Genomic DNA, 54,867 nt, shown 5'->3' with positions numbered 1-54,867 from the left:
GTGGCCCAGTGGATCGCCGAGGTCGACCGCGGCCACCTCTACCCCTACGAGGGCAACTACTCCACCTACCTGGAGAAGAAGGAGGAGCGCCTCGCCGTCCAGGGCAAGAAGGACGCGAAGCTCGCCAAGCGCCTCAAGGAGGAGCTCGAGTGGGTGCGCTCCTCGGCCAAGGGCCGCCAGGCGAAGTCCAAGGCGCGACTGGCCCGCTACGAGGAGATGGCCGCGGAGGCCGAGCGCACCCGCAAGCTCGACTTCGAGGAGATCACCATCCCGCCGGGGCCGCGGCTCGGCAACCAGGTCATCGACGGCAAGGACCTCAAGAAGGGCTTCGGGGACCGCGTCCTCATCGACGGCCTCTCGTTCTCCCTGCCGCCCAACGGCATCGTCGGCGTCATCGGCCCGAACGGCGTCGGCAAGACGACGCTGTTCAAGACGATCGTGGGGCTCGAGGAGCTCGACGGCGGCGACCTGAAGGTCGGCCAGAGCGTCCAGATCAGCTACGTCGACCAGAACCGCGAGAACATCGACCCGGAGAAGAACCTCTGGGAGGTCGTCTCCGACGGGCTCGACTTCATCCAGGTCGGCAAGGTCGAGATCCCCTCGCGCGCCTACGTCAGCCAGTTCGGCTTCAAGGGCCCGGACCAGCAGAAGAAGGCCGGCGTGCTCTCCGGCGGCGAGCGCAACCGCCTGAACCTCGCGCTCACCCTCAAGCAGGGCGGCAACGTCCTCCTGCTCGACGAGCCGACGAACGACCTCGACGTGCAGACTCTCGGCTCGCTCGAGAACGCGCTGCTCGAGTTCCCCGGCTGCGCCGTCGTCGTCTCCCACGACCGCTGGTTCCTGGACCGGGTCGCGACGCACATCCTGGCCTACGAGGGCACCGAGGAGAACCCGTCGAACTGGTACTGGTTCGAGGGCAACTTCGAGGCGTACGAGAAGAACAAGGTCGAGCGCCTGGGCGAGGACGCGGCGCGTCCCCACCGCGTGACGCACCGTCGCCTCACCCGCGACTGAGCGGGTCGCCGGGGCATGACCGCCCCGGCGATCCTCCCGACTGACGCGGCCCCGTCGCGACCGGCTCCGGCCGGCAGCGGCGGGGCCGTCGCCGTCGGCCGCGCCCACGGCGTGAAAGAACTTGCGGAAACCGAGGGGATCCTCCGAGCTTCGGGATGAAGTGCCAGGTCAGGGGCTTGCGGGGGAGACGCAAGAATCGGCGGCTGCTCGGGTATCGTGGTGCCATGAAGCCGATCTCGACGATCACGGTGTCCTCGGACCTGCCCGCCGCCCTCTCGCCGCTGCGGGAGCTCGCCCTGAACCTCCGCTGGACCTGGCGCCGCCAGACCGCGGACCTCTTCCGCACGCTCGACCCGGCGGCCTTCGCCGCGAGCGACGGCAACCCGATCGCCATGCTCCCCACCGTGCCCGCCTCGCGCCTCGCCGAGGCCGCCCGGGACGAGTCCTTCCTCTCCCGCATGCGCGGCGAGATCGGCGACCTGCGCACCTACCTCGACTCGGGTCGCTGGTTCCAGCGCACCGCGGGCAGCACGGGCGGCGGCGCCGGCGCGCCGACCTCCGTCGCCTACTTCTCCATGGAGTTCGGCATCACCCCGACCCTGCCGATCTACTCCGGTGGTCTCGGCATCCTCGCCGGTGACCACCTGAAGTCCGCCTCGGACCTCGGCGTGCCGCTCACCGCGATCGGCCTGCTCTACCAGTGGGGCTACTTCTCGCAGTCGCTGGACCGCGAGGGCTGGCAGCAGGAGGAGTACAAGCTCAACGACCCTGCCTCCCTGCCCGTGCAGGAGGTGCGCGGCGAGGACGGCGAGCAGCTCACCGTCTCCGTCACCCTCCCCGGCGGCCGCGAGGTCGCCATCGCCGTGTGGGTGGCTCAGGTGGGCCGGGTGCCGCTGCTGCTCCTGGACACGAACGTCGCGGCGAACGACGAGGACCTGCGGGCCATCACCGACCGCCTCTACGGCGGCGACCACGAGCACCGGATCGTGCAGGAGATCGTGCTCGGGATCGGCGGCGTGCGCGCCGTCGAGGCCTACTCGCGCCTCACCGGCGCCCCCGCGCCCACCGTCTTCCACCTCAACGAGGGCCACGCCGGCTTCTCCGGCCTCGAGCGCGTGGGCACGCTCATGCAGCGCGGCGCCTCCTTCGCCGAGGCCCACGCCGAGGTGCGCGCCGGCACGGTCTTCACCACCCACACCCCCGTGCCCGCCGGCATCGACCGCTTCGACACGGACGAGCTGCGCCGCTACCTCGACGCCGACGAGTCCGGCCTCTCCCGGCTGATCCCCGCGCTGCCCGTCGAGGCCGCGCTCGCGCTCGGCACCGAGGAGGGCGGCGAGGTGTTCAACATGGCGCACCTCGGCTTCCGCATCGCGCAGCGCGCGAACGGCGTCGCGAAGCTCCACGGCGCCGTCTCCCGGGCGATGTTCCAGGAGCTCTACCCCGGCTTCGACGTCCCCGAGGTGCCGATCACCTCGGTCACCAACGGCGTGCACCGCCGCACCTGGACCTCCCCGGTGATGGACGACCTCTACAAGAAGGCCCTCGGCGACGTGGACGTCTCCGCGCTCTCCGACTGGAGCGCGCTCGCCGCCCTCACCGACCACGAGCTCACCGGCGCCCGCGACCGCCTCCGCGGCGACCTCGTGGACATGGCCCGCAAGCACGTGAAGCGGGCCTGGCTGCGCCGCGGCGCGGACGAGGCGGAGCTCGACTGGACCGAGCACATCCTCGACCCGCAGGCGCTCACCATCGGCTTCGCCCGCCGGGTGTCCACCTACAAGCGCCTGACGCTCATGCTCTCGGACCCCGAGCGCCTGCGCCGCATCCTGCTGGACCCCGAGCGGCCCGTGCAGTTCGTCATCGCCGGGAAGTCCCACCCGGCGGACCGCCCCGGCAAGGAGTTCCTCCAGCAGCTCGTGCGCTTCGCCGACGAGGCCGGCGTGCGCCACCGGATCGTGTTCCTGCCCGACTACGACATCCGCATGGCCTCCGTGCTCATCGCGGGCGCCGACGTCTGGCTCAACAACCCGATCCGCCCCGAGGAGGCCTCCGGCACCTCCGGCATGAAGGCCGTCCTCAACGGCGGGCTCACCTTCTCCGTCTCCGACGGTTGGTGGGACGAGATGAAGGACGACGAGGCCGGCTGGACCATCCCCACCGCCCAGGTCGCCGATCAGCACGAGCGGAACCGCCTCGAGGCGAACGCGCTCTACGAGATCCTCGAGAACCGGATCGTCCCGCTGTTCCACGAGCGGGACGAGCGCGGACTCCAGCACGGCTGGATGGAGACGGTGCGCACCTCGCTCGTGCGGATCGCGCCGCAGATCACCGCGGCGCGCATGGTGCGCGACTACGTGACCGATCTCTACACGCCGGCGGCCCGGGCCGCCGCGCGCTTCGCGCAGGACCCCTCGACGGCCCCCGCCTTCACCGCCTGGAAGGAGCGTGTGGGCGCCGCGTGGTCGCAGGTCGCGGTGCAGGACGTGCGGCTCGAGGGCGTCGAGGGCGGCCGGGTCGCGACCGGCGGCGAGGTGAGGCTCTCCGCGGAGGTGCTGCGCGGCGGGCTCGAGGAGCAGGACCTGCTCGTCGAGGCCGTGCTGGGCCCGGTGGACGAGAAGGGTGAGATCATCGGCGGACAGCTCATCCCGCTGCGGCGTGGGGAGGACGGCCGCTGGGCCGCCCGCTTCGCGCTCACGGTCCCCGGGGAGATCGGGTGCACCGTGCGCGCCACGCCGCAGCATCCGGTGCTCGCCTCCCGGGCCGAGCTCGGGCTGGTCGCCACCGCCTGAGCCGCCGCAGCACCCCGACGGAAGGACCCCGCCCCGTGCTCACCCGCCGCCAGCTCCTGCACACCGCCGCCGCTGCGACGGGGGTGGCCGGGGCGGGCGTCCTCTCCGCCTGCTCGAAGCCCGAGGAGTCCGCGGAGCTCGCCGACGGCGACGCCCTGCGCATGCGGGTCTGGGACGACGCCGCCGCCTCCGCCTATCGCACGGCGCTCGCCGCCTTCACGGAGGACACGGGCCTCGAGGTGGAGGTCGAGGTGCTCGCCTGGGACGAGTACTGGAAGCAGGTGCCGCTCGACGCCGCCGCCGGCTCCCTGCCCGACGTGCTGTGGATGAACACCGCGAACCTCGCCCAGCTCGTCGACGCCGAGTCGCTCGTGGACGTCGGCGAGGTCGTCGGGAAGGACGTCTCCGCCTGGGAGACCGCCGCGACGGACCAGTACCGGCGCGCGGACACCCTGTGGGGCGTCCCGCAGCTCTACGACCGCAGCGTCCTGATCGCCAACCGCGATCTCCTGGACCCGACGGGCGCGGACCCCGCCGACCTCGAGGCGGACCCCGGGGCGAAGAGCGACTCGCTGCGCGACGCCGCCCGGGCCGTCGCCGGGGGCGGGGCGAGCGACGACGGCGGCGGCTCCGGACGGATCGGCTTCAGCGCCCAGCCGGACCGCAGCGGCGTGCTCGGACCGTTCCTCGCGGGCGCCGGCGGCACCTGGCAGGACGAGGACGAGGCCTTCGACTTCGCCTCCGACGAGGGCGTCGCCGTCGTGCAGTACCTCGCCGACATGGCCGCCGACGGACTCGCCCCCGCGGGCGCGGAGACGACGACGGACACGGCCTACTGCCGCGACCTCTTCACCCAGGGCCGCCTGGCCCTGCTGCAGACGGGCACCTACGACCTCGCGGCCGTGAGCGACGGCGTCCAGGGCACCTTCGGGTGGACGGTGCACGAGGTCGTCGCCGGCACCGACGGCGCCCGGCCCCTCGTGCACACGGTCGCGGCGGTCGGCGCGGTCACGAAGGACGACGACCGCACCGCCGCGATCGCGAAGCTGCTGCGGTTCCTCGGGGGAGCGGACGCCCAGCGGCCCCTCGTCGAGGCCCGCCTCGGGGTGCCCGCGCACCGCGACCTGCGCTCGGTCTGGTCCGACGCCTGGGCCGAGCTGAAGGTCGACGTCTCCGAGATCGCGGAGCTCCCCGACGCGATCGCGACCCCGGAGGTCGGCGTGCGCTCGGCGGAGGGGACCGGCGCCGCGCTCGAGATCATCGCGACGATCTTCACCGGCAAGGCGACCGCCGCGGAGGCGCTCCCGAAGGCGCAGAAGGCCGCAACGGAGGCCGTCGGCCAAGGCTGAGCGCGCGCATGGCGGTCCGGCCGGGGCCGGTCGGGTCGGGCCCGGTCAGGGCCGCTGCTTGACCCGGATCATGCCCTCCTGGGTCACGGTCGCCACGAGATCGCCCTCGCGGTCGAACACCTGCCCGTGGGTGAGCCCGCGGCCGCCCGAGGCGCTCGGCGAGCGCTGCACGTACAGCAGCCACTCGTCGGCCCGCACGTGGCGGTGCCACCAGATCGCATGGTTGATCGTCGCCATCCGCAGGCCCGGCGTCACCCAGCTCAGGCCCTGCCGGCGCAGGATCGGCTCGAAGGGCGTGTAGTCGCTCGCGAAGGCGAGGATCGCGTCGTGCAGCAGCGGGGTCGCCGGCACCGGGGCGAGGGTGCGCATCCACACCATCTGCGTGCCCGTCGTGTGCGGGTCGCCCGCGCCGCGCGGGTCCGGGCCCAGGTAGATCGGGTCCGTGACGTGGCGGATGTCGATGGGGCGCTGGGTCGCCCAGTAGCGGGCGACGGGGTGGTCGATGCCCGCGAGCACCTCGGCCGTGGTGGGCAGACCCTCGGGGGAGGGCGCCTCGGGGGCGCGCTCGGAGTGCTCGAGGCCGTCCTGGTCCTCCTGGAAGGAGGCGGTCATCGCGAGGATCGTCCGCTCCTCCTCGCCGTCCCTCCGCCCGGGCTGGGTGGCGAGCACGCGCCGCACGGAGAAGGAGCCGCCGTCGCGGAGGTTCTCGACCTGGAAGCGGATCGCGTGCTCGGGGTCGCCCGGGGCGAGGAAGTAGGAGTACATCGAGTGGATGCGGCGCCCCTCGGGGACCGTGCGGCCCACCGCCGTGACCGCCTGGCCCATGACCTGCCCGCCGAACACGTGCCCGCCCGGCTGCGGGTTCGAGCCGCCCTCGAAGGCGGCGACGGTCGACGGGGTCGCGGTGCGCTCGTCGAGCTCCGCGGGGCGCAGGTCCAGGAGGTCCAGGAGTCCCTGGGCGATCGCGGCGGGGGACGGATCCGGGGTGCTCATGCGGGGAATCGTACTGGTCGCAGCCGCCTACGATGGATCCCATGCATCTCGACCTCACCATCCCCGTGCGCTGGACCGACCTCGACGCCTACGGGCACGTGAACAACGCCGCGATGCTGCGGCTGCTCGAGGAGGCCCGTATCGCGGCCTTCTGGCAGGTGCCGGAGGACCAGATCGCCCTCGGCGCCGAGGCGCCCCCGGCCGCGCTGCCCGTCTCCGGCGCCGGCGCACCGGTGAGCACGGTCATCGCCTCCCAGCGGGTGGAGTACGCCCGCCAGCTCGGCCACCGCCGCGACGGCGCCGTGGTGCGGCTGTGGATCTCGCGGATCGGCGGGGCGAGCCTCACCGTGGACTACCTCGTGCTCACCGCCGACGACCCCGACGGCGCCGCGCCGTACGCGCGGGCGCGCACCGTGGTCGTCATGGTGGACGCCGTGAGCGGCCGCCCGGTGCGGCTCGACGCCGCGGCCCGCGAGGCGCTCGCGCCGTTCGCGGGCGAGGGGCTCGTCTTCCGCGACTGACGCTCCGCGCGGGGCGGGTCGCCGCCGGCGCTCAGGAGAGGCGGTCGGGGATCTGCTGGCCGGCCATCGGCGCGGCGCCGCCGTCGACCGTGTTGACCATCGAGTGCGCGGCGCGCTCGAGGTAGTCCCACAGGGTCGCCTCGTGCAGCGGCGAGAGCTCGAGCGAGTCCACGGCCGCGCGCATGTGCGCGAGCCACGCGTCCCGGGCGGCGGGGGAGACCGGGAAGGGTGCGTGGCGCATGCGAAGCCGCGGGTGGCCGCGCTGCTCGCCGTAGGTCTTGGGGCCGCCCCAGTACTGCTCGAGGAAGGTCTGCAGGCGCACCTTCGCGGGGCCCAGGTCCTCCTCGGGGTACATGGGACGCAGCAGCTCGTCCTCCGCGACGCCCTCGTAGAAGCGGTCCACGAGCGCGGTGAAGGTCGCGTGCCCGCCCACGGCCTCGAAGAAGCTCGGGGCGGGCGCTGCAGGCTCTGCGGGACCGGCGGGGCCGACGGGGAGGCTGGGGCGGGGATCGGTCATGACCGGGATGCTCTCACTTCGGGAGGGTGTCGGAGAAGCGGGGCTGCGCGAAGGCGACCCCCGCCTCGTGGAAGGCGGCGCGCACGCGTCGGCGCAGCTCCTGCTCGGCATCCCACTGCGCGCCTGCCTCGACGGGCACGACGACCCGCCGCTGCACGCGCGAGCCGTCCACGCCGAGGATGCCGCTCACGGTGGGCTCGCCGGTGACGCGGTCCGACCAGGCCGGATCCGCGACGAACTCGTCGGTCACGCCCTGCAGCAGGTCGGTCACGGTCGCGTGGTCCGCCTCGGCGTCGATGTCGAACAGGGCGACGGCGTTGGAGTAGCCCTGGGTGAAGTTGCCGATCCGGATGATCTCGCCGTTGCGCACGGTCCACAGGGTGCCGTCGAGGGAGCGCACCTGGGTGACCCGCAGGTTGATGCCCTCGACGGTGCCGGTCGCGTACTCGAGGTCCACGGTGTCGCCCACGGCGACGAGGTCCTCGAAGAGCATGACGATCCCGGCGACGACGTCCTTGATGAGGGTCTGCGCGCCGATGCCGGCGGCGAGGCCCACGACGCCGAGGGAGGCGATGACGGGCGCGACGTTCACGCCGATCTCGCTGAGGATCATCACCGAGGCGATCGCCCAGATGACGAGCCGCGAGACGTTCCGGGCGACGCTCGAGAGCGTCTCCGTGCGCTGCTCCCGGCGGGAGCGGGCGGCCTTCGCCTGCCGGGAGTCCCGCTTCGTCATCGACCCGGCGACGGTGGACAGCCGCGCGGAGGACTGGCTCATCGTGCGGAAGAAGCGCCGGATGAGCCAGCCCGTGACGGCGCTGATCACCGTCGCCGCCACGAGGATGACGACGATGGTCAGGCCCGAGCTCAGGAGCCAGCCCCAGGCGGAGTCCAGAAGGGTCAGCGCGTCGTCCGGGGAGGTCGGCGCGGACAGGTCCGGGAGCGCGCGATCGTCCATGCCGCGACTCTAGCCATGCCCGCGCCGACCGTCGTCCAGGGCGTCCTCAGGCGTGATCCGCCTCGCGCACCCGCAGCTGGCGGGCCACCGTGTCCCGGCCCTCGATGATCACGCGGCGCAGCCCGAAGGGGGCGTCCTCGTGGTCCGCGAGCCAGGCGTCGGCGTCGTCGAGCACGGACTGCCCGCCGAAGGTCGAGGGGAAGTAGCCCTGGACGAGACGGTTGGCGATCTCGCTCGACCGGCCGGCCCAGACCCCGTCGATCATCGAGAAGTACGCGCGCTCGTAGGGGGCGAGCAGGGCCGGGTCGACGACGCGGCGCAGGCCCATGACGACCGCGGTGACGGACTCGTTGGCGAGCTCGTCGCGCTCGACGGTGCGCCGCCAGGCGTCGGCCTTGGCCTCGGCGGTCGGCAGCGCGGCGTGCGCCGTGAGGGCGGACTTCCGGCCGGACTGCGTGTCGTCGTCCGCGAGCACCGCGTCGATCCCGGCGGCGTCGATCCCGCCGAGCGCCGCGAGGCCGATGACGAGCTTCCAGCGCAGGTCGGTGTCGATCGTGCGGCCGGGGAGCGTGCGGGAGCCGTCGAGCAGGCCCGCGAGCACCGCGCGGTGCTCCTCGGTCGAGGCGAGGCGGGCGAAGGTCTCCACGAGCTGCAGCTGGGTGTCGGAGCCGGCCTCGGCGGCCTCGGCGAGCCCCCACACGGCGCTCGCGGCGCCCGCGGTGCGGGCGGCCCGCTCGGACTCCGCGGCGAAGGGGCCGGCCACGGACTCGAGCTGCTGGAGCAGGGTGCGCACCACGCTCGAGGAGTCCTCCCCGGTCAGGTTCGCGAGCACGAGCTCCTGGAAGCGGCGGCTCGGCAGCTCGGCGTCGCGCACCATGTCCCACGCGGCGGACCACAGCAGCGTGCGGGCGAGGGGGTCCTCGAGGTCGCGCAGGTGCTCGGTCGCGAGGGCGAGGGAGGCGGGATCGAGACGGATCTTCGCGTAGGCGAGGTCGTCGTCGTTGACCAGCCAGAGGTCCGCGCGCCTCCCGACCAGCTGCGGCACCTCGGTGAGCGGGCCGTCCACGTCGAGCTCGACCTGCTCGGTGCGCACGAGGCGCCCGTCCTGCAGGGAGAAGCCGCCCACGCGCAGGCGGTGCGCGCGCAGCGTCGGATGCTCCTCCGCGGCCTCCTGGGCGATCGCGAAGCGGGTCACGGCGCCCTCGGCGTCGCGCTCGACGACAGGGCGCAGCGTGTTGACCCCGGCGGTCTGCAGCCACTGCCGGGTCCAGGCGCCGAGGTCGCGGCCGCTCGTCGCCTCGAGCTCGACGAGCAGGTCCTTCAGCTCGGTGTTGCCCCAGGCGTGCTTCGCGAAGTAGGCGCGCAGCCCCTCGAAGAAGGAGTCCTTGCCGACGTAGGCGACGAGCTGGCGCAGCACGGAGGCGCCCTTGGCGTAGGTGATGCCGTCGAAGTTCGTCTCGACCGCCTCGAGGTCCACCATGTCCGCGACGATCGGGTGGGTCGAGGGCAGCTGGTCCTGCCGGTAGGCCCAGGCCTTCTCGGAGCTCGCGAAGGTGGTCCAGGAGTCCGTCCAGCGGGTCGCCTCGGCGCTCGCGAGGGTCGAGGCGTACTCGGCGAAGGACTCGTTCAGCCAGAGGTCGTCCCACCAGCGCATCGTCACGAGGTCGCCGAACCACATGTGGGCGAGCTCGTGGAGGATCGTGAGGTCGCGGCGCTCACGGATCGCGTCGGAGACCTCGGAGCGGAACACGTAGGACTCCACGAAGGTGACGGCGCCCGGGTTCTCCATCGCGCCCATGTTGTACTCCGGCACGAAGATCTGGTCGTACTTGCGGAACGGGAAGTCCTGGTCGAAGGCCTCCTCGTAGAACTCGAGGCCGCGGCGGGTCATGTCGATGATGTACTCGGCGTCGACGTGCTCGGCGAGCGAGGCGCGGGCGTAGACGCCCATCGGGATGGTGCGGCCGTCGCGCGAGGTCACGGTGCCCTCGCCGCCGCGGTAGTCGCCCGCGATGAGCGCGACGAGGTACGTGGAGATCGTCTCGGTGGGCTCGAAGGCCCAGGTCGCGACGTTCTCTCGGTGGGAGAGCGGGACCGGCTCCGGGGTGGGGGAGTTGGAGATGACGCGCCAGTGGTCCGGGGCGGTGACGGTGAGGCGGAAGGCGGCCTTGAGGTCCGGCTGCTCGAAGCAGGCGAACATGCGGCGCGCGTCGGAGACCTCGAACTGCGTGTACAGGTAGACCTCGTCGTCGACCGGGTCCACGAAGCGGTGCAGGCCCTCGCCCGTGTTCATGTAGACGCCGTCGGCGAGGACCCGCACGGTGTTCTCGCCCTCGCGCACGGCGGGGAGCTTCACGCGTGCGCCGTCGAAGCGGGAGGCGGGGTCCTCGAGCAGCTCTCCGTTGAGCTCGATCTCGTGGACGGTGCGGGCGATGAGGTCGAGGAAGGTCTCCTCCGCGGCGCTCGCGGTGAAGGCGATCGTGGTCTCCGTGCGGAAGGTCTCCGGCCCGGTGGTGAGGTCCAGGCGGATGTCGTACGTCGCGGTGGAGAGGAAGGAGGCGCGGTGGCGCGCCTCCTCGCGGGTGAGGTTCTCAGAGGTCATGGGTGCCATCCTGCCACCGCTGGGCCCCGCCGCTCAGCGCCGCGTGAGGTCCACGTCCCAGGTGTAGTGCGCGGGCAGGGTCGGCACGGGCCAGCGCGGGTCCGGGAAGAAGTACTCGTAGCCCGCGGAGAACGGGTACGCCCAGCGCTCGATGTGCTCCTCCGCCTGCCGTCCCGCCGCCCGGATCTCCTCGACCTCCTCGGGGGAGAAGTAGCCGGTGCGCTCGGCGCCCTCGAGCTCGTCCTCGTCCTTGTAGTGCCAGTCGCGGCGCGGCAGCACCACGAGGTCCAGGACGAGGTCGCGCGTGCGCACGCCCTCCTCGGTGCGCTCGTAAGGCGTCTCGAGGTTCACGTAGTAGCAGCCGAGCGAGCCGTCGTCCTTGTAGAACAGCCAGACCGAGTAGGGCGAGTCCGGCAGGCCGATCATGAGGATCCCGTTGCCGGTCCACAGCTGCTTGGACTGGATGCGGGGCGCGGTGAACATGCCCTCGTCGCCCGCGCGGCGCAGCGCCGCACCGGATTCGAGGACGGGCAGGAGCACCTCGGTGCCGGGCGCGATCCAGACGACGATGCCGCGCTCGTCGTCGAGCACGACGGTGCCCGGTCGGACGGTCCGTGTGGGGTGCTGAGGGGTGTAGTAGGTCCAGGTCACCTGGTCTCCAGGCGACCACCGTGGTGTGGTGGACATGGTGGGGTTCCCGGCCGGCTCGGCCTCCACGGGCGCCCCGTTCCGTCCGGCCGCGGGGCCGGGGCTTCACTGCCCGCGAAGGGGAAGGAGTATGGGCCGACCATACCGCGTCGAGGCGCCGGAGCTCACCAGCCGTGCAGCGCCAGCGCGCCGAGCGTCCCCGCGGCGGCGAGGCAGACGGCGGACGAGAGGAGCAGGGCCCCGGCCAGGCGCCCCCTCCGCCCGCGCGTCGCGGCGCCGTCACCGGTGATCTCCTCCGTCGCCGGGGTCCCCGGGAGCGCCGGCGTGCCGGGGGAGCCCGCTCCCGGACGCGGTCCCCGGGGGATCGTCGGATCGTCCGCCGGGTCCGCGGAGGGCAAGGCCGATGCCGACGGCGGCGAGGGCACGGACGCCGCGGTGGACACCGACGCCGCGGAGGAGATGCGGGCATGGAGCCCGGGCAGCGTGGTGCTCATGCCCGTCGGACCGCCGAGCGGGACCTCCGGCAGCCCGGCGCCGACGGCGTCGTCCGGCAGCGAGGGGATCCTGTCCTCCAGCACGATCCGGTCCGAGGGCGCGGGAGGGGCGGAGGGGAGGAGGTCCCGCGCCTCCGCCGCGCTCGGACGGCGCAGCGGATCCGGGTCGAGCATGGCCGCGAGCAGCCAGCGCAGGGCAGGACCGGGCGTCGGGGCGCCGTCGAGCGCACGCCGGGCCTGCTCCGCGCGGCCCGCAGGATCGGGCCGCTCGCGGGGCGGCGTGGGGTCCAGCGCCTCGAGCGCGCACGCCGCCGCGGCCCAGACGTCCTGGGCGGCGCCGCCCGTTCCGGTCATCGCCTCCGGCGGGAGGAACCCGGGCGTCCCCGCGACCATGCCGGTCTCGGTGAGCCGGATGTCGGTCTCGTGCAGGGCGATCCCGAAGTCCGCGAGCAGCAGGTGAGGGGCTCCCGAGCCGGTCGCGTCCAGCAGCAGGTTCGCGGGCTTGACGTCCCGATGCACCCAGCCGGCCGCGTGCACGGCCGCGAGGGCGTCCAGCAGCTGCCGCAGCAGCGCGGCCACCAGCGGGACCGGGAGCGGGCCGTGCTCGCGCACGGCGTCGGCCAGCGTGCCGCCGTGCACCAGCGGCATGACCAGCACGATCGTGTCGTCCTCCGCAGCCCAGGTGTAGGGCGGCAGCAGATGCGGATGGGCGCCGAGACCCTGGGCACCGCCCACCGCCTGCTCCCGGACGAAGCGCAGCACCTCGGCGCCGTCGCGCTGGCGCATGACCTTCGCGGCGCAGATCGCACCGTGCCGACGGTCCACCGCACGCCACAGGGACCCGGAGGCTCCCCGGGCGAGGGGATCCACGAGGGCGATGCGACCGGCGATGACATCGGACATGATGGGGCACATGCTAGGGCACCTGCGGTTCCGCGAGAGGCGCACCTCCCTGCCTCTGCTCCGCCGTCCCTCGGCGCCGTCCCGGTGGCGGGCCCCGGTCTCGACGGTCCTCGCCGGCGTGCTGCTGCTGGCCCTCGCCCCGGCGGCGAGCGCCGGCCCGGCGGCGGGGGAGCCGGAGGTCCCCGAGCGCGCGTATCACGCGGCGGGCACCGCCGTCACCGGCGGGACCTCGATCGCCGAGGCGGCGGAGATCGGGCCCGGCGCCTTCCGGGACTCGCTCGCGACGGGATCGGAGGACCCGTACACGGAGGGGTCCGTGCTCTACTACCGGGTCGCGGTCGAGGACGGTGAACGGGTGCACGCCTCGGCGACGATCGCGGCGCCGCCCTACGGCGACGGCCTCCCCGAGGAGAACGAGTCCGTCGCCGCGACCGTCGGCTTCGTGACCGCGGACGGGCAGACCTGCGACGACTCCTCGACCGACGGGGTCGGGGAGGGCGCGATCACCTCGACCGCCGTCTCCGGCGCGGTCGGCCCAGACGACTGCTCGGGCGACACCCTCTACCTGCGGGTCGCGCGCACCGGCCCCCGCCTCGCGGACCTGCCGCTGCCGGTGGAGGTCCAGGTCGCCCTCCAGCCCGCGGGCCTCGGCGGCGGGGCGCCCGTGCTCGAGGAGCCGATCGACGACGACGGCGCCACCCCGGCGGCGCCGTCGTCGACCGATCCGGTGACCCCCGGCCGCTCCTTCGTCGATCCGCTCGCGGTGGATCCCGGCTCGGTGGTGGTCGAGCTCGTCCCCGGGGAGACCGCCGTGCTCGCCCTGCCCGTGGAGGAGGGGCAGCGGCTGCGCTGGCGCACCGAGGTGGTCTCCGCCCCGGAGGACGCCGGGTCGTTCTCCCTGCGCGTGCACGACGCGATCCGCGGGCAGGCGAGCACGGGCGGCGGGACCCAGCAGATCGGGGCGGTCGGCGCGGTGACCGGCGGCGGCATGGCGGCGCCGGTGGATCTCGGGAACCGCAGCTCCGCCGTGGGCCCGATCGCCTCCTCCTGGCTGCCGGGCGAGCACACCGTGGTCCTCCATCGTCTCGAGCGCAGCGCCGCCGATCGTGCGGAGCAGCCGGCCGGCGATGATCCGGTGCGGATGATCCTCACCCTCGAGGTCGAGGGGGAGAGCGCCGAGGACGCCGTCTCCGGGACCGGGCTCGAGATGGGGGAGACGGGGTCCGGCTCCTCATGGGGAGCGGGCAGGATCGCCGTGCTCGTGGTCGCCGTGGGTCTCGCGCTGCTCGGGATCCTGAGCGGGATCGGCGGGATCCTCGTGCTGGTGACGCGGAAGCGCTGAGCGCCCCCGGGTGGGGACGCCCAGCGCTCGTGACGCGGACCGGGGCGCTCAGTCCTCGCCGCTCCAGGCGGCCCAGAGCCGGGCGTACACGCCGCCGCGGTCCACGAGCTCCCGGTGGGGGCCCTGCTCGACGACGGCGCCGTCGGCCATGACGAGGATCCGGTCCGCGTGCTCCGCCTGGGAGAGGCGGTGGGCGACGATCACGGTGGTGCGGCCACGGGCCACCTCGAGCGCGGCGCGCTCGAGCACCCGGGCGCCCGAGGAGCCCTCGTCGGCCGTGGCCTCGTCGAGGACGAGCACCGCCGGGTCCTGCAGGGCGATGCGCGCGAGCGCCAGCTGCTGGGACTGCTCGGCCGTGAGCCGTTCGCCCTTCTCGCCCACCTCGGTCTCCAGGCCCTTCGGGAGCGCGAGCGCCCACGCCTCCGCGTCGACGATCCGCAGCGCCTCCCGCAGCTCCTCGTCGCTCGCCTCGGGGCTCGCGAGGCGGAGATCCTCCGCGAGGGTCCCGCGGAAGACGTGCACGTCCTGGCTGACGATGCTCGCGTGGCCGCGCACCGACTCGAGGTCGGCATGGGCGAGATCCGCCCCGCCGTGGAGCACCCGGCCGTGGCGCGGCTCGAGGGTGCCCGCGATGATCGAGGCGAGCGTCGACTTGCCCGCGCCGGAGGCGCCCACGAGCGCGATCGTCTCTCCCGCGGCGATGTCGAGATCCATCTCGCGCAGCACCACGCGTTCCTCGCCCTCGGCATCGGTCCCGTAGGCGTGGGAGACGCCCTCGAGGCGGATGCCCGCCCCGGCCGGGACCTCGTCGCCGGGGGAGGAGGCGGGGTCGATCGCGTCGATCACGCCCACCATGCGGGTGAGCGAGGCGGCCGCGGACTGCACGTCGTCGAGGCTGAAGATGAGGTTCATCATCGGCCACAGCAGGCTGATGAGGTACAGCGCCGCCGCGGTCACGAGGCCCACCGGCGCCCCGGAGACGTTGACCATGACGTAGCCGAGAATCAGCACGAGCGCGATCGCGATGTTCTCCGGCCACACCATGACCTTGACGAGCTTCGTCACGAGGGTCATCACGCGCATGCCGAGCACGACGGCGGTCTCGGAGAGCACCGCGACGTGGCGGGTCTCCCGCTTCTCGATGCCGTACGCGTGCACCGTGGGGATGCCGTGGATCGCGGAGAGCAGGCCCTGGGCGCGGGCGCCCATGGCGACCCGCTCCCGGCGGTAGATCGGCGCCGTGCGGCGCAGGTACCAGACCGCGGAACCGACGTACATCGGCACGACGACCACGACGAGGATCAGCAGCCACGGCGAGAGCACCACCATGCCGACGAGGGTCACGACGACGTAGAAGCCCATCTGGATGAGGTTCGGGACGACGTTGTTCACCGCACGGGCGGTGACGTCGACGTCGTCGGCGACGCGGGACAGCGCGTCGCCGATCCCCGTGATCTCCATGGTCTGCGCGGGCAGGTCCAGGGCGCGGTCGATGACGTCCTCGCGCATGCCCGCGAGGATCCGCTGGCCGAGCGCGCTCACGAGCGACCAGCCGAGCGCGGCCAGGACCGCCTGCAGCACGCCCGCGAGCATGATCAGGCCGCCCTGTCGCCAGAGCGCCGCGGAGCCCTCGCCGGACTGCACGACGTCCACCGCCCCGCCGATCAGGCGCGGCATCCAGGCGGCGGCGACCGCGCCCGCGGTGACCACGAGCAGCGTCGCGAGCGTCATCCAGCGGTAGCGCCAGAGGCGACCGCCCACATGGCGCAGCGCGGTGGGGACGTCCGCGATCGGGAGGATCTGGGCGTGCTCGTCGAGCTGGCGGCGGGCGGTGGCGTCCGCCGAGAGGACGTCGTCGGTCGACGCGTCCCAGTCCACGAGGCGGAGGTCGGCCAGACCGGTGGGGCCCGTGGGGGCCGTGCGCTGAGCGGTCATCGCTGCACCATCTCCCGGTAGTCGTCGCGGTCCATGAGGTCCTGGTGGTCGCCGGCGGCGGTCACGCGGCCGCCGCGGAGGTAGACGACCTCGTCCGCCGCGCGCAGGAGCGCTGGCGCACGGGTCACGAGCAGGGTCGCCCGGTCCTCGAGGTGGCGGGCCGCGACGAGCGCCTCGGCGATGTGCTGCTCGGTGACCGCGTCGACCGCGGTCGTCGGGTCGTGGAGGACGAGCACGGGGGCGTCCGCCGCGACGGCGCGGGCGAGCGCGATCCGCTGGCGCTGGCCGCCGGAGAGGTTCGCGCCGCGGTCGAGGATGCGGGTGTCGTAGCCGTCGGGCAGGATCCGCAGGAGGTCGTCGGCGCCCGCCGCGTGCAGCGCGCGGTCCTCCCAGCCGGGACCGGAGCCGTCCGGCACCCGGGTCGCGAGCTGCTCGCGCAGCGTGCCGTCGAAGAGGTCCACGACGTGCGGCTCCACGAGGAGGTCCGCGCGGGTCCGGAAACGGTCCTCCGCGGTGACCTCCATGTCGCCGAGGTGCACGCCGGTGGCGCCGCCGCGTCCGCTCACGGCGGCCACGACGGCCTCGGCGTCACGGGCGTCGGCGCACGCGAGGGCGATCACGCGGCCGTCGGGCACGACGAGGTCGAGCCCCTGCAGGGTGCCTGTGTCCACGCCGTCCAGGCGCAGGCCGCCCACGCCGGGGCGGCGCTCGCCGCGGCGCTGCTCCCCGCGGTCGTCATGGGCGTCGCGCAGCGCGGTGAGCGTGAGCTCGGGGTCGTCGATCGTGCGGCCGAGGTCCGCGAGCAGGTCGCGGACGCGCCGCCCCGAGGTGGACATCGAGGCCCACCACACGGGCAGGCCCGAGAGGCCCTGCAGCATGCCCATGTTCGAGCGGGCCACGCCGACGACGGCGATGAGCGTGCCGATGGTCATCTCGCCGGTGATCGTGCGCTGCGAGGCGATGATGACGACGGCCGCCATCATGCCGGCGGTGACGAGGGTGGTCAGGCCGCCGGCGACGCCGGAGAAGCGGGCGTTGACGAGCGCCGCGTCGAGCGCGGTGCGCGAGCGGCGGCGGTACTGGGCGCGGGCGCGGGACTGCACGCCGAGGCCCTGCAGCACGCGCAGGCCGTGCACGAGGTCCGTCGCGGTCGCGGCGGCGTCGGCCGCCTTGGACTGCTGGGCGTCGTAGCGCGCGGAGAGGATCGGGGAGATCACCCGGATCACGATGATCATGACGACGATGCCGATGAGCGTCGCGACGCCGAGCCACGCGTCGAGCCAGGCGAGCCAGCCGCAGGCGACGAGCACCACGGCGGAGGCCGGGAACGCCCAGGGCAGCATGTCCATGACGTCGGAGGCCTTGTCCGCGTCGGAGGTCGCGATCGAGAGCACCTCGCCGGAGGGCCGCTGGACGGGCGTGGAGCGCGGGTCGAGCACGGCACCGGTGACGGCGACGCGCAGCCGGTGCCGCTCGAACATGCGGGCGCGCTGCGAGGCGGCGAACATGACGGTCCACGCCCACGTGCTCACCAGGCGCATCGCGAAGATGCCGGCGGCGCCCGCGATCGTGAGGACGAGGTCGCCGCGCACGATGCCGGCGTCGATGATGAGGCCGACGAGCACGGGGACGAGCATGTCCACGCCCTCGACGACGAAGGAGAGCGCCATGATCCAGGGGATCCGGCGGCGGTGGCCGCGCACGATCGACCGCATCACCGAAGGAGCGGTGGAGCGGGAGGGCGCGGGGGAACGATCACGGCGGGGCACCAGGGAATCCAACACCGGCGGACGCCCCTGCGCAACGCCTTTTGCGGGGTGACAGAATGGGGGCTCACCACCGCGAGAGAAGGAGCCCTCCATGAGCGCGCGTCCCGTCGAGCTGTTCTTCGATCCGATCTGCCCCTGGGCCTGGATGACCAGCCGCTGGCTGCTCGAGGCGTCGCAGGTCAGGGAGGTGGAGATCACCTTCTCGATCATGTCGCTGGCCGCGCTGAACGAGGGCCGCGATCTCCCCGAGGGCTACCGCCGCTCCATGGACGACGCCTGGGGCCCGGCCCGCACCGCGCTCGCCGTGGCGCAGCAGGGCTCGCAGGAGGACCTCGCCGCCTTCTACACCGCCTTCGGCACCGAGTACCACGTGGGCGGGAACGGCGACCGCCGCGCCGCCGCCGTCGCCGGCCTCGCCGCGACCTCGCTGGGCGCCGATCTGATCTCCGCCTACGACGACGAGTCCCTCGATCCCGAGCTCCGCACCCGCCAGAAGGCCGTCATCGAGCTCGTGGGCGACGAGGTCGGCACCCCCGTCATCTCCTTCGGCCCCGGCCGCGCCTACTTCGGCCCCGTCATCTCGCCCGCCCCCAAGGGCGAGGAGGCCGGCACGCTCTTCGACGGCCTCGAGCTGATGACCCGCACCGAGGGCTTCTTCGAGCTCAAGCGCACCCGCACCGTCGGCCCCATCTTCGACTGATCCTCCCCACCCCGCGAAAGGCACCCTCACCCCCATGCGCGTCCACATCGGCACCGACCACGCCGGCTTCGAGCTGAAGAACCGGCTCATCGCCTCCCTCACCGCGAAGGGCCACGACGTGGTCGACCACGGGGCGTTCAGCTACGACCCGCTGGACGACTACCCCTCCTTCTGCACCGATGCCGGCGAGGCCGTCGTCGCGGACCCGGGCTCGCTCGGCGTCGTGATCGGCGGCTCCGGCAACGGCGAGCAGATCGCCGCGAACAAGGTGGCGGGCGTGCGCGCCGCGCTCGTGTGGAACGAGGACACCGCGCGCCTCGCCCGCGAGCACAACGACGCGAACGTCATCTCCGTGGGTGCCCGCCAGCACTCCGAGGAGGAGCTCGAGCACCTCATCGACCTCTTCCTCGCGGAGCCCTTCAGCGGCGAGGAGCGCCACCAGCGCCGGATCGACCTCGTGGCCCGCTACGAGACCACCGGCTCCTACGACCAGGGGGCGGGCTCCGCCGACGCCGCCTCCTGATGCCGGAGGGGCACACCGTCCACCGGCTCGCCGCGGCCCTGCGCCGCGGCTTCGGCGGGCAGCGGGTCCGCACGTCGAGCCCGCAGGGCCGCTTCCCGGAGGCGGCGGCGCTCTCGGGCATGGTCCTGCTCGAGGCGGAGGCGGCGGGCAAGCACCTGCTGCTGCACCTCGGCCCGGAGGAGGGGCTGGACCCCGGCGCGCCCGGGACCCGCATGGTGCACGTGCACCTGGGCCTGTACGGCTCGTGGACCTTCGCGGGCGAGTCGGGCTTCGCGAGCGCCCACGCGATCGGCGCCCCGCGGCTGCGGGTCGGCGAGCGGGAGGAGGCCCTCCCCTCGGGCGGCGGCGGGGCCGACGGGGACGCGACCGTGTCCTGGCGGGAGATCGTCCCGCGCGAGACGGTGCGCCTGCGGATCGTGGGGGAGAAGGGCCTCGCGGACCTCACCGGTCCCACCGCCTGCGAGCTCTACGACCCGTCCCAGCGCACCGCCCTGCTCGAGCGGCTGGGACCGGACCCGCTGCGCGCGGATGCTGATCCGGGCCGCTTCGTGGACCGCGTGCTGCGCTCCCGCACGGCGATCGGCACGCAGCTGATGGACCAGTCCGTCGTGGCGGGCATCGGCAACATCTACCGCGCCGAGCTGCTGTGGCGGGCGCGCCTGGACCCGTGGGTGCCGGGCCGGGACCTGTCGCGCGGGCTCGTGACCGGGATCTGGGAGGACCTCGTGCCGCTGATCGGCTACGGGGCGCGCACGGGCCGGATCGTCACCACACAGCCCGAGCACCGGGCGATCGAGGCGCGGATCGTGGAGCCGCGCCGCGCGACCCGCCAGAACGGGGACGAGCGTGAGGGCGTGGTCCCGCGCGAGGAGTCCTTCTACGTCTATCACCGCCAGACCCTTCCCTGCCGCGTGTGCGGCACGAGCGTGCGCAGCGCCGCGATGGCGGGGCGCACCGTCTACTGGTGCCCGCGCTGCCAGGGCGTGCGCACGCGCCGCTCGCCGTGGGTGCGCGAGCATCCCGCGGCGGAGTGGGCGTAGACGGAGCGGGACGGCACAGTCCCACGGGGCCGGCGGCCGGGGTACTCAGGGAAGGAGCATGGCGCCCACCGCGTGCGCGAGCGCGCGGGATCGGCGGTCGTGCACGGACTGCGGGTCCGTCGCCGTCGCGACGGCCGTGAGCGAGCTCTGGGCCCAGGTGGACGCCATCGAGATGAGCAGTGCCCAGACGTCCTCGGGGGTGAGATCGGCACGCAGCTCGCCCGCGCGCTGCCGATCCTCGATGTCGCGCACGTGCGCGTCGTCGAGGTCCTCCATCCCGGGGTACAGGTACCCGTCAGGCTCCCGCTCGAGCCGCTTCCACATGAGCAGGCGCACGAGCGAGGGATCCGCGACGTAATCCTCGTAGAGCCTCACCGCATAGCCGGGGAGGTCCTCGGGGGTGAACGGCACACGGTCCCCGTTCGCGATGACGTGCGCCTCGAAGACGGCGTCGAACAGCCCGCTCTTGCTGCCGAAGTAGGTGTAGATCATCGGCTTGCTGACCCCGGCGCCGAGGGCGACGCGGTCCACGCGGGCTCCGGCGATGCCGTGCCGGGCGAACTCCGTCGTCGCGGAGTCCAGGATGCGCAGGCGCGTCTGCTCGGCGGAGGACATGGGATCAAGCCTATCGGCATCGCCATCATCTACCAACTAGTAGGTAGTATCTCCTCATGCACACCATCGCGCTCGCGTCCCACGCCCCCGACCAGCCGCTCCTGCCCACACGGATCGACCGCCGCCCCCTCCGCCCCGACGACGTCGATATCCGTGTCACCCACTGCGGCGTCTGCCACACCGACCTCCACTCGCTGCACGCCGGCCCCGCCGCCGCGGGGACCCCGCTCGTCCCCGGTCACGAGTTCGTCGGCGAGGTGATCGGCGTCGGCGAGGGCGTGACGGGCTTCGCCGTCGGCGATCCCGTCGCCGTGGGCAACATCGTCGACTCGTGCGGCACCTGCCGCATGTGCACCGTCGGGCAGGAGAACTTCTGCGAGGACTTCCCGACGCTCACCTACGGCGGCACCGATCGGATCGACGGGGCCCCGACCCTCGGCGCCTATGCGACCCGCTACGTCGCCCGCGATCGCTTCGTCTTCCACCGGCCGCCCGGCCTGGACCCCGCGGCCGTCGCGCCGCTCATGTGCGCCGGGATCACCGTCTGGGAGCCGCTGCGCTCCGCGGGCGTCACGTCGGGGACCCGGCTGGGCGTCGTCGGCCTCGGAGGGCTGGGCCATCTGGCGGTCCGGCTCGGGTCCGCGCTCGGCGCGGAGGTCACCGTGCTCACCCGTTCCCCGGGGAAGGCGGAGGACGCCCTCGCGCTCGGCGCCTCCCGCGCCGTCGTCTCCACGGACGAGGCGCAGATGGAGACCGTGCGCGGCAGCATGGACGTCATCATCGACACCGTCTCCGCCGCCCACGATCTCGCCCCGTACCTCCACGCGCTCGACCTCGACGGCACCCTGTTCAGCCTCGGGCACCTCGGACCCGTCGAGGTCGAGACCCTGGACCTGCTCGTCGGACGGAAGCGTCTCGCCTCCGCCGGGAGCGGCGGCCACCGCTGGACCCAGGACCTCCTCGACTTCTGCGGAGCGCACGGGATCACCGCGGACGTCGAGGTCCTGCCCGCGACCGAGGTCGCCACGGCGCTCGAGCGTCTCGAGCTCAACGACGTGCGCTACCGCTTCGTCCTGGACATGAGCTCCCTGGCGAGCGCCTGACGGCGGCCGGCCCGGCACGCTCCGCCGGGCCGCCCTGCCTCGCTCGTGCGCGCACGGCTTAGGCTCGCGCCGTGACCACTCCGCCCCGCCCCGCCCCCGACCTCCCGCCCCTCGCCCCGCTGCTCGGGACCGGCCGCCTCGCCGTCGGCGACGGGCACGAGATCGCCTACGAGACCTCCGGCGACCCGGTCGGCGTGCCCGCTCTGTACCTCCACGGTGGTCCGGGCGGGCGGCTGAGTCCCGGCTACCGGCGCAACGTCCCCGCGGGCCGCACCTATCTCGTGGGCCTCTCCCAGCGCGGCGCGGGGGAGAGCACGCCGAGCGCCGGGGCGCCCGGGCCCGTGGACCTCTCCGCGAACACGACCGCCCACCTCGTCGCGGACATCGAGGCGCTGCGCGAGCACCTCGGGATCGACGCCTGGATCCTCCAGGGCGTCTCCTGGGGATCGACCCTCGCGATCGCCTACGCGCAGTCGCATCCCGAACGGGTGCGCGGCGTGGTGCTCATGGCCGTCACCTCGACCTCCCGCCGGGAGGTGGAGTGGATCAGCGAGGGCGTCGGCGCGCTCTTCCCGGAGGCATGGGACGAGCTCGCCGCGCTCGCCGAGGAGCGCACCGACTACCGTCGCGGCGGGGACCTGCCGCTCGTCGAGGCCTACCGGCGGATGCTCGCGGCGGAAAACCCCGAGCTCGTGGACGCCGCCGCCCGCGCCTGGAACGTCTGGGAGGACGAGCACATCCGCATCGGCACCGGGCAGGCGGCACGCTCCCACGCGGTGCCCGAGGACGAGCCCGTGACGGAGCACGCCCGCGGCTTCGCCCGCCTCGTCACCCACTACTGGGCGCGGGACGGCTTCGTCGCGGACTGGGCCGTACCCTGGGGCGCGGACCCCGGCAGCGGCCTGCTGGGCGGCATGCACCGCATCGCCCATGTCCCCGCGATGCTGATCCACGGCCGCCGCGACGTCTCCGGTCCCGTGCTCACCGCCTGGGAGCTGCACCGGGCCTGGCCCGCGAGCGAGCTCGTGGTGGTCGAGGAGGAGGGCCACGGCGGCCCGATCATGGCCGGCGCCTGGCGGGAGGCGATGGACCGCCTCACACGGTGACGGGCTCCGCCTCCGTCCGGCTCCCGGTCACGCGGCCCAGCAGCCACGCGAGCACGAGCGCCACGAGGATCCCGTTCAGCGGGGCGATGCCGAGCGCGAGGGCGTTCGAGACCCAGGCGACGACCGCGCCCGCCGCATAGGCGACGAGCGCCTGCCAGCGCACCCGCTCGGTGAGCGTGGCGAGGGCCGGCTGGCCGCCGCGCCAGCGCGCGATCCAGTCGCCGATCAGCACCCCGCCGAGCGGCGGCACGAACACGCCGAGCAGGCTCAGGTAGCCCACGATGTGCGCCTCGACGCCGGTCAGCGCGAGCACCGTGCCGATGACGACGCCGCCGATGACGAACGGGCCCTTGCGGCGGGAGCTCGCGATCTCCGCCCCGGCCACCCCGAAGGCGTAGGCGGCGTCGGCGTTGGACTTCCAGAGGTTCCCGAACAGGAAGAACAGGCCCCAGCCGATCATCCCCATGCTCACCAGGAGCGTCGTGAAGTCGCCCTCCCCGAAGGCGAGCGCGGCGACCGCGCCGAAGAACACCATGAGCCCGTTGCCCACGACGAAGCCGAGCACGCACGCGATCACGGCGTGCCGGCCGCGGCGGGCGAAGCGGGTCCAGTTCGCGGCCTGCGTGCCGGCGGAGGCGAAGGTCCCGACGACCGTGGTCACGGCGAGCGCCCAGCTCATCTCCGTGCTGGGGCGCAGGGCGAGCATGCCGCCCAGCCCGCCGACCTCCGCGAACCCGCGCCCGGTGAGCCAGAAGGCGAGGATCAGGATCAGCGGGGTCGAGACGAGCGAGACCCAGAACATGCCCTCGTAGCCGTAGAGCGCGGTGAGCATCATGAGCGCGGAGACCACGATCATCACGAGCGCCGGCGCCCAGGCGCTCTCCCAGCCCAGGGCGAGCGCCGTCATCTGGCCGATCGAGCCGACGGCCACGCCGTACCAGCCCACCTGGGTGCCGCCCAGCAGCAGCGAGACCAGCTTGGAGCCGACGGTCCCGAAGGCGTAGCGGGACATGACGACGGTGGTGAGCCCCGTGCGGGCGCCGAGGAAGCCGATCGCCGCGACATAGCTGCCCAGCACGAGGGAGCCCACGGCGAGCACGGCGAGGAACTCCGTGAAGGGGAAGGCGGCTCCCACGGAGGCGCCGGCCATGAGGGTCGGGGCGAAGACGGTGAAGCCCACGAGGACCACGCTGATGGACAGCAGGCCGCGGCGGGCCGCGGCGGGGACCGGGGTGAGCGGGTAGTCGGGGTCGACAGTGCCGCTCGCCCCGTCGGCCGTGACGGTCGTCTCCGCGCCGGGGGCGCTGAGCGGGGAGTCGGGGCTCACCGCTCCAGCTCCGCGGTCTCCACACCGATGTCCTCGCTCCAGATCTCGGGGCGCTCGGCGATCATGCGCTCCATGAGGGCCACGCAGTCCGCGTCGTCGAGGACGTCGACCTGGACGCCCCGCTCGCGCAGCAGCGCCTCGGACATCTCGAAGGTCCGGTTCTCGCCCACCACGATCCGCGGGATCTCGTACAGCAGGGCCGTGCCCGCGCACATGATGCACGGAGAGAGCGTCGTGTAGAGCACACTCCCGCGGTACACCGAGGCGCTGCGCCGGCCGGCCCGCTCGATCGCATCGGTCTCGCCGTGCAGGATCGCGGAGCCGCGCTGCACGCGCTGGTTGTGGCCCGCGCCGATCACCTCGCCCTCGTGGACGAGGACGGCGCCGATCGGCACCCCGCCCTCCTCCCAGCTCTCCCGCGCCTGCGCGATCGCGAGGTCGAGGAAGCGGCGGTCGTCGTCAGCGGTGGGCGTCCAGGTCATGGTGGTCCTTCGGGCGAGGGGAGGGAGGGGCTCCGCGGAGCCGCCCGGCAGGATACGACGCGCCCGCCCGCCGGGTCGCGGCGTCCCGCGCCGAGACCGGATCGGCATCCCCGGTGTCGTACCGTGGGACCATGTCCGACCTGCACTCCGCGCACCTGCGCGACATCGATCCCACCACCGTGTACCTCCTGGCGAAGCTGCGTCAGGACGTCTTCACGATGGAGCAGAAGGCCACCGATCCCGACCTCGACGGCCGGGACCTCGAGGACGGCACGACCATCCTGTGGATCGAGGCGGGCGGCGTGCCCGCCGCCCACATCCGCGTGCTCACGGAGGCCGACGGCACCCTGCGGATCGGCCGTCTCGCGGTCGCCGCCGCGCACCGCCGCGACGGGTTCGGCGGCCGGATCATGCGCGCCGCCCTCGACCTCACCGAGCGCCTCGCCCCGGAGGCCGAGGTGCACATCGACGCCCAGGCCTACCTCGAGAAGTGGTACCAGGGCATGGGCTACGAGACCGTGGGCCCGATGTTCCTCGAGGCCGGGATCGAGCACGTGCCCATGGTGTTCCGTCACCCCAGCAGGTCGACGATCTCCTGACGCCCGAAGTACGCGGCGGTGTCGCGGGCATTCGGCGTCCCGGCCGCCGGATCGGCGCCCGCGTCGAGCAGCGCCTGCACCACGGCCGTGTCGCCCTTGAAGGCGGCGCCCGCGAGCGGGGTCTGCCGGCGGTCGTTCGCGAGGTCCACGTCGGCCCCGCGCGCGGCGAGACCCCGCACGAGCTCCGCGTGCCCGTGGTAGGCGGCGAGCATGATCGGGGTGTTGCCCGCGGCGTCCTGCATGTCCACCGGGACGCCCTGGTCGATGACGGGCAGCAGGGCGAGGTCGCCGCCGCGGGCGAGGTCCATGATCTGCTGGGCGAGGGCCACGACCTGCTCGTCGGCAGGATCGGTCTGGTCGTTCATCCGGGCAGGCTAGCCCAGAGCAGCTGCGCGAGGGCGGGCCAGACCAGCAGCAGGGCCGCGACCGCGCCGCCCACGAGGTCCGCCCGCGTGAAGCGGCTGGGCAGCGCCCAGGTGCGCCGGGTCGCGGTCGCGAAGCCGCGCGCGTCGAGGGCGAGGGCCTGCTGCTCCGCGCCGCGCAGGGAGTCCACGAGCAGGGCGAGGGTCGCGCCGGCGAGCATCCGCGGGGAGCGGCGGCCGCCGCGGCCGCGCAGCACCCGGGTCGAGGTGATGATCTCCCACTGCCGGCCCGTGTGCCCGGCCCGCACGAGCGCCGCGACGACCGCGACGACGGGCCGCGCCGGCCAGCGCAGCCGCCCGCCGAGCGCGTCGCCGAGGGCCGTGACGTCCAGGCTCGTGAGCGCGATGACGCCGGGGGCGACGAAGGCGGTGATCCGGCAGGCCTCCTTGAGGCCCAGCAGCCAGGCCTCGCCGCTGAGGGCCGGCGCCTCGCCCAGCAGCGCCGTCGTCCAGGCGAGGCTCACGGCGGAGAGCAGCACCGGGGCGAGCCGCCACGCCGCGCCGCGCACGGAGCGGAGCACGAGCGGGGCGAGCAGCACGGTGGGCAGCAGGGCGAGCAGCCCGCCCTGCCAGGTGGAGACGGCGTAGGAGCCGACCGCCGCGAGGATGCCGATCAGGCAGAGCGTCAGCGGGTTCAGCGCGTCCGCGGGCCGGGTTGCGGGGCGGGGGACGGGCAGGATCCGCCGATCGGGCTCGTCGGACGCCCCGGGGTCGGTGGCCGCCGGTCCCTCCGCCGTGCTCGCGGCCGTCCGGGCGGGGGAGGGGTCGCCGCCCAGGTGGTGCCGGGACCCTGCGGAGGCGACGAGCACCGGGTCGTGGGAGGCGGCGACGACGGCGGTGCCACGATCCCGGGCCTCCTCGAGCAGGGCGAGCACCGCCGCCCGCCGCTCGCCGTCCAGGCCCACGGTCGGCTCGTCGAGCAGCAGCACGTCCGGTCGAGCGGCGAGGGCGGCGATGATCGCGAGCCGCCGCTGCTCCCCGCCGGAGAGCCGGTGCGGATTCGCCTCGGCGAGGTGGGCGAGGCCGGCGCGGTCCAGCAGCGACTGCGCATCCGCCGCGGCCGCGGGATCCGCCGCGTCGCCGAGCTCCCCGCGCACGGTCGAGGCGAGGAAGAAGTGCGCGGGGTCCTGGGGGACGAGCAGCAGCGAGCCGGGTCGCCGGCCGGGCTCCGCGGCGAGGGAGCGCAGCAGGGTCGTCTTCCCCGCGCCGCTCGCCCCGGTGACGACGGTGAGCAGCCCCGGCTCGATCCGCAGCTCCGGCTCCGGGGACGGTCCCGCGGCGGGCTCCGGCTCCTGCAGCTCGGGCCGCCGGTCGAGGACCTCCTCGGGCGGGCCGTCGGCGAGTACCTGCGCGCCGGGGCCCAGGACGACGATCCGGTCGAGGTGCTCCCGCCACGGCTCCACGTGGTGGTCGGCGATGACGAGGGTCCGCCCGGCGGAGGCGGCGAGCACGGCGCGGCGCACCGTCGCGGCCGCCTCGGCATCGAGCATGCTCGTGGGCTCGTCGAGCAGCATCGCCTCGGGGCGCAGGGCGAGGGCGCCCGCGAGGGCCACCCGCTGCTGCTGCCCGCCGGAGACGGCGAGCGGGTCCCGGGAGCCGTCGACGTCGACCGCCGCGGCCTCCAGGGCGCGCCGCACCCGCTCGTGGATCTCGGGGCGGGGGAGGGCCGCGTTCTCCGGGCCGATCGCCGCGTCGCGCGCGACGGTCGCGCCCACCACCGCATGCGCGGGGTTCTGCAGCAGCAGCCCCCGCTCCCCGGGGCGGGAGGGCCCGGCGGGGGCCTGCTCGAGGTCCCCGGCCTCGGGGTCGAGCAGGCCCGCCAGGGCGCGCAGCACGGTGGACTTCCCGCTCCCGCTCACCCCCGTGAGCAGCACCCTCTGCCCGGCGGGCACGCGCAGCTGCAGGCCGTCCAGAGCGAGCTCGTCCCGGCCCGTGGGGCGCCAGCGCACCCCGTCCAGGAGCAGCTCCGTCACGCAGCCGCCCTCACGCGGCGGTCGTGGCGGCGGCGCGGCGCTCGCGGTCCCGGTCCCGGCCCGCGGGCAGCGCGTCGAGCGCTCCCGTCGCGCCGAGCGCCCGCACGGCCGCCCAGCCGAGGGCGCCGCACAGCAGCGCGCCGGAGACCAGGAAGAAGGCGAGCAGGAGCAGGGCGAAGGTCCAGCTCATCTCCGGGTAGTAGGAGAAGCGCTCCCACACCCATTCGAGCGCCGCCGCGATCACGCCGCCGAGCATCGCGACGGGCAGCGTGAAGCGGCGGTAGGCGAAGATCAGGAAGCCGATCTCGACGCCGCCGCCCTGCAGCAGGCCCGAGACGACGGTGCCCCAGCCCCACTGGCCGCCGAGGATCATCTCGAGGGTCGCGGCGACGAGCTCCGCGAGCAGGGCAGCCCCGGGCTTGCGCACGATGAGCGCGGCGAGCACGGCGGGCAGGAACCAGATGCCGGCGAGGATGCCCTCGGCGGGCTTGAAGGCCGCGGTGAGCGGCCCGATCAGCGAGTACAGGGCCCCGTATCCCAGGAACGCGACCCCGAAGGCCGCTCCGATCGCGACGCTGACCAGCAGGTCGATCGTCCTCATGCGTGTCATTCCGACTCCTCTCCTCGTGGAAAGGGGCGTCCGGCGCCTGGGGCGCCGCGACGGATATCCCGACTCCCTCCGCCGGAATGACCCGGTTCAGGTTCGAGGGTCTGCGCATGCGCGCACTCTCAGCACCGTGCGGTGCTCCCCTGTCAGTGGATGACCGCGCGCCAGTCTACCGTCGCGCGCGGATCGCCTGGTCGATCGCCTCCGCGGTGGACCGCGGGTCCACGGGGGAGAGGAGGTAGTGCGTGCCGCCGCGGCCGATGATCTCGACCTGGGTGCCCGGCCGGGTCACGAGCAGCCGGTAGGTGGCCTGCGGGTCCGGGAGCGTGTGGGTGCGGCGCGAGCCGACGGCGGTGAGCTGCTCGGACGTCGGGGTGAGGACCCGGCCGCGCCGCCAGCCGTAGCCGCCCACGGTGACGCCCACCACCGAGCTCTCCAGCTCGCGCAGCTGCACGGTGCGGAAGTCCTCGACGGGCCAGGTGGCCTGCGGCCAGAACCCGCCGAGGCTCACGGTCACGCCGCGACCGTCGACCAGGACGCGCGTCGCATGGTGCGACCACGTCCACACGGCGAGCAGCGCGAAGAGCACGGCGACGGCGACCAGCAGCGGGACCGGGACGCCGCCGCGGGCGAGCGACAGCAGCACGAGCACCACCCCCGAGGCGGCGGTCAGGCCGATCCGGGTCCAGCCCACGGCCGACGGCCGGGTCGAGTCGGTGTACGACGGCGCCTCGGGCCTCATGCCCGCCCCGCGTGCGCGCTCACCAGATGCGGACGCGCTCGGCGGGCGCCCGGTACATGCCGTCGCCCTCGCGCACGTCGAACGCCTCGTGGAAGGCGTCGAGATGGCTCACCACCGTGTTGCAGCGGAACTCCATCGGCGCATGGGGGTCGATCGCGAGGCGGCGGATCGCCTCCTGCGGCCGGGTCAGGCCCCGCCACACGGTCGCCCAGGACCAGAACACGCGCTGCAGGCCGGTGAGACCGTCGAGCTCGGGGGAGTCCTCGCCCGCGGTCGCGAGGTAGGCCTTCACCGCGATCGTGAGGCCGCCCAGGTCGCCGATGTTTTCGCCGACCGTGAGGGCGCCGTTGACGTGGTGGGCGTCGTCGAGGTCCCGGGGCGAGAGCGCCGAGTACTGCTCGATGAGGGCCGCGGTGCGCTCGTCGAAGGCGGCGCGGTCCTCCTCGGTCCACCAGGTGACGAGGTTGCCGTGGCCGTCGAACTTCGAGCCCTGGTCGTCGAAGCCGTGGCCGATCTCGTGGCCGATCACGGCGCCGATCCCGCCGAAGTTCACGGCGTCGTCGGCCTCCGCGTCGAAGAACGGGGGCTGCAGGATCGCGGCGGGGAAGACGATCTCGTTGCGGCCGGGGTTGTAGTAGGCGTTGACCGTCTGCGGGGTCATGTGCCACTCGGTCTCGTCGACCTCGCCGCCCACCTTCGCGTACTCGAACTCCGCGTCGAAGCGGCGCGAGGCGCGCACGGTCGCGACGAGGTCGCCCTCGACGATCTCGAGGCCCTCGTAGTCCCGCCAGGTCTCCGGGTAGCCGATCTTCGGCACGAACAGGGAGAGCTTCTCGAGCGCCTTCGCGCGCGTCTCCTCGGTCATCCAGTCCAGGCCCTCGATCGAGACGCGGTACGCCTCGAGCAGCGCCGCGACCAGACGCTCCATGTGCGCCTTGTGCTCCGGCGGGAAGTGGCGGGAGACGTACTCGCGCCCCACCTCGAAGCCGACGGCGCCCTCGACGAAGCCGACGCCGCGCTTCCAGCGCTCGCGCAGCTCCTCCGCGCCGGAGAGCACGGTGCCGAAGAAGGCGAAGTTCGCGTCGACGAGCGCCGCGGGGAGATAGGGGGCATAGGCGGAGACGGTGTGCACGGACATCCAGGCGCGCAGCACCGCGAGGTCCTCGGCCGCGAGCAGCTCCGCGGCCGCGGAGACGAACTCGGGCTGTCCCACGGAGACCACGTCGAAGGTCCCCGCGGGGGCGCCGGTCCCCTCGACGAAGGCGTCCCACGGGAAGGCGGGGGCGAGCTCCGCGCGCTGCGCGGCGGTCATCGGGTTGTCGGACTTCTCGCGGTCGCGCACGCGGACGACGTCGACGTGGCACGCGGCGAGGCGCGTCTCGAGATCCATGACGGCCGCGGCGAGCGCCTCGGCGTCGCCCTCCGGGAGGCCGGGGCGGCCGGGGAGGCCGGCGAGGCGCGCGAGCTCGGCGAGGTGCGCGACGTAGGCCTCGCGGATCGCCGCGTAGGACTCCTCGCGGTAGTAGGACTCGTCCGGCAGGCCCAGACCGCCCTGGTGGATCTTCACCTGGTAGCGGCTGGAGTCGTGGTCGTCGGTCCACACGTAGGCGAGGACGGCGGAGGTGCCCGAGTCCGGGGAGGCCATGAGCCGCACGAGGTCCTCGAGGGAGGCCGCCTCGCCGATCCCGCCCAGCAGCGGCTCGAGCGGCGCGGTGCCCGCCGCCTCGATCGCCTCGGTGTCCATGAACATGCGGTACAGGCGGCCGATCCGTCCCGGCTCCTCCGCGCCCGCGGCGTCCTCGACGATCTCGCGGACCTGCTCCTCGGAGAGGTCGCGCAGGGCGTGGAAGGCGCCGTCGGTCGAGCGGTCGGCGGGGATCGTGTGCTCGCGCAGCCACGTGCCGTTGACGTGGCCGAAGAGGTCGTCCTGGATCCTCACCGCCTCGTCCCGGGTGCTGAGGTCGAGGCCGGAGGGGCGGGGTGTCGTCATGAGGGCGACCTTTCTGACGGTCAGCGGGCGAGGACGGTGGTCGGGCGAGGGTCAGGCGGTGGCGAGGCCGAGGACGGCGAGCAGCACGGTGAGCACGCCCACGCCGAGCGGCACGTACGCCCAGGCCGAGCCGGCGCGCTCCGCCGGCGGGCGGCGCTGGAGCACGAGGGTCGAGAGGCCCGAGCCGATCGAGAGCACGGCCGTGCCGATCACGAGCACGGGGGAGAGGATGACGAGCACCGTCGCCCCCACCTGGAAGCACGCGGTGCCGATGACGTCGAGCAGGCGCATGACCACCGTGGAGCGGGCGCCCACCCGATGGTGCAGGAGCGTCGCCACGGCGTCCTCCGCCCACTGCGAGGGGCTCGCGATCCGGCGCCGGGTGGAGACGGTCTGCGCGGTGGCCAGCACGAGCCACACGATCGCGGCGCCCGCACCGATCCACACGCCGAGCTCTCCGCGCAGCTCCCCGGGCCACAGCAGCAGGCCCAGCAGCACGGCGGCCACGCGCAGGAGCTCCTCGACCGCGCTGCGCACGGCGAGCAGCCCCGGGTTCACGGCCAGCTGGCGGCGCGTGCGGCTCACGAACAGGCTCGTCACCACGAGGGAGAGCAGGTGCGCGGCGCCGAGCCCGAGGCCCAGCACGAGCGGCAGCGGGGTCGAGGGTGCCATCGGCAGGATCGCGAGCAGCAGGACGACGATCACGACGGGGATCAGCAGCGCGACGATCGAGAGCCCGCGCACGAGGTCCCGGACGAGGTCCGCGCCCGTCGGCGGATGGTCGTGGTCGGAGTGGTCGTGCGGGTCGTGGGCGGTGTGCGGATCCTGCGGCGTCGCGGCGCAGGAGTCGGCGGTGCCCTCCACGCGGGGGGAGGTCCCCGGGGTCTCGGTCATGGAGCTCCTTCTGGTCCCCACCAGGGTACCGGGATCAGGGTGGCCCCGATCCGATGTGCGACGATGCCCCCTGTGACGTCGGACGGCAGGAAGGTCGAGGGCATGGGGCTGACGCCTGCGCAGAGGCAGCGAGCGCTCGGTGCCGTGGTCGCCGCGGCGACGGGGGACGCCCTCGGCGCGCCCTACGAGTTCCAGGCGCCGGTGGCCGCCTCCGACGACGTCGACATGGTGGGCGGCGGCATCCTCGACTGGCAGCCCGGCGAGTGGACCGACGACACCTCGATGGCGATCGTGGTGCTCGAGGCGGCGGCGACGTCCCCGGGTCTGCACGACCTCCGCGTCGACTCCGCGCAGGACCAGATCGCCCGCGAGTGGTACTCGTGGTCCCTCGGCACCCCGGACATCGGCACCCTCACCTCCTCCGTCATGCGCCGCGCCGCGGACAACGCCCGTGAGGACGGTCACTTCGCGCCGCGCGCCGCGGACCTCCGCCGCGCCGCGGAGGCCGCCCACGAGGCGACGCCCCGCAACGCCGGCAACGGCTCGCTCATGCGCACCCACGCCGCCGTGCTCCCGTACCTCCTCACCTCCGAGGACGACGCCGTCTCCGGCATCGAGGCCGTGTGCACGCTCACCCACGTCCACCCCGACACGGTCGAGGCCTGCATGCTCTGGGGCCTCGCCGTGCGCCATGCGGTGCTGACCGGGGAGATCGACGTGCGGCGCGGCCTCGAGCGGCTCGACGAGGACCGTCGCGCCCTGTGGAGCAGCCGCATCGACGAGGCGGAGGGCGCCGCGCCGGAGGACTTCCGGCGCAACGGCTGGGTCGTCCACGCCTTCCAGGCGGCGCTCGCCGCCGTCCACGGCGCCGGCCCGATCCCCGAGGACCGCTTCGCCCGCCGCGACATGCTGCGCCGCGTGCTCGACGCCGCGGCGCGCGCCGGCTACGACACCGACACCGTCGCGTGCATCGCGGGCGCCCTCGCCGGCGCCGCCCTCGGCGTGAAGTCCGTGCCGCCCGAGTGGCGGCGCATGCTCTTCGGCTGGCCCGGCTACGAGCTCGACGAGCTGGTCAGCCTCACCGACCGCGTGATCGGTCCGGTCGGGAGCGCCGGCGAGGGGCGGGAGCGGTCCGCATGAGCGGCGCCGGCTGGGACCTGCGGATCCTCTCCTGGAACCTGTGGGAGCTGCGCGGCGACCTCCCCGCGATCATCGACACCGTCGAGGACCTCGCCCCGGACGTCCTGCTCGTCCAGGAGGCGCCGCGCTTCGTGCTGCCGCGCGCACGGCTCGGCTGGCTGTCCCGGCGGCTGGACCGGCGCGTGCTCGTGGGCGGCGGGGTCCGCGGCCGCGGCCTCGCCGTGCTCGCGACCGACGCGGTCGCCGCGCAGGTGGTCCGTCGCGGTGCGCACGGGGTCTCCCAGAGGGTCTCGGACCTGAACTCGACCTACCCGCGGGGCGTCGCCGCGGTGCGGCTCTCCGTCCCGGCGGGGGACGGCCGCTCCGTCGTCGTCGCCGCGACGCACCTCGCGCTGCAGGAGGGCAACCGTCGTGCCCATGCCGAGCACCTCGCCGCGCTCGTGCGCCGCGCCGGGTCCCCGGTGATCCTCGGTGGGGACCTCAACGAGACGGCCGACGGCACCGCCCGCACGCTGCTCGCGCCGCTGTGCGACGATCCCGCCGACCAGGGCGAGTGGACCTTCCCGGCGCGACGGCCGCAGCGCCGGATCGACGCGGTCCTCGCCTCGCCGGGGGTGCGGGTCCGGGCGGCGCGGTCGGTGCACGCCACGGAGCGGGTGAGCCGGGAGCGCCTGGCCGGGGCCTCCGACCACCTGCCGACCCTGCTCGACGTCACCCTCTGAGCGTCGCCGCCCCGACCCTGCCCCGGGCTCAGGAGCGCGCGACGTGTGCCGAGGTGCGGAGCCCGGCGGCGAAGGGCACGAGCTGGTCCTGGCCGCCCACGTGGCGCACGAGCACCCCCGCGTCGTCGGCGGAGACGACCGTGAGCTGGGTGCGGTAGCAGCGCAGCGCCGCCGTCACCGCCGCGGCGGTGCCCGGCAGCTCCCGCACCGCGCCGTGCTCGGAGATCTCGAGCATCGGGACGGAGCTCTCCGCGCTCGCCGCGCGCGCCAGGTGGTGGGTGCGCACGTGGTCGGGATGGCCGTAGGTGCCCTCGTCGTCGTAGCTGACGATCACGTCCGGTCCGGTGGCGGCGATCAGCGCGAGGAGGTCCGCGACCTCCGTCTCGAGGGGCCGACGGGTGAGGCTGTCCTCCCCGGCGGTGTCCGAGGGGCCGGCGAGCCCCTCGCGGATCCACTGCATGCCCGAGTCGCGATAGCGGCGAGGGCCGGCGCCCGCGGCGAGGGCCGGCGCCGTCCCCAGGAGGTGCCGGGCCGCGAGGCCGAGCGCGCGCGACGCACCGTCGATCTCCGCGGAGCGGACCTCGTCGAGCGGGCGGTCGTCGTCCTCCGCGATCGCGCCGGGGACCACCTCGCCCTCCTCGCCGCGGGTCGCGGTGACGAGCTCGACGTGCACGCCGCGCGCGGTGAGATCCGCGACGAGCGGGCCGGTGGAGAGGGTCTCGTCGTCCGGATGGGCGTGGACGACGAGCACCCGGCGGGCGCCGTCGAGCAGCGCCCACGGGTCCTGCGGGTCCTGAGGGGAGGGGGTCATCGCCGGGCCTCCGTGCGCGTGAGCTGCTCGCGGTACAGCGCGGCGAGCGCCTCGCCGGAGGCCTCCCAGGTGCGGGTCGTCGCGAACTCGCGGGAGGCGGCGACGGCCTCCGCGAAGCGTGCAGGATCGCCGAGCATCGCCTCCACGGCCTCCGCCCACACGTCAGGGTCACGGCTGCCGAGCACCACGCCTCCCGGCCCCACCGCCTCCTTCACGCCGCCCGCGCAGCGCCAGGCCACGACGGGGGTGCCGCTCGCCTGTGCCTCGAGCGCGACGAGGCCGAAGGTCTCCGACCAGCTCGTCAGCAGCAGCACGCCGGCCCCGCGCATGGCCGCGGCGAGCTGCTCCCGGCCCATCGATCCGGCGAACTCCACCCGGTCCTCGACACCGAGCTCACGGGCCCGGTCGCGGAGCTGCTGGAGGTACGGGGCGAAGTCCTGGGAGACGCCGCCGGCGAGCACGAGCCGGGCCCCGATCTCCGGGTCGAGGTGGGCGAGCACCTCGAGGGCCAGATCGGGGGCCTTGAGCGGCTGCAGGCGCGCGGTGAACAGGAGCGTGGGGCGCTGCCGGCGCTCCTCGGGATCCTCCGGCGAGGGGCGGAAGCGCTCGACGTCCACCCCGGGGCGGACGATCGCGATGCGCTCCCCGGGCACGCCGTAGCGCTCGGCGACGGTGCGCGCCTCCGCCTCGGAGACCGCGACCACGAGGTCGGAGCCCTCCGCGACGGCCGCCTCGCCGGGGATCCGGCCGGGCGACTCCGCGGGCTCGCCCGCGTCGAGCGAGCCGGAGCCCTCCGGGGCCGCGACCGAGTGGAAGGACTGCAGGTGCGGGATCCCGAGCTCGCGCGCCACCGGCAGGGCGGCGACGCCGCTGAACCAGTGGTGGGAGTGGACGAGGTCCACGTCGAGCGCGGCGAGGAGAGCGCCGAGGTGCTCGCGGAACGGGTCGATGGCCTGCTCCATCGCGCTCTTCGCGAGCGTCGCGGGCGGGCCCGCGTCGAGGTGGTGCAGGCGCACCCCGGGGGCGACGTCGACCACGTCCGGGGCGTCCGGCGCGGCGCGGCGCGTGATGAGCTCGACGGTGTGGCCCGCCCGGGCGAGGGCGAGGGACAGCTCGAGCACCACGACGTTCATGCCGCCGGCGTCGTCCCCGCCCGGGTCCTCGAGCGGGGAGGTGTGCAGCGAGATCGCGGCGATCCTCAGGGGAGCGCCGCTTCGCGAGGTGGTCTCCGGCATGGGAGCCATCCTAGGCGGGAGCAGGCTCGGCGCCGCGCTGGCCCGCGGCCCCGGCCCGCGCGGAGGGCCGCTCCCGGTGCGCTCCGGGGCGGCGTGCGGCGACCGCGGCGTCCGCCGCATCCGCGTCTCCGGTCCGATGCCCCGAACCCATACTCCCCGGGGGTCCCGTCTATTCCCGGCCGCCACCCGTGTTCGCCCGTGACGAAAACGGGCGCGGCCTGGGTCACGAGAAGTTGAACACGCATCGACAAGGGTCCAGAGTCGTGGGCATGGACACAGCCCAGACGGTGGATTGGGGAGCGCTGAACGCGAGCGCCGCCGGGCGACCCGCGCGCCGCCTGGTGGACCGGGCGATCACCGCCGCCGGGGGCGCGCGCCGCCCCGGCACCGTGCTGGACATCGGCGCCGGCGCCGGCGCCGACTCCCTCCAGTTCGCCCGCCGCGGCTGGACCGTGCACGCCTACGACGCGGACGACACCCTCGCCGCGCGGCTCGTCGAGAACCAGCGGATGAGCGGCACCGTGCGCTTCCACCACACCGACGTCACCTCGGTGCTCGAGTTCCCGCCCGCGCGGATCGTCTACTCGACCTACACGCTCTCCCTGCTCGGCGAGGAGGGCCTCGCCCGGACCTGGCCCCGCCTGGTCTCCGCGCTGCCCCGCGGCGGCGTGATGGCCGTCGACGTCATCGGCCGGAACGACTCGTGGGTCGGGCGGGACGACATCGCCGCCCTCGACGCCCCGCAGATCGACGCGATGTTCCGCGGCTTCCAGGTCCTGGACCGCTCGATCCGCGACGAGGACGGCCGCTTCCAGGCGGACAAGAAGCACTGGCACGTCATCACGACGCTCGCGCGGAAGACCGCCTGACCCCCGTCACGGTCCCCAGCGCGCCGAGCGCCCCGTCGCGGAGCCGTGCAGGCGCGCCGCCCGCCATCGCCGTGCGCGCCATGAGGGACGAGCCGAGCCGCCACGCCTGACCGGCGGGCCCTCGGCGTCGCGCGTGCGCGCGCAGGGCCGCGGCGACGTCGGCCCCACCGCCCTCCCGCCCGCTCCCGTCCCGGTGCCCGACGGCGCCGAGGCGCTCCGCGAGGTCCAGGGCGTCGACGAGCGCCGTGTTCGCCCCGTGGCCCAGGTTCGGCGCCATCGCATGCGCCGCGTCGCCGATCAGCACCACCGGTCCCCGCACAGGGCTGCGCAGCGGCGGCGCGACATGGATCCCGTGCACGAGGGTCGCCCCCGGCGTCGCCGCGTCGAGGACGGCGTCGATCCCCGGTCGGTGCCCGCCGACCATGCCGCGCAGGTGCGCGAGATCCTCCTCCCGGCTCGGCGTGCGGTGCTCCGGCAGGCACGCGAACCAGTTCGCGCGGTCCCCGGGCAGCGGCGTGATCCCGAACAGCCAGCCCCCGCCCCAGGTCTCCGAGATCTCCGGCGGGGCGATCTCCGCCGTGCCGCGGAGCACCGTCATGCCGAGCGACCGCGGGCGCTGGTCGCCGGGCCAGAACCGCCTCCGGACGGCGGAGCGGACCCCGTCGGCTCCCACGAGCAGGTCCGCTCCCGCGCGCAGCTCCTCGACCTCCTCGATCCGGGCCGTCCGACGCTCGACCGCGTCCGGGAGCGTGTCGCGGAGGATCCGCACGAGATCGCTGCGCGGCACCAGCAGCGTGTCCCCGGCGGGGACGCGGGCGAGCACACGACCCTCCCGGCCCACGAGCACGCCCTCCCGGGGCCGGGCGGAGCGGGCGGTGACCGCCTCGAGCAGTCCGAGCCGGTCGAGCGCCCGCCGGGCCGGCCCGAACAGCCCGAGCGAGGTCCCCACCTCCGGGACCGAGAAGGACTCGTCGATCAGCTCCACCCGATGGCCGCGAGCGGCGAGGGCATGGGCGGCGGCGAGGCCCGCGACCCCGGCGCCGAGGACACGGGCGTGCAGGGCGGGGGTCGAGGCGTCGACTCTCATGCCGGCGAGCCTAGGGGAGGGCGACGGGGGACGGGGAGGGAAGGGGCTTGACCCTCACGCGACGGGAGGGTGTTCGCTGGGGTCATGACACAGGACGAGGACCTCACCGTGGGCCGCACCGCCGAGCTGGTGGGCGTCAGCGTGCGCACGCTCCACCACTTCGACGAGATCGGCCTGGTGGTCCCGGGAGGGCGCAGCCCCGCGGGCTACCGCCTCTACGGCGCGGGCGACATCGCCCGGCTCCAGCAGGTGCTCGTCTACCGCGAGATCGGGATCCCGCTCGCCCGGATCGCCCCGCTCCTGGACGACCCGGACGCGGACCCGCTCGCGCACCTGCGCCGGCAGCGCACGCTCCTCGCGGAGCGCATCACCCACCTCACCGCCACGGCCCGCACCGTGGACGCCATGATCGAGAGGATCACCCCCATGGACGAGAGCACCGCCCTCCCCGCCCTCGACGCCGAGCAGCAGGCCCGACTCTTCGGCCCCGCCTGGGACCCCGAGTGGATGCAGGAGGCCCAGGACCGCTGGGGCGGCACCCCCGCCGCGACGGAGACCGCCGAGCGCTCCCGCCGCCGCAGCACGGCCGAATGGGAGGAGCTCGCCGCCGCGACCGATCAGCTGCACCGGGACCTCGCCGCCGCCATGACGGCCGGGGTGCGCCCCGGTGACGACGAGGCGTCCGCGCTCGCCGCCCGGCACCGTGACTGGATCGGCGTGCACTACCCCTGCGGCCACGGCCGGCAGGTGATCCTCGCCCGGATGTACACGGAGGATCCCCGGTTCACCGCGACCTACGACGCCCACGCGCCCGGCCTCGCCGCCTGGCTCCGCGAGGTCATCGAGGAGGACGCCCGCGCCCACGGCGTGGACCCGGACACCGCCTCCTGGGACTGACCGAGCGCCGGCCGGCGGGGACGAGCCGCGGCTCAGCGCTCCTCGAGCAGGCCCTTCAGGGTCGCGAGGTCCGCGCTGACCGCGGCCTCGTCGGCCGCGAGCTCGTCCTCGCCCATCGTGCCGCGGCGCAGGGTGAAGACCACCTCGCTGCGGTCCTCGCCCAGCGGCAGCACGCGCATCGGGTTCAGCGTGGACTCGCCGCTCTCGAGGGTGACGGTGTGGTCGAGCACCCCGTACGGGTTCTCCGGCGCGAAGCTCACGAGCACCCTGCCCATCGGGGAGCTCATCGACCACTGCTCGATCTCCCGCTGCGGGTCGCTGCCCGCGAGGCCCGCGGCCCAGCGCGGCAGGTTCCGCGGATCGGCGGCGAAGGCGTAGACGTCCTTCCAGGGACGCTCCACGACCACGCTGAGGTGCCGGCTGTCGCTGCTGCTCGTCGCGCTCATGCGATCGACGCTAGCAGGCCCGGTGCACGGGGACCCCGGCGCCGCCCGTGGTGCCGGCCGCGGCGCCGTCGAGGGCGCGGAGCACCGCGCGCACGAGCGCCGCGGTGCCGCGCGGCTCCTGCACCATCGCCCCCTCGCCCGCGGGGGAGACGACCACCCAGCGGGCGCGGCCCCGGCACGGCAGGCGGCCGATCTCCACGTGACGCCCGCCCGTGAGCGGGATCGTCAGCGCGCCGCTCGGCCCGCGGGAGATGCGTGCGGCGAGCGCCGGGCGCGCCTCCAGGAGGCCCTCCAGGATCCGGTCGCGCTCGACCTCGGCAGGGCTGCGACCGGAGGACCGGTCGAGGATCGTCGGGGACATCGGCTGCCTCCTTCCGTGGCGTGATGCTCACGCTAGGGAAGGGGGCCGACGGACGAGCGACTTCCGCGGGCGGGGCGCAGGTCTCCCTGTCCTTCCTTCTCTCCTCCCCCCCGGCCGATGAACGGCGAGCAAGCGACGTCTCCTTCCACTCAGTGGAAGGAGACGTCGCTTGCGCGGGCGTCAGCGCGGCATGGCTGACTGCACCAGGGCGCCGGCACGACGGACCGCCGGGGTCAGCGGCCGTGCTTCCAGACGAAGCGGGCGGTCTCCTCCGGATCGAGCACCGCCGCGGGATGGGGGCCCGCCGCCCACCAGCGCTGCGCCTGGTCGTCGATGTCCGCCGCGGCGAGGGCGCCGCCGGCGAGGAGCACGTAGTTGCCGAAGTCGCCGCGCTCCACGAGGGCGGCCGCCGTCAGCATCCGCACGCCGGGCAGGCCGAGGGAGGCGCTCGCCGCCTCGAGCGCCGCGGCCTGGGCCGCGATGAAGTGCTGGCCCGCGTCGTCGCCGACGTTGACCAGCAGCATGCCGTCCGTCTCGAGGTGCTCGAGCGCCTCGACGTAGAACTCCTCGGCGGCGAGGTGCGGGGGAGACGCCTCGCCGGAGAAGACGTCCAGCACCACGGCGTCGAAGAGGCGGCCGGGCATCTCGCGCAGCCGGTCGCGGGCATCGCCCACCACCACCTCGAGCCGCGTGCCCTCGGGCAGCGGCAGCGCGCCGATGACGAAGCTGACGAGCTCCCGCTCGAGCTCGATCACGAGCTGCTCGGAGTCGGGCCGCGTGGCCTGCACGTACCGCACGAGGGTGAGGGCGCCGCCGCCGAGGTGGGCGATCGTGATCGGCTCGCCGCGGGGCCGCACGGTGTCCACCGCGGCGGCGATGCGGCGGAGGTACTCGTGGGCGATCCGCGAGGGGTCCTCGAGGTCCACGTGCGACTGCTCGATCCCTCCGATCCTCAGCACCCACCCCTCGTCCCAGTCGGAGCGCTCGACCACGGCGGGCAGGTCGCTCTCGGTCAGGTGCACGGTGCGCGGTCGGGCCGGGCCTCCGGGGCGGGGGAGATCGTCGTCCCGGGGGTCGGGGGCGGTGACGGTGCGCGCCATCAGAGGCCGCGGGCGAGGTCGTCGATCACGGTGCGGGCGGGGACCGCGCGTGCCGCACGGAACCCGGTGCCGGCCCAGAGGTGCACGAGCTCGGCCAGGCCGCGGCGGCTCGCCTCGGCCCGCAGGGCGCGGGTCAGGTGGTGCACGGCGGGGTAGGCGGTGGGCGCCTCGGCGTCGTGCCGCTCGAGGAACGGGGTGCGCAGCGCGCGGGCGGGCCGTCCGGTGAAGGCGCGGGTGACGGCGGTGGCGGTGAAGCGCGGGTCGGCGAGGGCCTCGCGGTGCGTCGCGGAGGTCCCGGCCTCCTCGGCGCGCAGCAGCAGGGTGCCGACGGCGACCGCCTCGGCCCCGGACTCCCGGAGCGCGGTCACGGCGGCCGTGCCGTCCACGCCGCCGGCGGCGACGATCGGGAGCGTGCTCCGTGCACGGACGGCGCGCACCACGGCCGCGGTGTCCTCCTCGCCGATCCGCCGCCCCGGGTCCCAGGTGCCGGAGTGGCCGCCCGCTCGCGGACCCTGCGCGACGAGGCCGTCGGCCCCGCGCGCCTCCGCCTCGCGGGCCTCCTCGGGCGTCGTCACGGTGACGAGCACCCGGGAGCCGGCGCGCTGCAGGGCGGCGACGTCGGCCGCCGTGGGCGGGGCGAAGGTGAAGGTCACGAGCGGGACGGGATCGTCGAGGAGCAGCGCGAGCTTCGCGGGGTAGGCGTCGTCGTCCGCGCGCGGCGCGGGGTCGAGGGTCAGGCCCAGCTGCTCCGCCTCGGGGGCGAGGCGCTCCGCATAGCGGGCGAAGGCGGCCCGGTCGAGGTCCTGTGGACCGGGCACGAAGAGGTTCACGCCGAAGGGGCGGCCGGTGGCGCGCGCCGCGGAGATCCGCTCGGCGAGGTCCTCGGGGGAGAGGTAGCCCCCGGCGACCATCGGCAGCGCGCCGGCGGAGGCGAGGGCGGCGACGAGCGCGGGGGAGCTGGGGCCGCCGGCCATCGGTGCTCCCACGAGGGGGAGGTCGACGCCGAGGGAGGGCAGCAGCGGGGTCGGGGTCATGGTCCGACGGTAGCCCTCGGGAGCCGGGATCGGCGCACCGGGAGCGCGGAGCCCCTGTCGGACGGCGACGACGTCTCCCGCCCGGTCAGAGCAGGACGACGCCGACGATCCCGGTGGTGAGGGTCGCGAGCCCGAGCAGCACGGTCCACGGCGAGAGCCGGCTCCGACGGAACGTCATCGTCGTCGAGTAGAGCGTGAGGATCGTGATGAGCAGCAGGATGAAGGCGCTCGCGAGGAGGATCAGGCCGGTGCTGCTCACGGGGACCTCCTCGGGGTGCTGGTCGCGACGGCCATGATCCCACGCCGTTCCCGGCGGCCGGGCGCGCCCGCGTGAGGGATGGGGCACTCCCCTTCCCCCATGCGAGCGGGCGGGCCGTCCGTCGATCAGCGGAGGCGGCGTCGGTAGACGGCCGCGGCGGCGATGCCGGCGAGGACGAGGATCCCGAGCAGCCAGCCGAGCGCCGTCACGATCTCCCCGCCGACGGGCTCCTGGGCGAGCAGGGCGCGCAGCGTGTCCACGATCGAGGTCACGGGCTGGTGCCGGGCGAACCAGGCCACCGGGGCCGGCATGGAGTCCGTGGGGACGAAGGCGGAGCTGATGAAGGGCAGGAAGATGAGCGGGTAGCTGAAGGCGCTCGCCCCGTCGACCGTCCTCGCTGCGAGCCCGGCGATCACCGCGATCCAGGTGAGCGTGAGGGTGAACAGGGCGAGGATGCCGATCACGGCGAGCCACGCCCCGAGGGAGGCCCCGCTGCGGAAGCCGAGCAGCAGCGCGATGCCGATCACCAGGCCGGCGGAGACGAGGTTCGCGACGAGGGAGGTGAGCACGTGCGCCCACAGGATGCTCGACCGCGCGATCGGCATCGACTGGAGCCGCTCGACCATCCCGCCCTGCATGTCCTGGAACAGCCGGTACGAGGTGTACGCGACACCGGAGGCGATCGTGATGAGCAGGATCCCCGGCAGCAGGTAGTCGACGTAGGAGCCGCCGGAGCCGGTCTCGATGGCGCCGCCGAGCACGAACACGAACAGCAGCAGGATCGCGACCGGGGTGAGGGCGGTGGTGATGATGGTGTCGGGGCTGCGGAGGATGTGCCGCAGGGAGCGCGCGGTGAGCACCCGGGTATCGCTGATCATGTGCGCGGTGGTCATCGGAGGTCCTCGTTCGTCCGCTGGGTGGTGGGCTCGCCGACGAGGGTGAGGAACACGTCCTCGAGGGAGGGGCGCTTCTCGACGTGCTCGATCTCGGCGGGCGGGAGCAGCCGGCGGAGGTCCTCGAGGGTGCCGTGCTGGATGATCCGGCCCCCGTGCAGGACGGCGATGGAGTCGGCGAGCCGCTCGGCCTCCTCGAGGTGCTGCGTGGTCAGCAGGACGGTGGTGCCGGCCGCGGCGAGGGCGCTGATCGTCCTCCAGGTCTCGAGGCGGGAGGTGGGGTCGAGCCCGGTCGTCGGCTCGTCGAGGACGATGATCGGCGGGTCGCCGACGAGGCTCATGGCGATGTCGAGGCGGCGTCGCATGCCGCCCGAGTAGGTCGCCGCGGGCCGGCGCCCCGCCTCGGTCAGGGAGAAGCGCTCGAGGAGCTCGTCGGCGACGCGACCGGGCCTGCTCAGATGGCGGAGCCGGGCGACCAGGACCAGGTTCTCGCGGCCGGTGAGGACGCCGTCGACCGCGGCGAACTGGCCGGTGAGGCTCAGTGCTCCGCGCACGGCGGCGGGATCGGAGCCCAGGTCGTGCCCGTCGACGAGGGCGGTGCCGGCGTCGGGCGTGATCAGGGTGGACAGGATCCGCACGAGCGTCGTCTTGCCGGCCCCGTTGGAGCCGAGCAGCGCGAGGACGGTGCCGCGCGGGATGTCGAGGTCGACCCCGCGCAGCACGGCGAGGTCGCCGAAGGACTTCTCGATGCCGCGGATCCGCAGGGCAGGCTCGGCCGCGGGCGGGCGAGCAGGGGTGGTGGCGGTCGCCGGTGCGGGACTCATGTCGTGTCTCCTTCGGATGGGCAGGGTCAGGGGCGGCGCACGAGCACGTCGCCGAAGCGGGTCACGGCCCGGATGCGGGCGGTGGGCCAGCCCTCGAGGGGGCCGTCGGCGGGGGTGAGGAGGTTCCGGGCGGTCCCGTGCTCGGTCGCGAGGTCGAGATGGGCGGCGGTGCCCTCGGGGACCCCCACCTCGATCGACCCGAAGGACGTCGTGAGGGACGCGCTGCCGGCGTCGATCCGGTCCACGCGCAGGCTCCCGTGCGCGGTCCGCGCCGTGAGGTCGCCGTGGAGGGTGCCGACGGTGAGGTCGGCGTGGGCCCCGGTGATCTCGAGGGTCCCCTCGACCCGGTCGACGATGGTGGTGCCGTTCGCGGCGCGGACGCCGCCCTCGCCCCTGAGCGCGCCGATGCGCACGGAGCCGGCGCCCACCTCGACGTTCACGTCGCCCTCGATGCGGTCGACCACGGCGGAGCCGGCGCTCACCGTCAGGGCGAGGCGCGTGACCTCGGCGAGACGGGCGTCGCCGCTCGCGAGCGTCGCGTCGACGGCGCCGAGGGTGCCCTCGGTGAGCAGGGACCCGGCCCTGCCGCGCACGGAGGATCCGGTGGGGAGCTCGACCGTGACCTGTGCCGTGCCGGCGGAGAACGGCCGCACGTACTGCTTCCATGCGCCGGGGGAGGTGACGGTGAGGGTGTCGTCACGGTGCTCGACCCGGATCTCCTCGGCGGCGCGGACGCTGCCGCTGCGGTCGGGGTCCGAGGGGAGCACCGTCACGACGGCGTCCTCGCGGTCGGAGGCGATGAGGTGGACGACGGCGGTGGGGACGTCGAGGACGAGGTCGAGCGGGGCGGTGGCGGCGAAGGTGGGCATGGGGTGCTCCAGGGGTGGTGTCGTCGTGGTGTCGTGCGTGGGGCCGTGTGCCGGGAGGTGGGCTCAGCTCACCCAGCCGGTGATGCGCCGGCCGTGCGTCGCGGGCGGGGTCGGTGCGCCGACGGGCTGCTCGAGCGCGGCGGCCACCGCGCGGACGAGCCAGGTGTTCACGGAGACGCCGTCGCGGGCGGCGGCGGCCTCGGTCCGGGACTTGAGGTGGTCGGGCAGGCGCAGGGTGGTGCGGGAGGTGGCGCCGCCCTCGGGCTCCGCCGCCGGAGCGCTGTGCTCGGGGGCGGGAGGCGTGCTGGTCGTGGCCTCGGAGGGGGCCTCCGGGCCGGGCGTGATGACGAGCTCGGGGCTGCCGCCGCGCAGGCGCACGTCGACGGCGGTCGGGGCGAGCCGGGTCGAGATCTCCGCGGTCGCGTCGGAGAGCGCCTCGAGCAGCATCAGGCGGGCGGCGGCGTCGAGGGCGGGGGTGAGCCGGTCGGCGAGCGCGGACGCCTCCTCGCCGCCCGCGGCGGCCGCGGCGGTGAGCTGGTGCTGGAGGTGGTCGACGTAGCGGGAGAGGTCCATGGCGTCATGGTGACACCATTCGTGGTGTCACGCAAGGGGGCGTTCCCCTCGTCGTCGCGCAAGGGTCGAGATGTGCTCTGCAGCACACTCGGGGTCGACGGGAATGATGCCGATCCCTGCGTAGTTGAGCCTGGTGTACTCAGGTTCGGTGAGCCGCAGATTGACAACCGTGATCGGTGGTCCTGTACTTGAGCCGTAGTCACTCAATCGTGCCGCCGGCCAGGCGGCCGGCGGAGCCGCGGACCCCGCGGCCAGTCGAATCACCGCGGCGCCAGCGCCGCAGAAGGGCAGGCACACATGTCCCGTGTCGTCGGAATCGATCTCGGCACCACCAACTCCGTCGTCTCCGTCCTCGAGGGCGGGCAGCCGACGGTCATCGCGAACGCCGAGGGCGCGCGCACCACCCCGTCCGTCGTCGCCTTCTCCAAGCAGGGCGAGGTGCTCGTCGGCGAGGTCGCCAAGCGCCAGGCCGTCACCAACGTCGACCGCACGATCGCCTCGGTCAAGCGCCACATGGGCACCGACTGGACCGTGGAGATCGACGACAAGAAGTACACCCCGCAGGAGATCAGCGCCCGCACCCTCGGCAAGCTGAAGAAGGACGCCGAGTCCTACCTCGGCGAGACCGTCACCGACGCCGTCATCACGGTGCCCGCGTACTTCAGCGACTCCGAGCGCCAGGCCACGAAGGACGCCGGCACGATCGCCGGCCTCAACGTCCTGCGCATCATCAACGAGCCCACCGCGGCGGCCCTCGCCTACGGCCTCGAGAAGGGCCAGGACGACGAGCAGATCCTCGTCTTCGACCTCGGCGGCGGCACCTTCGACGTGTCCCTCCTCGAGGTGAGCAAGGACGAGGACGGCTCCGCCATCCAGGTCCAGGCGACCGCGGGCGACAACCGCCTCGGCGGCGACGACTGGGACCAGAAGATCGTCGACTGGCTGATCTCCCAGGTGAAGTCGAAGGACGGCGTGGACCTCTCGAAGGACCGCATCGCCCTGCAGCGCCTCAAGGAGGCCGCCGAGCAGGCGAAGAAGGAGCTCTCCTCCTCGACCTCCACGTCCATCTCGCTGCAGTACCTCTCCATGTCGGAGAACGGCCCGCTGCACCTGGACGAGAAGCTCACCCGCGCGCAGTTCGAGGACATGACCAAGGACCTCCTCGAGCGCACCAAGGCGCCCTTCCACCAGGTGATCAAGGACGCCGGCGTGAAGATCTCCGACATCGACCACGTGGTCCTCGTGGGCGGCTCGACCCGCATGCCCGCGGTCTCCGAGGTCGTCAAGGAGCTCACCGGCAAGGAGCCCAACAAGGGCGTCAACCCGGACGAGGTCGTCGCCGTCGGCGCCGCTCTCCAGGCCGCCGTCATCAAGGGCGAGCGCAAGGACGTCCTGCTCATGGACGTCACCCCGCTCTCCCTCGGCATCGAGACCAAGGGCGGCGTGATGACCAAGCTCATCGAGCGCAACGCGGCCATCCCGACGAAGACCTCCGAGGTGTTCTCCACCGCGGAGGACAACCAGCCCTCCGTCGCGATCCAGGTGTTCCAGGGCGAGCGTCAGTTCACCCGTGACAACAAGCTGCTCGGGACCTTCGAGCTGACCGGCATCGCGCCGGCCCCGCGCGGGATCCCGCAGGTCGAGGTCACCTTCGACATCGACTCCAACGGCATCGTGCACGTCACCGCCAAGGACCGCGGCACCGGCAACGAGCAGTCCATCCAGATCACCGGCGGCTCCGCCCTCTCCAAGGACGACATCGACCGCATGGTGAAGGACGCCGAGGCCCACGCCGCGGAGGACGAGGAGCGCCGCAAGAACGCCGACGCCCGCAACACGCTCGAGCAGCTGACCTACCAGGGCGACAAGCTCCTGGCCGACAACGCCGACAAGATCTCCGACGCGGACCGCACGCAGGCCGAGGACGCCATCAAGGCGGGCAAGGAGCTGCTGGCCACCGAGGACGCCTCCACCGAGGACCTCGAGGCCAAGCGCGACGCGCTCAACGAGGCCCTGCAGGCCGTGGGCACCGCGATCTACGCCCAGCAGGGCGACGCCGCGGGCGCCGAGGGCGCCGAGGGCACCGCCGACGACGCCTCCTCCTCGGACGAGGACGTCGTGGACGCGGAGATCGTGGACGAGGACGAGGAGAAGAAGTGATGACCGAGGACCGGAGCACCCCCGACGACGCGCAGCGGCCCGAGGGTGAGCCGAGGTTCTCCTTCACCGACAAGCGCAAGGTCGACCCGCAGGACGGCAGCGTCCGTCCTGCGGGGGAGACCCCCGCTCCGCAGGAGCCGCAGGACGAGGCCGTCGACCCGATCGACGCCGAGGCCGCGCAGCTCTTCGAGGAGGCCGCCGCCTCCGAGGCCGACGGGCGGGTCGCCGAGCTCGAGGCGCAGGTCGCGTCCCTCACCGACCAGCTCAAGCGTGAGCAGGCGGAGTACGTCAACTCCCGCCGTCGCATCGAGCAGGCCGCGGAGACGGCGAAGGAGGCGGCCGCGAGCCGCGTCCTCGCCTCGCTCATCGGCGTGCTCGACGACATCGAGCTGGGACGGCAGCACGGCGACATCGCCGAGGGCACCCCGTTCCACTCGATCACCGGGAAGCTCCTGGAGACGCTGCGCTCGCAGGGCCTCGAGAGCTTCGGCGCGGTGGGCGACGAGTTCGACCCGTCCCTCCACGAGGCCCTGATGCACCAGGACTCCGAGGAGGCCACCTCCACCACGGTGACGATGGTCATGCAGCCCGGGTACACGGTGGGCGGTCGCGTCGTGCGGCCGGCCCGCGTGGCCACCCAGGGCCCCGCCTGACCCTCGCCCCCTCCCCGGCCGCGGGGTCCGTCGGACCCGCTCCGACGGGCCCCGCGGCCGGGCCCTTCCCGTCGTGACCCCGTGCCACGACCCCCCCCATCGACGCTCCCCGGAAGGAGACGCGGCACATGTCCGGACAGGACTGGATCGACAAGGACTTCTACGCGGTCCTCGGCGTCTCGAAGGACGCCGATGCCGCGGCGATCAAGAAGGCGTACCGGAAGAAGGCCAAGGAGCTGCACCCGGACCGCCACCCCGACGACCCCACGGCCGAGGACCGTTTCAAGGCGGTCGGCGAGGCCTACTCGGTGCTCAACGACCCCGAGCAGCGTCAGCAGTACGACGCGATCCGCGCGATGGGCTCGGGCGGCGCCCGGTTCTCCGCCGGGCAGGGCGGCGCCTCCGGTGCCGGCTTCGACGACGTCTTCTCCGCCATGTTCGGCGGAGCGGGCGGCCGCGCCGGCGGCTTCCCCGGCACCGGTGGCGGCGGCGCGAACCCCGACCTCGACGACATCCTGCGGATGTTCAAACAGGGCGGCGGCCCGGGCGGGCCCGCGGGCTTCTCGGCCGGCCCCCGCGGCGGCGAGGACGTCACCGCGCGCACCCGCATCACCTTCCGCCAGGCGGCGCTCGGCACCGAGGTGACGGCGAGCGTCGAGGGCCGGTCGGTCACCGCCCGTATCCCCGCGGGGGTCCACGACGGCCAGAAGATCCGCCTGCGCGGCAAGGGCCGCCCCGGTCAGGGCGGCGGCCCCGCGGGCGACCTCCTGCTCCTGCTCCAGGTGGACCCCCACCCGGTGTGGACCATGGACGGGAAGAACCTGCGCCTCACGGTCCCCGTCGCCTTCGACGAGGCCGTGCTCGGCACGACCCTCGAGGTGCCGCTGCTCGATGGCGGCAGCGTGCGCATGAAGGTCCCCGCGGGCACCCCCTCGGGGCGCGTGCTGCGCGCCCGGGGCAAGGGCCTCGCGACGTCCAAGGGCACCGGCGACCTGCTGGTGACCCTCGAGGTCGCCGTCCCCTCGCACGTCGAGGGCGCGGCGAAGCAGGCCGTCGAGGACCTCCGTGCGGCCCTCGGCGACGAGGACCCGCGCGCCGGTCTGGCCGAGGCCGCCGCGCGCTGACATCCTGGCGGGCCTCGCCCACGCGGCGAGGCCCGTCGGATCATCCAGGGAAGGAGCGGCGCATGGCACCGCAGCAGCGTTTCGACGAGCGGGCCCCCGTCTTCGTCATCTCCGTCGCGGCGGAGCTCTCCGGCATGCACCCGCAGACCCTGCGCCAGTACGACCGCCTGGGGCTCGTCTCCCCGCAGCGCACGAGCGGGCGCGGTCGCCGCTACAGCGCGCGGGACGTGGCGAACCTGCGCGAGGTCCAGCGGCTCTCCCAGGAGGAGGGCATCAACCTCGCCGGCATCAAGCGCATCCTCGAGCTGCAGGAGGAGGTCGGCGCCCTCCAGGAGCAGCTGGAACGCGTGAGCGAGGCGCTCGCCGCGATGACGCCGAGCGACCGTCGGCGCGTGTTCTCCGCCGACCGGACCGGTGAGGTCAGCGCGCTGCGGCGCGGGGAGCGCCCGGGGCGCCGGCAGTCCGGCGCGCTCGTGCTGTGGCGCCCGCCCCGGCGCGGCGGCGGGGCGTGACGCCCGCGGCGTCGTAGATCGCCGCGAGGTGCTCCGCGACCCGGTCGAGGTCGACGTCCTCCGCGGCCGCGCGGCCCTCCGCGCGGAGATCCGCGAGCTCCCCGTCCAGGAGCGCCCGCAGCTTCCGCGCGGTCGCCGCGACGAAGGCGGGTCCCTCGCCGGTCACCTGGTGGGTGACCTCGCCGTCCGGGAACTGGTCGCGGTACAGGGGGATGCCGCGCACGAGCACGGGAGCGCCGCATGCGAGCGCCTCGAGCAGCACGATCCCCTCGGTCTCCTCCGTGGTGAGGAAGCAGAAGGCGTCCGCCCCGCAGTAGGCGTCGCGGAGCTCGGCGGCCTGCACGTAGCCCGGGAAGAGGGCGTTCGGGGGAGCGCCCGCGAGGGCCCGGCGCACGGCGGCGGTGAGCATCCGCGGGTCCGTGCGGCCGTACCAGACGAAGGTGGTGCCGGGCATGGACCGGGCGAGCTCCACCCAGTCGACGATGCCCTTGCGCACGAGCTGCATGCCGACGCTCACGACGACCTCCGCCTCCGGGGCGAGGCCCAGGCTCTCGCGGAGCCGACCGCGGGCCGACGGGTCCGGGCGGAAGAACGACGTGTCCACGCCGTTGGAGAGTACGTGGATCGGCGCCCGCAGGCCGTACTTCGGCGCGGAGATGAGCTCGCGCGCGTAGCCGCTCGGGGTGACGACCGCGTCGCCGCGGCGGTACAGGTGGGCGATCCAGCGCCGGAACAGCGGCGCGACCGCGTTCGCCCCCGTGAAGGAGTCGCGGAAGTCGTCCTCCGTGGAGTGCGCCCACATGAGCACGGGCCGGCGCCGCAGCCGCGCCCAGCGGGCGAGCAGCGGGGTGTCCGGGAAGGGCGTGTTCAGGTGCACCACGTCGAAGTCGTCCAGCGGACTGCGGACGACCTCGTGGCCGAGCGACCGGATCACCTTCTCCTGGTGCCGGATCGCCGCGCCGATCCCGGACTCGCGGGCCAGCTGGTCCATGCCGCGGGGGACGAGCACCCGCAGCCGCGGTGCAGGGTCCTGCGCGGGGACGGGGGCGGGGCCGCTCATGCGGCGAGGGGCTCGAGCGCGAGGACCCGCAGCGGGGAGCGCCGCTCGATCGCCGAGCGGTACACCGACAGCACCGAGGAGCCGAAGGCCCGCGAGCCGAAGGTCGCGTGGACGTGGGCGACGCCCTCGTGGGACATGGCCGCGCGCAGCAGGTCGTCGCCGAGCATCTGGTCGAGGTGGGCGGCGAAGTCCGCCGCGCCGTCGTACTGCCAGCCGGTGCGGCCGTCGACGACGACGCGGGCCAGGGACGGGTCGCGGCGGCACAGCAGCGGCAGGCCGCAGGCCATCGCCTCGATGAAGGTGAGGCCCTGGGTCTCGGAGAGCGAGGCGGAGACGAAGAGGTCGCCGATCCGGTACCAGCGCTGCACCTCGGAGGGGTCCACGACGCCGGCGAAGACGACCCGGTCGCTCACGCCGCGCGCGGCGGCATGGGCGACGAGCTCCTCGCGGTAGGGGCCGTCTCCCACGAGCACGAGCACGCTGTCCTCGCGGCCCGCGCCGGCGACCAGGTCGATCACCTCGTCGAGGTTCTTCTCCTTCGCCAGGCGCGCCACGGAGAGCAGCACCCGCTGGTCGGGCCGGATGCCGAGGCCCGCGCGGAGCTCGGCCGCGTCGTGCAGCTCGGCCTCGGTGCGGGCCGGGCGGAAGCGGTCGAGGTCCAGCCCCGTGGGGATGACGTACTGCGGGCGGGTCACGCCGTAGCCGGCGAGCAGTCGGGCGACCTTCTCGGTGGGCACGACGACCGCGTCGGTGCCGTCGAGCACGCGGCGGGAGAAGGTCGCGACGACCTTCCGGCCCACGGTGCGGCTCGGGGAGTAGTAGTGCGTGTAGTCCTCGTAGATCGTGTGGTACGTGTGCACGATCGGCACGTCGAGCGCACGGGCGATCTTGCGGGCCCACATGTGGGAGGAGAACTCGCAGTGCGAGTGGATGACGTCAGGGTGCCAGCGGAGGATCTCGCGGAGCACGCGCTTGGAGGCGGGCATGCCGATCCGGGCGCTGTCGTAGACCATGCCGGCGGAGACGGAGCCGATCCGGTACACGCCGTCCTCGTTGCGGGTGCGCAGGCCGGAGGCGAGGGTCAGCACCCGCACGTCGCAGCCCAGGGCGATCAGCTCGCGGCGCAGGGTGGCGACCGAGGCCACCACGCCGTTGACCACGGGCTCCCACCAGTCGGTGGTCAGCAGGACCCGCAGCGGCCGGCCCGAGCCGGTCGTCCGTTCCGCATGTCGCTTCCTCATCACGTGCACCCCCCGAGCCTCGCACCTGGGAACGCCGGGGACATCCTCCGCGCGGTGGAACTTCGTCCGACCACGGTCTGATCCTCGGTGCTGCCGGGTGATCCCGGACCGGTGCATGCTCATACGTCGAGCGTAGGGCGGGGTTCGGGGAGCGACGACGGGGCACGCCCGTGACGTTGCGGAGTGTTACCCCCTTGTGTGCTCCTCGGACACCTGATAGGTGGCTGTGAACGAGGTGGAGGCGAGCTGCTGGGTGAAGATCGCGAAGCGCGCGGCCACGTGGGGCGCCGCCGGATCCGCCTCGAGGTGCTCCACGGGCAGCGCGTGCACGGTGAACACGTAGCGGTGCGGGGGACCGGCCGGGGGCTCGGGCCCGTCGTAGCCGGGGTTGCCGAAGTCGTTGACGGCCTGGCGGATCCTGGGATGCTCGCGCTCGAGGCCCGCGGGGAGCGAGGTGGTCGCGGCGGGCACGTCCCAGGCGATCCAGTGCCAGAAGCCGGAGCCCGTCGGCGCGTCGGGGTCGTAACAGGTCACCGCGAAGGAGCGGGTGCCCTCGGGGGCGCCGCTCCAGGCGAGGTCCGGGGACAGGTTCTGCCCGCCCTGCGAGGCCACCAGCTGCGGCGGCCCCACGACGGAGCCGTCCGGGAGGGCGCGGGAGACGAGGGTGAAGGCGTCGGCGTCGGTCATGGCGCCACCCTAGGAAGACGGCCCCCGCCTGTCGAGGCGGGGGCCGTCCGGGGACCGGGGCGCGGGAGCGCGGGAGCGGGGTGCTCAGAACCCGAGCGCCGTGGGCCGGGGGTAGTGGCGCAGGAACTTGCGCACCTGGTTGGCCTTCGCGACCGCGACGTAGCCGCGGCGGCGCGGCCCCTCGACGGGCGAGGCGAGCGGGTGCACGGTGCGGCGGCGGCCGATCGCGCGCACCCGGGCCCGCAGCGCCGGGTCGACGATGTAGCGCCGCAGCAGGGCCCACGGGACGATCGAGTAGAGGATCTCCGCGGTGGGGACCATGCGCTCGATCGCGCGGTCCTCGACCATGTCCGCGACGACGGGGATCGCGACGTTCGCCCCGGCGGCGGTCATGTAGTAGTTGTTGCGGCCGATCCGCGGGTTCACCTCGAAGAACTTCGCGACTCCGTCGCGGGGGTCCACCTTCACGTCGAAGTTCGCGAAGCCGCGGTAGCCGGTGCGGCGCAGGAACCGCTCGGACTGCACGAGCACGTCGCCGAGGTCGGTCGTGAACATCGCGGCGGGGTTCCCGAGCGCCCCGGGGGTGTGCTCCTCGAGCAGCACGTGGGCGCCGCCGAGCAGGGTCACCTCGCCGCGGGTGTCGACGTACGCGGTCACCGAGAGCATGGCGGTGTCGTCACCGGGGATGAGCTCCTGGACGACGAAGCGGTCGGTGTAGCCGGCCCTCTGGAGCCGGCCGGCGAGGTCCTCGAGCTCGGCGCGGTCCGCGATCTCGAAGACCTTCCGCTTGCCGGGGAAGCTCACCGCGGAGTACGCCGAGGAGCGGGAGGCCTTCGCGACGACCGGGAAGTCCCAGGGGATCTCCGGGATCTCCGGCAGCGCGCCGCCCGCGAAGTCCAGGACGATCGTGCCCGGGGTGGGCACGCCGATCTCCTCGCAGGTGAGGGAGAAGGTCGCCTTGTCGGCGACCGCGGCGAGGACGTCGTCCCCGAGCAGCGGCAGGTGGAAGAACTCGCCGAGGGCCTCCCGGTGATTCGCGAGGAGCAGCACGAGGAAGTCGGCGTTGGCGAGCAGGATCGGGCGCAGACCGGCGGCCTTCTTCTCGCGGCCCACGGCGAGCAGCGCCTGGACCATCGCGTCCTCGGAGGCGTCCGCGCCGAGCTCACGGGTGGTGAGGAGGCGCGAGTCCGCGACGGGGCCGGAGACGGTGCGGGTGACGACGGTCGCGACGGTGCCGTAGCGCTCGTGGAAGGCGCGGGCGAGGGCGTAGACGCCGATGTCGCCGCCCAGCAGGACGAGGTCGACGCCGGGGGTGCTCGGGGTGCCGGTCATGGGGGAGGGGTCCTTTGCTCAGAAGCCGGAGTCGGTGGGCCGCGGGTAGACGGCGCGGTACTTGCGCACGAAGTTCAGCCCGGAGACGGTCGCGTAGGCGCGCATCCACAGGCCCTCGGGGCCGTAGCGGAAGGGGTTCGCCAGGCGCGTGCGGGCCAGGCGCTTCACGCGCGAGCGGAGCACGGGGTCGCGCAGGTAGCGCAGCACGAGCGGCACGGGGAGGATCGAGTAGAGCACGGGCTCGGTCACCCGCACGGGCGTGATGTCCCGCCCGTGGACGCGGTCCTCGACGACGTGACGGGCGACGGACTCGCCGGTCGCGGTGACGTAGTAGTTGTTGCGGCCGATCCGCGGGTTGATCTCGAAGAAGCACTCGCGGCCGGTGCGGGGGTCGACCTTCACGTCGAAGTTCGCGAAGCCCACGTAGTCCACGGCGTCGAGGAAGCGGGCGGCGGCGTCGGTGAGGGTCGGGAAGTCGCCGGTGACCATCGCGGCCGGACGGCCCAGCGCCTCGGGGGTGTGCTCGCCGAGCAGCACCTGCGCGGCGCACAGCAGGGTGACCTTCCCCCGGCTGCTGCGGTAGGCGGTGATCGAGCGCTCGGCGGTGTCGTCCCCGGGGATGAGCTCCTGGAACAGGAAGCGCCCGGTGAAGCCGGCGGCCCGGAGATCCGCGACGAGCTCCTGCTGCTGCGCGGCGGTCTCGAGGAAGAAGACCTTGCGCTTCCCGGGGAAGTGCACGTCGTGGTACTCCGCCGTGTTGGCGGCCTTGCCGACGACCGGGTAGGACCAGGGCAGCTCCGCGGTGCCGTTCCAGCCGTCCTCCTCCTGGCGGGAGAAGTCGACGACGACGGTGGGGACGGTGCCGATGCCGAGCTCCTCGCACAGCTCGGCGAACTCCGCCTTGTCGGCGAGGCGCTCGAGGAGCTCCGCGGGCACCTGCGCGAGCAGGTAGTGCGGCTCGAGGTCGTCGCGGAAGCGGTTGATGAAGGCGATCAGCGAGTCGGCGTTCGTCAGCAGC

53 protein-coding genes and 1 riboswitch (2 of these 54 cut by a window edge) are annotated in these 54,867 nt (G+C 74.1%); of the genes, 19 read left to right on the top strand and 34 right to left on the bottom strand.

Features of this window, described 5'->3' with window-relative positions; all coding sequences use genetic code 11:
* The 3 genes from ettA to NLU66_RS14315 all read left to right on the top strand — a co-directional run.
* Window positions 1–1,014, top strand: the 3' portion of a protein-coding gene (ettA, locus tag NLU66_RS14325) for an energy-dependent translational throttle protein EttA (RefSeq protein ID WP_259360312.1). The gene continues 669 nt to the left of window position 1, outside the view; the window shows 1,014 of its 1,683 coding nt (coding positions 670–1,683); its start codon lies beyond the left edge, outside the window; the stop codon is at window positions 1,012–1,014.
* 224 nt (window positions 1,015–1,238) lie between these two features.
* The gene (gene glgP, locus NLU66_RS14320; RefSeq protein WP_259360311.1) at window positions 1,239–3,806 is read left to right on the top strand and encodes an alpha-glucan family phosphorylase; all 2,568 of its coding nucleotides are present in this window, start codon (window positions 1,239–1,241) and stop codon (window positions 3,804–3,806) included.
* Window positions 3,807–3,841: 35 nt separating this feature from the next.
* On the top strand, window positions 3,842–5,155 hold the full coding sequence (locus NLU66_RS14315; protein WP_259360310.1) for an extracellular solute-binding protein: 1,314 nt from the start codon (window positions 3,842–3,844) through the stop codon (window positions 5,153–5,155).
* Window positions 5,156–5,200: 45 nt separating this feature from the next.
* On the opposite strand, the gene NLU66_RS14310 is transcribed toward NLU66_RS14315, so the two are convergent.
* Window positions 5,201–6,148, bottom strand: coding sequence for an acyl-CoA thioesterase (locus NLU66_RS14310; RefSeq protein WP_259360309.1), 948 nt, complete (start codon window positions 6,146–6,148; stop codon window positions 5,201–5,203).
* 41 nt (window positions 6,149–6,189) lie between these two features.
* On the opposite strand from NLU66_RS14310, the gene NLU66_RS14305 reads away from it, so the two are divergent.
* Window positions 6,190–6,669 (top strand): acyl-CoA thioesterase, encoded by a 480-nt coding sequence (locus tag NLU66_RS14305; RefSeq protein WP_240811134.1) that lies wholly within the window; start codon window positions 6,190–6,192, stop codon window positions 6,667–6,669.
* A 31-nt stretch (window positions 6,670–6,700) separates the two neighbouring features.
* Here NLU66_RS14305 and NLU66_RS14300 read toward each other — a convergent pair whose 3' ends face one another.
* The 5 genes from NLU66_RS14300 to NLU66_RS14280 all read right to left on the bottom strand — a co-directional run bounded on the left by NLU66_RS14300 (window position 6,701) and on the right by NLU66_RS14280 (window position 12,791).
* Window positions 6,701–7,186, bottom strand: a complete 486-nt coding sequence (locus tag NLU66_RS14300) for a globin (RefSeq protein WP_259360308.1) — start codon at window positions 7,184–7,186, stop codon at window positions 6,701–6,703.
* Between the two features lie 13 nt (window positions 7,187–7,199).
* Complete coding sequence (locus NLU66_RS14295) at window positions 7,200–8,144, bottom strand: mechanosensitive ion channel family protein (protein WP_259360307.1); 945 nt, start codon at window positions 8,142–8,144, stop codon at window positions 7,200–7,202.
* Window positions 8,145–8,190: 46 nt separating this feature from the next.
* Window positions 8,191–10,746 (bottom strand): aminopeptidase N, encoded by a 2,556-nt coding sequence (gene pepN / locus NLU66_RS14290; protein ID WP_259360306.1) that lies wholly within the window; start codon window positions 10,744–10,746, stop codon window positions 8,191–8,193.
* Between the two features lie 33 nt (window positions 10,747–10,779).
* Window positions 10,780–11,397: a DUF402 domain-containing protein gene (locus tag NLU66_RS14285; protein ID WP_259360305.1), complete on the bottom strand. Its 618-nt coding sequence runs from the start codon at window positions 11,395–11,397 to the stop codon at window positions 10,780–10,782.
* A gap of 161 nt (window positions 11,398–11,558) precedes the next feature.
* Window positions 11,559–12,791, bottom strand: coding sequence for a serine/threonine-protein kinase (locus NLU66_RS14280; protein WP_259360304.1), 1,233 nt, complete (start codon window positions 12,789–12,791; stop codon window positions 11,559–11,561).
* 10 nt (window positions 12,792–12,801) lie between these two features.
* On the opposite strand from NLU66_RS14280, the gene NLU66_RS14275 reads away from it, so the two are divergent.
* Entirely contained in the window at window positions 12,802–14,133 is a 1,332-nt protein-coding gene (locus NLU66_RS14275) for a hypothetical protein (protein ID WP_259360303.1), read from the top strand.
* 48 nt (window positions 14,134–14,181) lie between these two features.
* Here NLU66_RS14275 and NLU66_RS14270 read toward each other — a convergent pair whose 3' ends face one another.
* Window positions 14,182–16,068: an ABC transporter ATP-binding protein gene (locus tag NLU66_RS14270; RefSeq protein WP_259360302.1), complete on the bottom strand. Its 1,887-nt coding sequence runs from the start codon at window positions 16,066–16,068 to the stop codon at window positions 14,182–14,184.
* Complete coding sequence (locus NLU66_RS14265) at window positions 16,065–17,783, bottom strand: ABC transporter transmembrane domain-containing protein (protein ID WP_259360301.1); 1,719 nt, start codon at window positions 17,781–17,783, stop codon at window positions 16,065–16,067. The genes NLU66_RS14270 and NLU66_RS14265 overlap by 4 nt, the downstream gene beginning before the upstream one ends.
* Window positions 17,784–17,928: 145 nt before the next feature.
* Here NLU66_RS14265 and NLU66_RS14260 point away from each other — a divergent pair, with 145 nt between their 5' ends.
* The 3 genes from NLU66_RS14260 to NLU66_RS14250 are packed head-to-tail and all read left to right on the top strand — an operon-like array spanning window position 17,929 to window position 20,100.
* The gene (locus NLU66_RS14260; protein ID WP_259360300.1) at window positions 17,929–18,537 is read left to right on the top strand and encodes a DsbA family protein; all 609 of its coding nucleotides are present in this window, start codon (window positions 17,929–17,931) and stop codon (window positions 18,535–18,537) included.
* 34 nt (window positions 18,538–18,571) lie between these two features.
* Entirely contained in the window at window positions 18,572–19,060 is a 489-nt protein-coding gene (locus NLU66_RS14255) for a ribose-5-phosphate isomerase (protein ID WP_259360299.1), read from the top strand.
* Window positions 19,060–20,100, top strand: a complete 1,041-nt coding sequence (locus NLU66_RS14250; protein ID WP_259360298.1) for an Fpg/Nei family DNA glycosylase — start codon at window positions 19,060–19,062, stop codon at window positions 20,098–20,100. Before NLU66_RS14255 ends, NLU66_RS14250 begins: the two co-directional genes overlap by 1 nt.
* 45 nt (window positions 20,101–20,145) lie before the next feature.
* On the opposite strand, the gene NLU66_RS14245 is transcribed toward NLU66_RS14250, so the two are convergent.
* Window positions 20,146–20,715, bottom strand: coding sequence for a TetR family transcriptional regulator (locus tag NLU66_RS14245; protein ID WP_259360297.1), 570 nt, complete (start codon window positions 20,713–20,715; stop codon window positions 20,146–20,148).
* 56 nt (window positions 20,716–20,771) lie between these two features.
* On the opposite strand from NLU66_RS14245, the gene NLU66_RS14240 reads away from it, so the two are divergent.
* A complete protein-coding gene (locus NLU66_RS14240) occupies window positions 20,772–21,818 on the top strand; it encodes an NAD(P)-dependent alcohol dehydrogenase (protein ID WP_259360296.1) in 1,047 nt (348 codons plus the stop codon).
* Between the two features lie 71 nt (window positions 21,819–21,889).
* A complete protein-coding gene (locus NLU66_RS14235; RefSeq protein WP_259360295.1) occupies window positions 21,890–22,924 on the top strand; it encodes an alpha/beta fold hydrolase in 1,035 nt (344 codons plus the stop codon).
* Here the strand turns inward: NLU66_RS14235 and codB are convergent.
* Together codB and NLU66_RS14225 are read right to left on the bottom strand one after the other, a co-directional pair.
* On the bottom strand, window positions 22,914–24,251 hold the full coding sequence (codB, locus tag NLU66_RS14230; protein WP_259360294.1) for a cytosine permease: 1,338 nt from the start codon (window positions 24,249–24,251) through the stop codon (window positions 22,914–22,916). The two genes, NLU66_RS14235 and codB, sit on opposite strands and share 11 nt — an antisense overlap.
* Window positions 24,248–24,733, bottom strand: a complete 486-nt coding sequence (locus tag NLU66_RS14225; protein ID WP_259360293.1) for a nucleoside deaminase — start codon at window positions 24,731–24,733, stop codon at window positions 24,248–24,250. Before NLU66_RS14225 ends, codB begins: the two co-directional genes overlap by 4 nt.
* 131 nt (window positions 24,734–24,864) lie before the next feature.
* Here NLU66_RS14225 and NLU66_RS14220 point away from each other — a divergent pair, with 131 nt between their 5' ends.
* Window positions 24,865–25,332: a GNAT family N-acetyltransferase gene (locus NLU66_RS14220; protein ID WP_259360292.1), complete on the top strand. Its 468-nt coding sequence runs from the start codon at window positions 24,865–24,867 to the stop codon at window positions 25,330–25,332.
* On the opposite strand, the gene NLU66_RS14215 is transcribed toward NLU66_RS14220, so the two are convergent.
* The 6 genes from NLU66_RS14215 to NLU66_RS14190 form a co-directional block, all read right to left on the bottom strand.
* Entirely contained in the window at window positions 25,305–25,697 is a 393-nt protein-coding gene (locus NLU66_RS14215; protein WP_259360291.1) for an ankyrin repeat domain-containing protein, read from the bottom strand. The two genes, NLU66_RS14220 and NLU66_RS14215, sit on opposite strands and share 28 nt — an antisense overlap.
* Window positions 25,694–27,727, bottom strand: a complete 2,034-nt coding sequence (locus NLU66_RS14210) for an ATP-binding cassette domain-containing protein (RefSeq protein WP_259360290.1) — start codon at window positions 27,725–27,727, stop codon at window positions 25,694–25,696. Before NLU66_RS14210 ends, NLU66_RS14215 begins: the two co-directional genes overlap by 4 nt.
* Window positions 27,728–27,737: 10 nt before the next feature.
* Complete coding sequence (locus NLU66_RS14205) at window positions 27,738–28,328, bottom strand: ECF transporter S component (protein WP_259360289.1); 591 nt, start codon at window positions 28,326–28,328, stop codon at window positions 27,738–27,740.
* A gap of 56 nt (window positions 28,329–28,384) precedes the next feature.
* Window positions 28,385–28,489: riboswitch (TPP riboswitch) on the bottom strand.
* Window positions 28,490–28,503: 14 nt separating this feature from the next.
* Window positions 28,504–29,076, bottom strand: coding sequence for a hypothetical protein (locus NLU66_RS14200; RefSeq protein WP_259360288.1), 573 nt, complete (start codon window positions 29,074–29,076; stop codon window positions 28,504–28,506).
* Window positions 29,077–29,095: 19 nt separating this feature from the next.
* On the bottom strand, window positions 29,096–31,066 hold the full coding sequence (locus NLU66_RS14195) for a M13 family metallopeptidase (protein ID WP_259360287.1): 1,971 nt from the start codon (window positions 31,064–31,066) through the stop codon (window positions 29,096–29,098).
* Window positions 31,067–31,117: 51 nt separating this feature from the next.
* Window positions 31,118–31,960, bottom strand: coding sequence for a hypothetical protein (locus NLU66_RS14190; RefSeq protein ID WP_259360286.1), 843 nt, complete (start codon window positions 31,958–31,960; stop codon window positions 31,118–31,120).
* Window positions 31,961–32,062: 102 nt separating this feature from the next.
* Here NLU66_RS14190 and NLU66_RS14185 point away from each other — a divergent pair, with 102 nt between their 5' ends.
* Both NLU66_RS14185 and NLU66_RS14180 read left to right on the top strand, forming a co-directional pair.
* The gene (locus NLU66_RS14185) at window positions 32,063–33,100 is read left to right on the top strand and encodes an ADP-ribosylglycohydrolase family protein (RefSeq protein ID WP_259360285.1); all 1,038 of its coding nucleotides are present in this window, start codon (window positions 32,063–32,065) and stop codon (window positions 33,098–33,100) included.
* On the top strand, window positions 33,097–33,822 hold the full coding sequence (locus NLU66_RS14180; protein WP_259360284.1) for an endonuclease/exonuclease/phosphatase family protein: 726 nt from the start codon (window positions 33,097–33,099) through the stop codon (window positions 33,820–33,822). Before NLU66_RS14185 ends, NLU66_RS14180 begins: the two co-directional genes overlap by 4 nt.
* A gap of 28 nt (window positions 33,823–33,850) precedes the next feature.
* On the opposite strand, the gene NLU66_RS14175 is transcribed toward NLU66_RS14180, so the two are convergent.
* On the bottom strand, window positions 33,851–34,633 hold the full coding sequence (locus NLU66_RS14175) for a PIG-L family deacetylase (RefSeq protein WP_259360283.1): 783 nt from the start codon (window positions 34,631–34,633) through the stop codon (window positions 33,851–33,853).
* On the bottom strand, window positions 34,630–35,868 hold the full coding sequence (locus tag NLU66_RS14170; protein ID WP_259360282.1) for a glycosyltransferase: 1,239 nt from the start codon (window positions 35,866–35,868) through the stop codon (window positions 34,630–34,632). The genes NLU66_RS14175 and NLU66_RS14170 overlap by 4 nt, the downstream gene beginning before the upstream one ends.
* Window positions 35,869–36,137: 269 nt before the next feature.
* Here NLU66_RS14170 and NLU66_RS14165 point away from each other — a divergent pair, with 269 nt between their 5' ends.
* A complete protein-coding gene (locus tag NLU66_RS14165; protein WP_259360281.1) occupies window positions 36,138–36,737 on the top strand; it encodes a class I SAM-dependent methyltransferase in 600 nt (199 codons plus the stop codon).
* Here the strand turns inward: NLU66_RS14165 and NLU66_RS14160 are convergent.
* The gene (locus NLU66_RS14160; protein WP_259360280.1) at window positions 36,709–37,824 is read right to left on the bottom strand and encodes an FAD-dependent monooxygenase; all 1,116 of its coding nucleotides are present in this window, start codon (window positions 37,822–37,824) and stop codon (window positions 36,709–36,711) included. The genes NLU66_RS14165 and NLU66_RS14160 overlap by 29 nt on opposite strands.
* Window positions 37,825–37,908: 84 nt before the next feature.
* On the opposite strand from NLU66_RS14160, the gene NLU66_RS14155 reads away from it, so the two are divergent.
* Window positions 37,909–38,721 carry a MerR family transcriptional regulator gene (locus tag NLU66_RS14155; protein ID WP_259360279.1) on the top strand — a complete coding sequence of 271 codons (813 nt, stop codon included), beginning with the start codon at window positions 37,909–37,911 and terminating at the stop codon, window positions 38,719–38,721.
* 32 nt (window positions 38,722–38,753) lie between these two features.
* On the opposite strand, the gene NLU66_RS14150 is transcribed toward NLU66_RS14155, so the two are convergent.
* The 9 genes from NLU66_RS14150 to NLU66_RS14110 form a co-directional block, all read right to left on the bottom strand.
* Window positions 38,754–39,167 (bottom strand): SRPBCC family protein, encoded by a 414-nt coding sequence (locus tag NLU66_RS14150; RefSeq protein ID WP_259360278.1) that lies wholly within the window; start codon window positions 39,165–39,167, stop codon window positions 38,754–38,756.
* Between the two features lie 10 nt (window positions 39,168–39,177).
* A complete protein-coding gene (locus NLU66_RS14145; RefSeq protein ID WP_259360277.1) occupies window positions 39,178–39,528 on the bottom strand; it encodes a hypothetical protein in 351 nt (116 codons plus the stop codon).
* Between the two features lie 233 nt (window positions 39,529–39,761).
* The gene (locus tag NLU66_RS14140; protein WP_259360276.1) at window positions 39,762–40,628 is read right to left on the bottom strand and encodes a spermidine synthase; all 867 of its coding nucleotides are present in this window, start codon (window positions 40,626–40,628) and stop codon (window positions 39,762–39,764) included.
* The gene (locus NLU66_RS14135) at window positions 40,628–41,662 is read right to left on the bottom strand and encodes an NAD(P)H-dependent flavin oxidoreductase (protein WP_259360275.1); all 1,035 of its coding nucleotides are present in this window, start codon (window positions 41,660–41,662) and stop codon (window positions 40,628–40,630) included. Before NLU66_RS14135 ends, NLU66_RS14140 begins: the two co-directional genes overlap by 1 nt.
* 85 nt (window positions 41,663–41,747) lie before the next feature.
* Window positions 41,748–41,921, bottom strand: coding sequence for a hypothetical protein (locus NLU66_RS14130; protein WP_259360274.1), 174 nt, complete (start codon window positions 41,919–41,921; stop codon window positions 41,748–41,750).
* Between the two features lie 125 nt (window positions 41,922–42,046).
* Window positions 42,047–42,814, bottom strand: coding sequence for an ABC transporter permease (locus NLU66_RS14125; protein WP_259360273.1), 768 nt, complete (start codon window positions 42,812–42,814; stop codon window positions 42,047–42,049).
* Entirely contained in the window at window positions 42,811–43,638 is an 828-nt protein-coding gene (locus NLU66_RS14120; protein WP_259360272.1) for an ABC transporter ATP-binding protein, read from the bottom strand. Before NLU66_RS14120 ends, NLU66_RS14125 begins: the two co-directional genes overlap by 4 nt.
* 26 nt (window positions 43,639–43,664) lie before the next feature.
* Complete coding sequence (locus tag NLU66_RS14115) at window positions 43,665–44,507, bottom strand: DUF4097 family beta strand repeat-containing protein (protein ID WP_259360271.1); 843 nt, start codon at window positions 44,505–44,507, stop codon at window positions 43,665–43,667.
* Between the two features lie 63 nt (window positions 44,508–44,570).
* Window positions 44,571–45,080: a histidine kinase gene (locus tag NLU66_RS14110; RefSeq protein WP_259360270.1), complete on the bottom strand. Its 510-nt coding sequence runs from the start codon at window positions 45,078–45,080 to the stop codon at window positions 44,571–44,573.
* A 297-nt stretch (window positions 45,081–45,377) separates the two neighbouring features.
* On the opposite strand from NLU66_RS14110, the gene dnaK reads away from it, so the two are divergent.
* The 4 genes from dnaK (at window position 45,378) to NLU66_RS14090 (ending at window position 49,529) form a co-directional block, all read left to right on the top strand.
* On the top strand, window positions 45,378–47,240 hold the full coding sequence (dnaK, locus tag NLU66_RS14105; protein ID WP_259360269.1) for a molecular chaperone DnaK: 1,863 nt from the start codon (window positions 45,378–45,380) through the stop codon (window positions 47,238–47,240).
* Window positions 47,240–47,893 carry a nucleotide exchange factor GrpE gene (gene grpE, locus NLU66_RS14100; protein WP_259360268.1) on the top strand — a complete coding sequence of 218 codons (654 nt, stop codon included), beginning with the start codon at window positions 47,240–47,242 and terminating at the stop codon, window positions 47,891–47,893. Before dnaK ends, grpE begins: the two co-directional genes overlap by 1 nt.
* 128 nt (window positions 47,894–48,021) lie before the next feature.
* Complete coding sequence (locus NLU66_RS14095; RefSeq protein ID WP_259360267.1) at window positions 48,022–49,017, top strand: DnaJ C-terminal domain-containing protein; 996 nt, start codon at window positions 48,022–48,024, stop codon at window positions 49,015–49,017.
* A gap of 62 nt (window positions 49,018–49,079) precedes the next feature.
* Entirely contained in the window at window positions 49,080–49,529 is a 450-nt protein-coding gene (locus NLU66_RS14090; protein ID WP_259360266.1) for a heat shock protein transcriptional repressor HspR, read from the top strand.
* On the opposite strand, the gene NLU66_RS14085 is transcribed toward NLU66_RS14090, so the two are convergent.
* The 5 genes from NLU66_RS14085 to NLU66_RS14065 all read right to left on the bottom strand — a co-directional run.
* On the bottom strand, window positions 49,438–50,589 hold the full coding sequence (locus NLU66_RS14085) for a glycosyltransferase family 4 protein (protein ID WP_259360265.1): 1,152 nt from the start codon (window positions 50,587–50,589) through the stop codon (window positions 49,438–49,440). The genes NLU66_RS14090 and NLU66_RS14085 overlap by 92 nt on opposite strands.
* Window positions 50,586–51,830: a glycosyltransferase family 4 protein gene (locus NLU66_RS14080; RefSeq protein WP_259360264.1), complete on the bottom strand. Its 1,245-nt coding sequence runs from the start codon at window positions 51,828–51,830 to the stop codon at window positions 50,586–50,588. The genes NLU66_RS14085 and NLU66_RS14080 overlap by 4 nt, the downstream gene beginning before the upstream one ends.
* A gap of 186 nt (window positions 51,831–52,016) precedes the next feature.
* Window positions 52,017–52,517, bottom strand: a complete 501-nt coding sequence (locus tag NLU66_RS14075) for a YbhB/YbcL family Raf kinase inhibitor-like protein (RefSeq protein WP_259360263.1) — start codon at window positions 52,515–52,517, stop codon at window positions 52,017–52,019.
* 84 nt (window positions 52,518–52,601) lie between these two features.
* A complete protein-coding gene (locus NLU66_RS14070; RefSeq protein WP_259360262.1) occupies window positions 52,602–53,849 on the bottom strand; it encodes a carboxylate--amine ligase in 1,248 nt (415 codons plus the stop codon).
* 18 nt (window positions 53,850–53,867) lie between these two features.
* Window positions 53,868–54,867, bottom strand: partial view of a carboxylate--amine ligase gene (locus tag NLU66_RS14065; protein ID WP_259360261.1) — the 3' portion only. 260 nt of this gene lie beyond the right edge of the window; 1,000 of the gene's 1,260 nt are visible here — the last part of the coding sequence; the start codon falls outside the window, past its right edge — the gene reads right to left on this strand; it ends in the stop codon at window positions 53,868–53,870.

The sequence above is a fragment of the Brachybacterium sp. NBEC-018 genome (genome assembly GCF_024860185.1).
Taxonomy (GTDB): Bacteria; Actinomycetota; Actinomycetes; order Actinomycetales; family Dermabacteraceae; genus Brachybacterium; species Brachybacterium rhamnosum.
The sequence above is the reverse complement of the archived record's forward strand: the minus strand, read 5'-3'. Positions and strand labels throughout refer to the sequence as shown.

Coding starts and splice junctions, on each gene's coding strand:
- glgP (WP_259360311.1), top strand. CDS start 1,239: ATGAAGCCGATCTCGACGATCACGGTGTCCTCGGACCTGCCCGCCGCC.
- NLU66_RS14310 (WP_259360309.1), bottom strand. CDS start 6,148: ATGAGCACCCCGGATCCGTCCCCCGCCGCGATCGCCCAGGGACTCCTG.
- NLU66_RS14305 (WP_240811134.1), top strand. CDS start 6,190: ATGCATCTCGACCTCACCATCCCCGTGCGCTGGACCGACCTCGACGCC.
- NLU66_RS14300 (WP_259360308.1), bottom strand. CDS start 7,186: ATGACCGATCCCCGCCCCAGCCTCCCCGTCGGCCCCGCCGGTCCCGCA.
- NLU66_RS14295 (WP_259360307.1), bottom strand. CDS start 8,144: ATGGACGATCGCGCGCTCCCGGACCTGTCCGCGCCGACCTCCCCGGAC.
- pepN (WP_259360306.1), bottom strand. CDS start 10,746: ATGACCTCTGAGAACCTCACCCGCGAGGAGGCGCGCCACCGCGCCTCC.
- NLU66_RS14280 (WP_259360304.1), bottom strand. CDS start 12,791: ATGTCCGATGTCATCGCCGGTCGCATCGCCCTCGTGGATCCCCTCGCC.
- NLU66_RS14275 (WP_259360303.1), top strand. CDS start 12,802: ATGCTAGGGCACCTGCGGTTCCGCGAGAGGCGCACCTCCCTGCCTCTG.
- NLU66_RS14270 (WP_259360302.1), bottom strand. CDS start 16,068: ATGACCGCTCAGCGCACGGCCCCCACGGGCCCCACCGGTCTGGCCGAC.
- NLU66_RS14265 (WP_259360301.1), bottom strand. CDS start 17,783: ATGCGGTCGATCGTGCGCGGCCACCGCCGCCGGATCCCCTGGATCATG.
- NLU66_RS14260 (WP_259360300.1), top strand. CDS start 17,929: ATGAGCGCGCGTCCCGTCGAGCTGTTCTTCGATCCGATCTGCCCCTGG.
- NLU66_RS14255 (WP_259360299.1), top strand. CDS start 18,572: ATGCGCGTCCACATCGGCACCGACCACGCCGGCTTCGAGCTGAAGAAC.
- NLU66_RS14250 (WP_259360298.1), top strand. CDS start 19,060: ATGCCGGAGGGGCACACCGTCCACCGGCTCGCCGCGGCCCTGCGCCGC.
- NLU66_RS14245 (WP_259360297.1), bottom strand. CDS start 20,715: ATGTCCTCCGCCGAGCAGACGCGCCTGCGCATCCTGGACTCCGCGACG.
- NLU66_RS14240 (WP_259360296.1), top strand. CDS start 20,772: ATGCACACCATCGCGCTCGCGTCCCACGCCCCCGACCAGCCGCTCCTG.
- NLU66_RS14225 (WP_259360293.1), bottom strand. CDS start 24,733: ATGACCTGGACGCCCACCGCTGACGACGACCGCCGCTTCCTCGACCTC.
- NLU66_RS14220 (WP_259360292.1), top strand. CDS start 24,865: ATGTCCGACCTGCACTCCGCGCACCTGCGCGACATCGATCCCACCACC.
- NLU66_RS14215 (WP_259360291.1), bottom strand. CDS start 25,697: ATGAACGACCAGACCGATCCTGCCGACGAGCAGGTCGTGGCCCTCGCC.
- NLU66_RS14205 (WP_259360289.1), bottom strand. CDS start 28,328: ATGAGGACGATCGACCTGCTGGTCAGCGTCGCGATCGGAGCGGCCTTC.
- NLU66_RS14200 (WP_259360288.1), bottom strand. CDS start 29,076: ATGAGGCCCGAGGCGCCGTCGTACACCGACTCGACCCGGCCGTCGGCC.
- NLU66_RS14195 (WP_259360287.1), bottom strand. CDS start 31,066: ATGACGACACCCCGCCCCTCCGGCCTCGACCTCAGCACCCGGGACGAG.
- NLU66_RS14190 (WP_259360286.1), bottom strand. CDS start 31,960: ATGACCGAGACCCCGGGGACCTCCCCCCGCGTGGAGGGCACCGCCGAC.
- NLU66_RS14185 (WP_259360285.1), top strand. CDS start 32,063: ATGGGGCTGACGCCTGCGCAGAGGCAGCGAGCGCTCGGTGCCGTGGTC.
- NLU66_RS14180 (WP_259360284.1), top strand. CDS start 33,097: ATGAGCGGCGCCGGCTGGGACCTGCGGATCCTCTCCTGGAACCTGTGG.
- NLU66_RS14175 (WP_259360283.1), bottom strand. CDS start 34,633: ATGACCCCCTCCCCTCAGGACCCGCAGGACCCGTGGGCGCTGCTCGAC.
- NLU66_RS14170 (WP_259360282.1), bottom strand. CDS start 35,868: ATGCCGGAGACCACCTCGCGAAGCGGCGCTCCCCTGAGGATCGCCGCG.
- NLU66_RS14165 (WP_259360281.1), top strand. CDS start 36,138: ATGGACACAGCCCAGACGGTGGATTGGGGAGCGCTGAACGCGAGCGCC.
- NLU66_RS14160 (WP_259360280.1), bottom strand. CDS start 37,824: ATGAGAGTCGACGCCTCGACCCCCGCCCTGCACGCCCGTGTCCTCGGC.
- NLU66_RS14155 (WP_259360279.1), top strand. CDS start 37,909: ATGACACAGGACGAGGACCTCACCGTGGGCCGCACCGCCGAGCTGGTG.
- NLU66_RS14150 (WP_259360278.1), bottom strand. CDS start 39,167: ATGAGCGCGACGAGCAGCAGCGACAGCCGGCACCTCAGCGTGGTCGTG.
- NLU66_RS14145 (WP_259360277.1), bottom strand. CDS start 39,528: ATGTCCCCGACGATCCTCGACCGGTCCTCCGGTCGCAGCCCTGCCGAG.
- NLU66_RS14140 (WP_259360276.1), bottom strand. CDS start 40,628: ATGGCGCGCACCGTCACCGCCCCCGACCCCCGGGACGACGATCTCCCC.
- NLU66_RS14135 (WP_259360275.1), bottom strand. CDS start 41,662: ATGACCCCGACCCCGCTGCTGCCCTCCCTCGGCGTCGACCTCCCCCTC.
- NLU66_RS14125 (WP_259360273.1), bottom strand. CDS start 42,814: ATGACCACCGCGCACATGATCAGCGATACCCGGGTGCTCACCGCGCGC.
- NLU66_RS14120 (WP_259360272.1), bottom strand. CDS start 43,638: ATGAGTCCCGCACCGGCGACCGCCACCACCCCTGCTCGCCCGCCCGCG.
- NLU66_RS14115 (WP_259360271.1), bottom strand. CDS start 44,507: ATGCCCACCTTCGCCGCCACCGCCCCGCTCGACCTCGTCCTCGACGTC.
- NLU66_RS14110 (WP_259360270.1), bottom strand. CDS start 45,080: ATGGACCTCTCCCGCTACGTCGACCACCTCCAGCACCAGCTCACCGCC.
- dnaK (WP_259360269.1), top strand. CDS start 45,378: ATGTCCCGTGTCGTCGGAATCGATCTCGGCACCACCAACTCCGTCGTC.
- grpE (WP_259360268.1), top strand. CDS start 47,240: ATGACCGAGGACCGGAGCACCCCCGACGACGCGCAGCGGCCCGAGGGT.
- NLU66_RS14095 (WP_259360267.1), top strand. CDS start 48,022: ATGTCCGGACAGGACTGGATCGACAAGGACTTCTACGCGGTCCTCGGC.
- NLU66_RS14090 (WP_259360266.1), top strand. CDS start 49,080: ATGGCACCGCAGCAGCGTTTCGACGAGCGGGCCCCCGTCTTCGTCATC.
- NLU66_RS14085 (WP_259360265.1), bottom strand. CDS start 50,589: ATGAGCGGCCCCGCCCCCGTCCCCGCGCAGGACCCTGCACCGCGGCTG.
- NLU66_RS14080 (WP_259360264.1), bottom strand. CDS start 51,830: ATGAGGAAGCGACATGCGGAACGGACGACCGGCTCGGGCCGGCCGCTG.
- NLU66_RS14075 (WP_259360263.1), bottom strand. CDS start 52,517: ATGACCGACGCCGACGCCTTCACCCTCGTCTCCCGCGCCCTCCCGGAC.
- NLU66_RS14070 (WP_259360262.1), bottom strand. CDS start 53,849: ATGACCGGCACCCCGAGCACCCCCGGCGTCGACCTCGTCCTGCTGGGC.